Genomic DNA, 56811 nt, shown 5'->3' on the forward strand with positions numbered 1-56811 from the left:
GATTTAGTTTTATGAGCAAGGGACCCGTTTCGGCCTATGCCTTGCTGTTGCCTTTCTTGATTTCCTTCGGAGTTGTCTACAAATATAAACGGTTAAAGCAACGAATTTTACCGCTGTTCGTTTTCCTGTTGGTTAGTATTGCATTATCGGGATGGTGGCATTGGTATACGTACACCTATGATCCCGAAGCTGTTGCCGAGATCACGCGCAGGGAAACAGAGAATTGGACCGGTTATAATGTGCGTCCGTTCTATTATTACTGGAACTTCTTTACACAAAGCGGTGTGTGGACCATTCCCGCCTTTATCGGATTGCTGTATCCGTACCTCAAAGATCGCGTGTTCGATAAAAAAGGCTATTTGTTCACACTTTTATGGACTCTGGTTTCTGTAGTGCTCCTATCTGTCATCCCCGAGAAGAAATCGCGATATCTGCTTCCCGTACTCATTCCGTTGGCGCTGAATACCGCTTTTTATATAGAATATCTCTTTCGAAGATTTTCAGAAATAAAAAACAGACGTGAAACGTGGCCTGTCTATTTCAATTTCGGATTGATTGCGAGCATCGGCCTCGTATTTCCATTGGCGGGATATTTCCTTCTGAAGGATTCCTTAGCCGGTAGATGGCTCTGGTTTGTATTGCTTTCTATAAGTCTTTTGGGCATTGGTCTTCTGCTGTTTAAACATCTTTTCCGAAGAAACATTCGAGCCGTTTTTTATCTTACCATAGCTTTTATTGTGGCCGTGATCTGTTTTGGAATGCCTATGGCCAAAGCCCTTACCGTAAATCCGGACTACAAAGGATTTTCCCAACTGCGGAGCTGGCAAGAGGAAGAAAACCTGACCGTGTACGAATATTCTTTTGTAACCCCCGAGCTGGTGTGGGATTACGGCGGTAAACTCCCGGTCCTGCAAAAAGAAGGATCCATAAAACTGCCCGATGAAACACGTTTTGGTGTGCTGGTCACCGAAGAAGAACGAACTTCTTTTGAACTAACATTTTCTCATTATACCCTTCGGAAAGTGACTCGTTACGATATGAACGCAAAAGGGAAAGAAGATGCTTCACACAAAACTCGCTTGTGGCGCGACCTCTATCTGGTTACAAAGCCGAAGTAGTGCGCCTGCGATACCACAATTGAAGTTTGAAGAAAAGCAAACCCAATATTCCTCCAACAGCCATTCCCGTGATCACATCCAAGGGATAATGTACCCCTAAGTATATTCTGCTATATCCTAACAACACTGCCCAAAATAGGAGCAGAAAGGGAAGATATCGGTACCATCGGTGTAGTAATAAGCCTGTGAAGACGGCCGTCGCCATGGAGCTGGCAGCATGAGCCGAAAAATAGCCGTATCGACCACATCTTTCGGCAGCAAATCGTATGGTCGCCTGTAACTCTTCAACTTGGCACGGTCGCGGACGCTGAATGCCATATTTAAACAGGTTTGCCAGCTGATCGGTTGCAGTGATCAAGAGCGCTGCAGTAACAGCAATCACGGCGGTTCCCTTTAGACCATATTGCTTGTAAATTAAATACAATAAAATGGCATAGAGCGGTATGGAGGTCCATTTGAGGGTTACGATCTGCCAAAAACCGTCCCATGGCTCACTTCCCAAGGAGTTGAGCCATGTAAAAAGTTCGGTATCCCAACGCAGCAGTTCTTCCATGCAACTTAATTATCTTCGTATCTGGCGATCTCTCGATCGTAGAATTCTGTTGCTTCTTTGATGTAGTTCTCGGTCTCTGCCTCCAATTCTTTTTGGTCGTGCTGATCGAATTCCTCCAACCACTCGACCTCATCGTTCTCCAAGTTAATAATGAAGCGAGGAAATTCAGTATGAATCACAAAGATCGCCGTAGGATAATCTGTATTGTCGCCAAGCAAGTATTTAGGAAAGTCCATAGTTATAATTTAAGAAGGTATCTGTGCGTGATCATTTTCTGAAAGGATCAATTGTTTTGAAAGATAATTAAATCTGATGAATAATAACAAAGCCGAAACCGTTAGCCCCGCCAACAAACCGATCCATATACCCGAACTGCCATAATCACTGTACATACTTAAGTAAAATGAGATTGGAAATCCTACCAACCAATATGCAACAAAAGTAATCACCGTAGGAATCTTTACATCCTGCATTCCCCGAAGTGCTCCTAATGCGACCACCTGAACCGCATCGCTAATTTGAAAGACAGCTGCAATTAACATAAGCTTGGAAGCGATAGCGACCACTTCAAAATTATCGGTGAAATTTGTTAGGTCATCATAATCCAAATATAGTTTTGGCAGCGCTGTGTTGAACAACATGAACAGCACTGCGAATACCATAGCCATTAAGGTAGTTAATAAAAAAATAGAAAAAGCAATTCGTCGCAATTCTCTAAATCGGTTCATTCCCTTTTGGTTACCAATACGTATCATTGCAGCGACGCTGAAGCCCATGGCCACCATGAAAGTCATGGAAGACAGGTTCAATGCAATCTGATTGGCTGCCTGAGGATTCTTGCCTAGAATTCCGGATAGCCAAATAGCAGCTGTAAAAATGGCCACTTCAAAGAACATTTGCATAGCAGAAGGAAAACCTAAATTGATCACCTTTTTAAGCATGTTTTTAGTAAGCGTAAAGAACTTAATTTGGGTCACATATGCTCTCGCTTTGTAGTGCTTGGAAAGTAAATACCAAAGGTAGCCCAACATGATGAGACGTGAAGCCAAGGTCCCAATGGCAGCACCTACGACTCCCAATTCGGGGAATCCAAATTTCCCAAAGATGAATACATAGTTGAGCAAGACATTTACAACGTTTGCAGCAATGGTCGCATACATGGGATAGCGGGTTAAAGATAAGCCATCGCTAAATTGCTTGAAACCCTGAAAAACGATAAGCGGAAGTAAGGAAACTGCTACCAAATTGAGATACGGCATGGCTAACTCAACTACTTCAGGCGGTTGATTCATAGCGTACATGAGCGGCTTGGCAAGAAAGACCATTAACACAAGTGCAATTCCTAATACCGTACATAAAAAAAGGCCATGCTTAAAAGAAGATTTACCTTCCGCAAAATCACCTTTACCATCAGCCTCCGCTACCAATGGGGTGATAGCCGTTGAAAACCCGATTCCTAAAGACATGGCGATAAACATAAAACTGTTTCCCAAAGAAACAGCGGCTAATTCTGCCGTCCCCAATTGTCCTACCATGATATTATCTACCAATGCAACCAAGGTATGCCCTAACATTCCCAAAATAACAGGGGTCGCCAGAGAAAGGTTGTATTTAAACTCTTTGGTGTAATTTGAAAGCAAGGCAGGTAACTTTAGAAAGTGCTAAGGTAGAAAACACGTCTTTTTAATCGCATAAAAGTTCTTTATATTTATCATTTAATTATCGATATCATGCAATCGAAAGCAACGACACCGGATCAATACATTGAAGAACTCCCTGAAGAGCGAAAGAAAATCATTTCAAAATTAAGAAGCACAATACTGGAGAACCTACCTAAAGGTTTTGAAGAAACCATGGCTTATGGCATGATAGGTTATGTCGTTCCGCACGCTAAGTATCCTGAAGGATACCATTGTGATCCCACACAACCGCTCCCGTTTATGAGTCTTGCCTCTCAAAAGAATCACATAGGATTTTACCATATGGGAATCTATAGTGATCCAAAGTTGCTAGATTGGTTCACTTCGGAATATCCAAAGCACGTTTCCGGAAAATTAGACATGGGTAAGAGCTGTATTCGTTTTAAGAACATGAACAAGATCCCCTATGAATTAATAGGTGAGCTTGCGGGCAAAATGACAGCCGATGCGTGGATAGCGCGGTACGAGAAAGTGATCAAGAATTAATTCTTGACCGATGACATTTCGGTCTTCGTCCCGTATTTGTCCATTAAATAGACCAAACTAGCCATGGCGGCACCTCCCAATTCCAATTCCCGTTTATTGACCGCATCGAAGGTATCGTTTGCAGCGTGATGGTGATCGAAATAGCGTTGGGAATCCGGGCGAAGTCCTGCCAGAACGATTCCATTGTCCTTTAACGGACCTATATCGGCACCGCTTCCCCCTTTTTCAAAATAGTGAATGAGGTAGGGTTTAAATAACGGCTCCCAACTTTTAATCTGCTTAAAATTGGCATCGTCGGTATCAAAAGAGAAACCTCGCGGTGTAAATCCTCCGGCATCACTTTCTAAGGCAAATACATGCTGTTCCCTTTTTAATTTTGCTTCTTCGGCATATTTATTCCCACCCCGCAATCCGTTTTCTTCGTTCATGAATAGAACCACCCGTATGGTGTGTTTAGGTGTATAATTGATTTTCTTAAACAGCCGCAGTACTTCCATGGACTGTACACATCCTGCACCGTCATCATGAGAACCATCCCCCAGATCCCAAGAATCCAAATGACCTCCAACTACAATATATTTATTAGGATACACGCTACCTGTCATTTCACCAATGACATTATAGGATTGTACATCGGGGAAGGTCTTGCAATTTTGCTTAAAATAGAATTGAAGATCCGGTTTCAGTTTTAAGGCACTACTAAGGTATTCGGCTCCATTCGTACTAATGGCACAGGCCGGAATACGCTGCTCTGCAGGAAGATCCCCATAGTTCATAGTTCCCGTGTGTGGAAGATCGTCCATACGTAAATTCATAGAGCGCACCACAACGCCCACAGCACCGTATTTTGCAGCCTCCATGGCTCCGGAATACCGTTGGTCTACGCACCCTCCATACGCTTCGAACGTATGAATGAGATCTGCTCTCATGGGCCGGTTGTAAAAAACGATCTTTCCTTCGATGTTTTCTCTTCCGTAGCGCGCAAGATCTTCAATGCCTTGTACCTCGATCACTTCAGCTTTAAGACCTCCGTCGGGTGTGGCGACAGATCCTCCTAATGCACAAATATCTGCTATGGACGTAATTCCGGGTGCTGTTTCAATATACGAATATTCCGGCAGCCCTCGGGTCCATTTGGGAACCATGACAGGCTGCAACCAAACCCGGTCGAGACCCAGTTCTTTCAATTCGTTTTCTGTATATTTTACGGCACGTTCAGCCTCGAGGGAACCCGATAAGCGACCTCCAATCTCATTAGATAAGTAGTCCAACCATTCATAGCTTTTGCCATCCAACAAGGCCATGTCGAATATAGAGCGAATCTTCAGTGAATCCTGTTCAAAATTGGTTTGGGCAATACTTTCAGTAATAAACAACAGGCCACATACAGCCAGTAGAAGCGTTCTCATAGGGGATATTATTCAGTTCGTAATTGTTCTTTGTATTCAGAGAGTTTGGCTTTCACCTCATCGTCCAGTTCCGGTTCTTTAATATCGTTATATTCCTTCAATGCATTCAGAAGTATGGAAGCTACCAACAAACGTGCCGTAGGTTTATCGTCTGCCGGAATATTGTACCAAGGAGCATGCTCTTTAGAAGTACGATTTAAAATATCTTCATAACATTTCATGTATTTGGGCCAAAGCTTTCGCTCTTCCAGATCGCCGGGGGAGAATTTCCAATTCTTGTTGGGTTTGTTGAGGCGACGGAGCAGTCTATTTTTTTGCTCATCTTTTGAAAGATTCAAAAAGAATTTAAAAATGAGGGTGCCATTTTGAGCGATGATCTTTTCAAAGGCATTGATCTGTTCAAAACGCCTGTCCCAGAATGCTGAATCTATATCATCTACCGATTCGATTCCCGGAAGGTATTCTCCCAGAATATATCCCGGATGTACTCTGGTGACCAGGACATTCTCGTAATGTGTTCTATTGAAGACACCAAACTTACCTCGAGCCGGTAATGCGATATAATGGCGCCATAGGAAATCGTGTTTCCGTTCCAGTTCGGTAGGTACCTTAAAACTGTGTACCACGACCCCTCGTGCATTGAAATCTTTGAAAACTTCTCGTATCAAACTGTCCTTTCCGGCAGTATCCATGCCCTGTAAACACACTAAAACAGCATACTTACCGTGAGCATACATAGTATCTTGCAGGTCACCCAATTTTTTTCGGATATCCTTAAGCTCATCTTCTATGGTCTTTTTGGAAGCTTCCAGATCCAGGCGGGTGGGAAGGTCTTCAATAGTTACGGATGTTGTGATCTTGTGTGCTGAAACGTTTAAATTCTTCATACTTTGTTACTTGGAAGCGAACAATTTCACGTCCTGCTCGCTTACTTCCGATCCCCCTAAGATAATCAATCGTTCAACAACATTGCGTAATTCTCGAATATTCCCCGTCCAATCGTACTCTTGAAGCAGTTTTAAAGCTTTTTCTGAAAACTTTTTATTGGAGGTTCCATGCTCCTCGGCAATCTTTTTCGCAAAGTAGTCTACAAGTAGCGGAATGTCCTCCCTGCGTTCGTTTAGCGCCGGCACTTTAATAAGGATCACCGCCAAACGGTGATAGAGGTCTTCCCGAAAATTCCCTTCTTCAATTTCTTTTTTTAAGTCTTTATTAGTCGCAGCGATCACACGCACATCCACTTTAATGTCCTTATCGCTACCCACCCGCTGTACCTTATTCTCCTGCAACGCTCGCAGCACTTTAGCCTGTGCTGAAAGGCTCATGTCTCCTACTTCATCTAAAAAGATCGTACCGCCATTAGCGGCTTCAAATTTTCCGGCACGGTCTTTATTTGCCGAAGTAAACGCCCCTTTTACATGTCCGAACAGTTCACTCTCAATAAGTTCACTGGGTATGGCGGCGCAATTCACTTCAATCATAGTTCCGTTAGAGCGATCACTCTTTTGGTGTAACCAATGCGCAACAAGTTCTTTTCCGGTGCCATTGGGTCCTGTGATCAATACCCGGGCTTCGGTAGGAGCCACTTTCTCAATCATTTCCTTTATATGGGAAATAGCCTTGGACTCTCCCACCATCTCGTAGTTTTTGCTTACTTTTTTCTTGAGACGCGTATTCTCAACTACAAGTTCCTTACGATCTAGTGCAATACGAACGGTATTGAGCAACCTGTTAAGATCGGGTGGCTTAGATATGTAGTCGAAAGCGCCTAAGCGCATCGTATTGACCGCAGTATCCAGATCGCCATGTCCGGAGATCATTACAATCGGGATTTCGGGTTTTATTTTCTTTACAGCCTCAAGGACTTCCACCCCATCCATTTTAGGCATTTTTATATCGCAGAGTATGAGGTCGTAATCCTCCTTTTTTATAAGTTCGATACCTGATAGTCCGTCCTCTGCTTCGGTGACCTCATACGTGTCACTTTCTTCGGAAAGAATTTTAACAAGTACCCTTCTAATGGCGGCTTCGTCTTCAATAATTAAGATTTTTGGCATGCTAGTATTTAAATTTTATTCCACCCCGAATGTAAAAGGTGTTTTCATCGTTAATAATGTATGCGGTCTCTCTATCGTTATCGCGTAAACGGAATTCGTTGTGAACCGAATGTGCACCGTAGGCGTAGAATAGCAAATGTTCTGTAAAGAAATGTTCATACCCCAAACCGGCGATCACGTTCGTCATGGAAATATTTTCTCCCAGTACCGGATTTCCGGGAATATTGATGTTGTTTTGAACATTTCCGAAGAAATTGTCCAATGTTACAAAAGCCTGCAACGCATCTTTATGACTGTTGTTGAGGTAGTGCCGCACGTTGGTTTTCGGAACCCCTAAGGTATAGGTCCAATTAGGATGGAATTCTTTATAATAATTAATGAGCGGTAACGGGAAATTCCTTCCGGGTGTTGTAGAATAAGTAAGCCCAAGTATCCACCTGTAAGGCTTCTCGATAGAATCATTCTTCATGTCTTTGATGGCATAGACTGCTCCGTGATAGATGAAATCATCACTCACCAGATCGCCTTCAAGGTTGGACTGTATCTGAACTCCGGCTTTGAACCCTAAACGCCAATCGTTCTCCAACTTATATGTGTAGCCGATATATCCGTCCATTTGCTGTACAGAGCTTACTAGGGAAGGGTCGAAAGGCACATCTTCTTCAATGCGAATGTCAACATACCTGTATTCCAGACCAATCACCAAGAACTTCCCGCTTCCCACCTTTAAAGGAATAGGCGCTTGAACTAAGGCACGATACCTGCTAATTGAATTGTTTGAATTGCCAAAAGGGATGTGAAGGTATTCGATACGAGCCAGATCGGTGGTCTGACTAAAAACAAGGGAATTAAAGGTGTAAAAAAAGGCGCATACTACTAAGAGCTTTTTCATAAAATCGTGTGTCAATCTTTCCCCATGTTGGAGGTGAGATCTGTGTTAAGTGAGTTTGTAAATAAGTGAACATCTCTTTGCGGGAACGGAATGGTAATATTGTTCTCTCTGAAAAGTCCATCGATTCGAAATCGAATCTCACTTTTGATCCGTGGGTCCACAAAGCTGTCGTTTATAAAAAACAACACACTAAAGATAAGAGCAGAATCCCCAAAATCTTCAAACATTACGAAAGGTTTAGGATTTTTTAACACACCTTTTTGAGTTGCAACACTCTCAAGTAATAATTTTTCAACCAAGCGCGTATCACTTCCGTAGGCTACGCCCACTCGGACAAATTCACGGGTGGTTCGATGGTTTTGAGTATAATTGAAGATCGTATCGGAAATGAATTTGTGATTGGGTATAATAACGATCTTATCATCCCGGGTTAGCGCCCTTGTAGTGCGCAATTTAATGTCGATAACACGCCCCACCTTACCATCAACTTCAATCACATCTCCAACCAAGAGGGATTTATCTACAATAATAAAGATCCCGCCAATAATATCTTGAAACAGGTCTTGAAGTGCGAGTCCCACCCCTACCAGTAAGGCAGCCGAAGCGGCGAGAAACGGAGTAATATTAATACCTGCTACGCTAAGGACAGCAAACACCACAATAATATAGGTGACGTATTTTATAAACTTAAAGACACTTATGAATTTAAGTTTATCGGTCTCCTCCATCTTTCGGGTGAACAGGATACGTATCCATTTGAGTAGAAAGCTGGCGATAAGGAAAGAAATAACTACCAGAATCAACAACCCAATGGTAATATCGATCTGTTTTTCGCCTTCACCAAAATGAATTCCGAGTTCCAAAAAATCTTGAATAGCCCCCCAGATATCTTCTTTGACTACTTCGGAAATCTTCTCTGTTACTTTTTCTTCCTGCATGTATGTTAATACTTAAGCCACTTGATCAATTCCTTATAACTTGGTTTCTTACCGTACATCAAAATACCTACACGGTAGATCTTAGCGGCAAACCAAACGGTCCCAATAAAAGTAGCAAATAAAATAACAACCGATAGTATTTGTTGCCACATGGGCACTCCAAAAGGAATTCGCATTAACATTACAACGGGAGAGGTGAACGGTATATAGGAAAATACTTGAGAGACGGTTCCATGCGGATTTTCAATTACCGTAAAGAATCCCACATAGACGGCTAAGATCAACGGCATTAAAATTGGGAGCATAAACTGCTGTGTATCTGTTTCACTATCTACAGCAGCCCCAATGGCAGCGTAAAGAGATGCATATAGAAGATAGCCCCCAATAAAGAACAGGATGAACATGACGATTAAATTTGCAAGAGGCAGATTGGCGATCTCCATAATTACATCCTGGGCGACACTTTCCATACCACCGCTTTCGATCATTTCCTGTTGCGGACTCGGCACTGCCGACGGGTCAATACCCAGTATGGATGTTACCACAGCGCTAAGCACCCCTATAAGGATCACCCATGCTAAAAACTGCGTAATTCCTGCCAAGGTCGTTCCGAAGATCTTTCCTAAAAGTAATTTTATGGGCTTAACTGAAGAAATAATCACCTCAATTATGCGACTGGTCTTTTCTTCGATCACACTGCGCATGATCATGTTTCCGTAGATAATAATGAACATGAAAAGCAAGTATCCCGCAGCACCGCCAAACGCCAATTTAAGTCCCGATCCCAGTTTTGATGTTTCTTCTCCCTGAAAGGTCTCCAGATTGGCGTCAATTCGAATACGGAGGTCTTTAATGGTTTGTGCATCGATACCGGCCTCACGCAGCTTCAGTGTATTCGTCCTTTCTTCAATGGCATCTTCAATATCATCCATAACGATAAGGGAAGGTGAATCTTCAGAGTAAAATGTGATCGCTTTGGAAAGATCGTCAATAGTGGCTGTCTTCGGAATATATAAAAGACCATAATCGCTGTTCTCTTCGGAAGCGCTTTTCGCCTCCTCCAACGATGTGTTGGACAACAGTTTGAACTGAAGACTGGGTGTATCTGTAAATTGGTCTGTAAAGAGACCGCTTTCGTCCAATACCGAAATAAACTTCACCTTATCGTTATTGAGTTGCGAAAGATATGCTACCAAGGTAAAGATCCCCACCATAATTAGCGGACTTAAGAAGGTCATGATGATAAAGGACTTATTGCGAACTTTATTGAGGTATTCTCGTTTAATAATGAGAGACAAATGGTTCATAAGGCAAATTAGTTTTTTTGTACCGTTTCAATAAAAATATCGTTTGCTGAAGGAATCACCTCCACAAAATGCGTAAGCTGTCCCTGTGTAGTGAGGTAGCTTGCCAGATCGTTGGGTGAGGCGTGTTCCGGAATTTTGATCTTATACTGTAGTTCATTATTGATACTTTTAAAGGTAGCCGGTGAGACTTCAAACTTCTCGTGCAGTTCGGCAGTCACAGCCTCCGGGTTTTGCGTGTGCAATCCTACTTCGAAGGTATTGGATTTATACGCTCGTTTGATATCAATAAGTTTTCCGTCTAAAATTTTGTTGGATTTATGAATAAGTGCAATATGATCGCACATTTCCTCTACAGATTCCATGCGGTGTGTGGAGAAGATCACGGTCGCACCTTCGTTTCTAAGTGTAAGGATCTCGTCTTTGATGAGGTTTGCATTAATAGGGTCGAAACCACTAAAGGGTTCATCAAAAATAAGCAACTTAGGCTGGTGCAATACCGTGACAACAAACTGTATCTTTTGTGCCATCCCTTTGGAAAGCTCTTGTATCTTCTTGTTCCACCAATCGCCAATATCGAGACGATCGAACCAATATTTCAAACGAGTTTTTGCTTCTTGATGCGACAAGCCCTTCAATTGTGCAAGATACAATGCCTGCTCCCCCACCTTCATGGATTTGTACAAGCCTCGCTCTTCCGGAAGATAACCTATATACTGAATATGATGGGGTTGTAAGGGCTCTCCGTCTAAGAAGACCTTACCTGTATCCGGCATAGTAATTTGATTAATGATACGAATGAAGGTAGTCTTTCCTGCTCCATTTGGACCTAAAAGTCCAAAAATACTTCCTTTAGGAACTTCGATAGAGACATCATTCAGGGCTTTGTAATTTCCAAATGTTTTAGAGACATTCTGTGCTACTAAGAGTTTTTCCATATGCTGTGATGCTAGGCTATAAAGATATTGATTTGTTATTGAAGCCGTCGGCTTGAGAAATGTAAATTCCTATAGTTTGTAAACATAATGATTGGTTCGTTACAGTTTTTGAACGACTATTATTAAAAACAAAACCCACCCTCTTAAAAAAAGAAGGGTGGGAAAAAAATTGCTATGAAAAAGAAAAATTATCGCTAAAAGATATAGCGATACTCAAATATATGTAAAAAAAATGAAATATTAACTTTTAGTTAAGAAAACATATCTTTCACTTTTTCAAAAAATGATTTGTCTTCCTTCTCTGGCTTAGGTTGAAAATGATCGTCCTTTTCCATCTTTTCAAAGAATTCCCGTTGTTCTTTGGAAAGGGATTTTGGTGTCCAAACATTTATATGAACCAACAGATCTCCCGCACCATAGCCATTCACGCTCGGTATTCCTTTGCTTCGCAAGCGCAAGATCTTTCCGCTTTGCGTACCAGATTCGATTTTGATTCTCACTTTTCCCGTAACCGTATCGATCTCTTTGGAAGCTCCTAAGGCTGCTTCAGAAAAACTTATATATAAATCGTAATGTAAATTATCCCCCTCTCGTTGCAGGGTTGGATGCGGTTTTTCTTCAATCGCCACTAATAGGTCGCCGGCAATACCGTTTCCAGGTGCGTCATTACCCTTCCCAGAAACTTTCAATTGCATACCATCTACAACCCCTGCAGGGATCTTTATAGAAACCGTTTCTTCACTTACCAGCATCCCCTGTGCATCGGCATTGGCTGGTTTCTTTTCAATTACCTGTCCGCTTCCTCCACAGGTACTGCACGTAGCAGAGGTTTGCATACGTCCTAGTATGGTGTTTTGAATCCGTGTTACCTGCCCTTGGCCGTTACATGTGCCACATGTGGTGTAAGTAGTCCCTTGAGCTACTTTCTTTCGCTTTACTTTTATCTTCTTTTCTACTCCGTTGGCGATCTCTTCCAGTGTTAATTGGACACGAATACGCAGGTTGCTCCCTTTCACGGTTCGGCGACCACCACCAAATCCGCTAAATCCACCAAACCCACCGCCGCCAAAAGCACCTCCAAAGATATCTCCAAACTGACTGAAAATATCTTCCATGTTCATGCCACCGCCGCCAAAACCACCACCTTCAAAAGCTTGATGGCCAAACTGGTCGTAACGGGAGCGTTTATTAGGATCGCTGAGCACTTCATATGCTTCGGCAGCTTTTTTAAACATTTCTTCCGCTTTCTCATCGCCCGGATTCTTATCCGGGTGAAACTCGATCGCTTTTTTTCGGTATGCTTTTTTTATTTCGGCCGTTGTGGCTCCTTTAGAGATCCCTAAAATTTCGTAATAATCTTGTTTCATCTTATTGTCCTATAACCACTTTTGGATAGCGAATGATCTTTTCACCCAATGTATATCCTTTTTCGATCACATCAATGATCTTTCCTTTTAGCGCATCTGAAGGGGCCGGTATTTGTGTCACAGCTTCATGAATTTCGGCATCGAACACATCGCCTTGATTTGTCTCAATAGGGGTTAACCCTTTTGAACGGAGCGTTTCTTTAAGCTTATTGTTTATTAATTCCACCCCCTTATAGAGATTATCGTCTTCAGATTTCTCGATCTCTTTCAAGGCTCTGTCAAAATCGTCCATGACAGGCAACAGTGCGACCATCACATCCTGACTTGCCGTTTTGAACAATTCAATACGCTCACGCCCTGTGCGCTTCTTGTAATTTTCAAACTCGGCGAAGAGGCGTAAGTATCGATCTTTTTCGGCCTCGAGATCCTTTTGAAATTGTTCCATAGAGTCCAGCGGCTCCACGTCTTTTTCGGTCTTATTTGAATCTTCTAAAGATGCATTTCGATCTTGTGTTTGTACTTCTTCTTCGGCCACAGCCTGTTTGTTCTTATCTTTCTTACTCATAGATGAAGTTCTTTTCAATTTCTTTCAGAAGGAAGCAAAAGTACTGCCATTTGTGGTAAAATGTCAAAATGTCACCGTCTTATTTTAATAATTCCTTAAGAGGATTTGCTCAATGAATTAAATACATTTGTGGTTTAACCTAGTAACAAACTAAAAGAATGAATAAACTAATTTTAAAGTTCGCTGTCATAGCATGTATTACTACAAGTCTCGTGGCCTGCAAAGGAAACGGTAATGAAGCCAATACCACAGAAGAACAAGAGGTAGCAGAAGCTACCACCGAAGCAACGCAATACACGATCAATACCGAAAAATCGGTGATTAAATGGGTAGGTGCCAAACCTACAGGTTCACATAATGGTACGGTAAAATTAGCTTCGGGTACACTTTCTGCAAACGACCGTGATATCCAGGCAGGTAATTTTACGATCGATATGAACTCAATTACCGATCTGGATCTAGAGGGTGAGAAAAAAGCAAATCTAGAGGCGCACTTAAAAGGAACCGTGGAAGGTAAGGAAGGCGATTTTTTCAATGTCACGCAATACCCAACAGCTACTTTTGAGCTTACTGAGGTAGAGGGTGAAGGTGGAAACATTACTGTAAAAGGAAATCTTACCATCAAAGATGTGACCCATAATATAGAGTTTCCTGCAGTGGTATCCTTTCCCGGAGATGACGTCTTCTTAAAAAGCAAACCATTCTCGATCGACAGAACGAAATGGAATGTAAATTACGGTTCTAAGTCTGTTTTTGATAATTTGGGTGACCAATTCATTAACGATGAAGTAGAATTGGTAATTGAACTTCACGGAAGTAAATAAAAAATTTGAAAATTTATGCCATTTTTCGGGCGGCCTTAGGCCGCCCGAACTTGTTTATAATAGATCGTCAATCGCATTCTCCAAGTTGTAATATTGAAATATATACCGGTGTTCTTCGATCTTCCGGGAACTTACCAATTGTCCTTCGAGAACGATTACTGCCATTTCGCCCAAAGCAAGTCGAATTAGAAAACCGGGTACATTGGGCAACCAGAGCGGTTTTTCGAGTTTAGAAGCGATCTGTTTTGTCAATCTTTTGTTAGTCACCGGATTGGGTGCTACTGCATTAAAAATGCCTTCAAGCTCATTCGTGAGAATGTGATAGTAAATCCCAACGATATCGTCAATATGTATCCAAGATTGCCACTGATTTCCGGAACCCAAGGGAGCTCCCAACCAAGATCTAACGGGGGCTGCGATTTTTGGCAAAGCTCCATCTTCGGCAGAGAGGACAACGCCGGTTCGCACTTTGGTCACTTCCATTCCCAAGCTTTTAAACTGATCGGCTGCGGCTTCCCAGGCCAAAACCACTTCGGCCAAGAAAGTATCATCGACCTCTTTATTTTCTTCGGTATATAGTTTAGTTTTTGAATTGGGGTAGATACTTACACCACTAGCCGAAATAAAATGTTTGATGTCATGTTGGATTTGCTGTAGGGTTTTAAAAATAAGGTTAGCGGTGTGAGTCCGGCTCTCCATAATCACCTTCTTGTAGCTCTTTGTCCATCGTTTGGACACGGTTGCCCCGACCAGATTTACAATGACCGACACCCCTTGAAATGCCTCGGTGTCGACTTCATTCTTTTCAGGATCCCAATAAAAACCTTTATAACGCTCCTTATTCTCAAGTTTATCTTTGCTGGTGGTCAAATAATGCACGGTCATCCCCTGTTCTATACATTTCTCCGACAATCTGCTACCTATAAGTCCGGTAGCACCCGTGATCAAAATCTTCATAATTTTTTTTATTTAAATTACAAAGAAGAAGAGTAATCTACAATGGGTTTAACGCAACATTATGAGTAAAGGAAAAGGTCTTCTAAAATGTGAATTTTTACATCTCAATCTGAGCAAAAAATAGCACCCCTAAAGGCGCGTAACATGTGAGAGAAAACTCGAATGTTCCTCACCTAACGGCGCGTAACATTTCACGTTTACCGGGAGGACCTGCAAGTCGTTCTACGGTAAAACCAACAGCTTGCATCGCTCTTCGAACACTTCCTTTGGCTGCATAGGTCACCAAGGCACCACCGGGTTTCAATGCTTTATACATGTTTGAGAAGATGGACGCTGTCCAAAGTTCAGGTTGTACGCGTGCTCCAAAAGCATCAAAATAGATAAGGTGATAGCGTTGGTTCTCATCGATCTCCGAAAACTTTTTTTGCTGCTTTCGCAGGGCAAACCCCGGTTCGATTTGAAAAAATTCTTCCCAAACCGTTTCGTGCAAAGCCTGAAAGGTGCTAAACGGAACGGATAGTAGTGCCGGGTAGTTCAATTTTTCTACTTCGGAAGTTGCCACGGGATAGGCTTCGACACCCGTGTAATTGATAGTGCGGGAAAGGGTTTCGGCTTCCACGACCGTTAGCAAAGCATTCAAACCGGTACCAAAACCAATTTCTAGGAGTTCAATTGTCTTTTGATCTGGGTGTGCTTTCGTAAAATAATGTAATCCAGCACGAATAAAAACGTGCTTTGCTTCGGCAATAGCACCGTGTTTGGAGTGGTATTGTTCATTCCATTCCGGCAAATGGATTGTTACCGACCCATCTGCCGTAGTAAGGAATTCACGTTTCAAAACTATTGTTTTTCTACTTCAGAAGTAGCTTCCGTAGGGATCAAAACTCCCGAAGATATAAATGATAATGTACGTTTAGGCTCTGTAATGGCAGCAATCTCTTCCTTCGACTTTCCGGCATCTTCGGCATAATGACGTTGCTCTTCCACGCTCATCTCTTCTACAAAGGCTACCCCATCAACGATCACCATCTGCCCTGCAATATCTTTCGGCATAAAGAAACCGTAGTCCTTAAATTTAACCATAGCCTCTTCTTCACCCATATCCATGCGCATCCAGCACCCTTTGTTCTGGCACACTTCTTTTACTTGGGAAGTGAATTTTACAGCCACCGTATCGCCGGGTTTTAAGCTCTTATATTTTTCAACGATTTCATCTTGCGACATCACATTGGCATCGGTTATCTCTTCACCAAACGAATGGTATGCCATTTCGACTGTATCGGTTTCGGCGACCGGGGTCTCTTTTTTCTTATCTTCGTTACAACTTGCCGCGATGAACAGGAGCATCGCCAGAATCAATAAATTTTTCATGGTACTTGTTTCAGAATTGTATGAACTATTAATATACTGCAATTTTATTACTTTTTTTGATTTTTTATGGTCTAAATTTTCTATAATTTTGTGGACTAAACATCCTACCCATGAATCATACTACCGAGGACAACATAGCGGTTAAAAAAAATACAAGTTCGAGAATACATGAAGTTGATTTTAACAATCTTGTTTTCGGAAAGACCTTTACAGATCATATGTTCGAATGTGATTATAAAGATGGCGCTTGGAGCCAGCCTGTTATTAGACCCTTCGGACCGTTAACGATCTCACCTGCTGCCAAGGTGTTTCATTACGGACAAGCAGTTTTTGAAGGGATGAAAGCATATAAGGACGACCAAGGCGATGTGTTTTTATTTCGACCGGAAGAAAACTTTAAACGAATCAATACGTCTGCCAAGCGATTGGCCATTCCCGAATTTCCCAGACATCTGTTCTTTGAGGCATTGCACAAATTGATGGAGCTAGATCGTGAATGGATCAAACCGGGGGCGGGTAATTCTCTGTATATTCGTCCGTTTGTGATGGCGACAGAAGCCGGTGTTTCGGCCTCTCCTTCTACCGAGTATAAGTTTATGATTCTATTATGTCCTGTGAATGCCTATTATACGGGAGACGTAAAAGTTGTCATTGCCGAAAAATACAGTCGGTCTGCAAATGGCGGCGTAGGTTATGCGAAAGCTGCCGGAAATTACGGCGCACAGTTCTACCCTACCAATTTGGCGCGTGAAAAAGGATTTCAGCAAGTGATCTGGACTGACGCCAATACGCACGAATATTTAGAAGAAGCCGGAACGATGAATGTTTTCTTCAGAATCAATGATACCCTCATCACAGCGCCTACCGGTGATAGGATTTTGGATGGGGTTACCCGAAAGAGCGTGATCGCTTTGGCAAAAAGGGACGGTATCACCGTAGAAGAGCGTCCGCTAAGTGTTACAGAACTAGTGAATGCTTCCAAAGATGGTTCACTAAAAGAGATCTTTGGTTCGGGAACTGCCGCGGTGATAAGTCCGGTTAGTGCGTTTGGGTACAAAGAAGATGTTTACGATATTGCAAAGGTAGCGGACTCGTATGCAGTTCGATTTAAAAAAGCCCTTAATGATATTCAATACAACCGCAGTGAAGATCCGTTTGGTTGGCGGTATAAGATCTAACAAAGCTTACTGTTAAGACTCAAGAATCGACAGAATATCGGGCTTGAAATACCCGGGACCCTTCAAAACTTTTCCGTCTTCCCTGTAAATGGGTTTACCGTCGGCTCCAAGTTTGCTCATATTACTGCGCTGGATCTCGTTAAACACTTCTTCGATCTTATGTTGCATGCCATGCTCAATGATGGTACCGCAGAGAATATAGAGCATGTCTCCCAAGGCATCTGCCACTTCCACAAGATCATTACTGTTAGCTGCTTCCAGATATTCTTCATTTTCCTCACGCATTAGTTCGTACCTGAGGAGATTCTTCTTTATACCGAGATCGGCGGTAGGCTGTTGTTTTATTCCCAATCCGAAGGCTTCGTGAAATTCTTGGACAGCGGCAATTTTATTTTTCATAGATAGGAAGGATTAGGTACGGTTTCTTATGTATATGTATTGTATTTTTGCATTTGTAAAACTACAAATTTATGTTTACTACCAATCAGTTAATTTTTGCGGTCTGCTTCTTTACTGCTTTTGTGATCTTAATGGTAATTAGCTACAGAAAGGATCGTAAACTACACAAAAAACAATACAAAGGAAGTCTTTGGGTCTTGGTTGGATTTATGGTATTCGTAGGCTTGTTATTGCTTGTAAAGTCGGTTTTAAAGCATTAAAAGAGCCACCCGGAGGTGGCTCTTTTATAAATACTGTAAGAAATGGTCTAATTCTTCTCCGGCAAATTACTGTACTCTTTAGAATACATCAACATTTGCTCTTCAAAAGATGCAGGCTGCTCCATAACAAAACTCTCGATCTCTCCGGCATCATTCATCTTAGGCACAATCACCGGATTAACAAATCCGCTATAAGGCGCCGAGGTGAATTTCTCATTACGTTCCAATACTTCGGCATGTAGAGTCTGGTCTACCTTCACACCGTAATCTTCCACAAGTGCTTCTACCGCCGCATAGTCCCCTTCCGATTTGATTCGTTGGGTCTCTCGTAGCAATTCTCCGAAAAGCTCGTGTAATTTGTCGTAATCATTAATATTGTAATAGGTCTTACCGTCTCGTGTTACTTTCTCGATCACATTCTCGGCTTTTCCTTTTTCATACGCCCAAGCCGAAACCCACTGACGGTTACGCATGTGAGCCTCTTCCACATCATCTCCTAAGTTCAAACGAATCAATTGGGTCATTAAACCATTGCGAATATACCCGTCATAAGCAGCCATCCCCACTTTTTTCCAGTCGTCCACCAATCCTAACTCCTGCAATTTAGGGTTGTACAAATAGTAAAGTCCTACAAGGTCGGCGCGCCCTTCTTCTAAAGTGGAAGCGTAATTCTTTAGGGTCTCTTTGGTCTCACCCACACCCGGGTTCAATTGACCTGAAGCATGACCGATCACTTCGTGCAAAGCGGTGTGTAATTTATCCCCTATTTGACCGTATTCCTTCTCCAAAGCCAGTTCTTCTTCATCGTGGACAAATTCTTCGAGACGACCCGAACTTCCGGCATTATTGTAGGCTTCTATGATATTTCCTAAAGAAACCGATTTGCTTCCAACGGCTGCACGAATCCAGTTGGCGTTAGGTAAGTTCACACCAATAGGTGTACTTGGGGAAGCATCACCTGCTTCGCCGGCCACGTTTACAACTTTATAGGTCACCCCTACTACATTTTTCTTCTTATGCTCATCCATCAAAGGTGAGTTGTCTTCAAACCACTGCGCATTTTCAGAAAGCACCGCCATTTTTTGGGACATGTCGAAATCTTTAATCTGCACGATGTTCTCGTAAGATCCTCGATATCCTAGCGGATCGTTATATACTTCAATAAAGCTATTGATGTAGTCGATGTTTCCTTCAGTTGCTGCAGTCCATGCCACATTATAGTCATCCCAAGTTTGAAGGTCTCCCGTCTTATAGTATTCAATCAACAATCCAATAGCATCGCCTTGCGCTTTGTTCTCTGCAACCTCTTGAGCTTTCTCGAGCCATTCAACGATTCGGTCGATGGCCGGGCCATACAACCCTCCCGATTTATATACTCTTTCCTTAAGTTGTCCGTTTTCCTTTACTAATTGAGAGTTTAAACCAAAAGACAACGGCTTGTCCGGATTGGGAGATTTCTTTTTACTGTAGAAAGAGATCACATCCTCATTGGTCACATTGGGACCGTAAAAGTTTACCGCAGAAAGCGCTACATTATCCACACCTTTTGCCTGATTCACTTTTTTTGAATCCTTATCGTTAAAGATCACATCAAAGGCTTCACCCTCTAAGGTCGTATTGGTTTCGGTGAGTAAGGTACGCAGATAGTCGGCCGAAAAATCCGGCTTCAACTTATCATTGGAGTAATGATGATGGATACCGTTAGAGAACCATACTCTTTTAAGATAAATCTCGAAGTTTTTCCAGTACTCTGTAGTTTTATCCCCTTCATAAGTAGTATATATTTTCTCCAGTGCATTGCGAATCGTCAGATTATGACGGTAGTTTTGATCCCACATGATATCACGACCTTCTAAACCGGCCTGTACCAGATAATACACTAATTTTTGTTCATTAAGTGACAACTGCTCCCAGCCGGGAACTTGATAGCGTAGAATTCGCAGGTCAGCAAACTGATCTACATTATAGTCGAAATCGGTCGTTTCAACCGTAGCAACTTCTTGGGGTTCTTTCTTGTTCTTGTCATCGCCACAAGAAAAAAACAATAACCCACTCATAGCCATGGCTATAAAAAAAGTATTCTTCATTTGAAAGTTTTATTGGTTTTCAGCAAATGTAGCAAAATATTAAACGTTAAAATTGATTATCTTAGCACAAATAACCAACAACACCCAACCTGATGAAAATAATAAAGTACCTCCTTTTCCTTATCCTAATTGTACTTATTGGGGGCGCCATCTATTTTGGTACAAAAGATGGCAGTTTTGATGTAGCTGAAACGAAAGTAATCGATGCTCCTGCTGAAGTAGTCTATAACAATGTAAAAGATTACCGAAACTGGGAAGAATGGGGTCCTTGGATGAAGATTGATTCGTCCATTGTGATCAATTATGCCGAAAAGACCGAAGGAGAAGGCGCTTCTTATTCTTGGAGCAGTGACCATGTAGAAGTGGGCGACGGCGCCATGAAAACCATAAAAGTCATTCCTAATAAAGAGATCGACCAAACGATCACATTCAACACTCCCATTGGCGACAGCAAAAGTGATGTCTATTGGCGGTTTGAAGAAACAGAAACCCCGGGGCAATCTAAAGTTACTTGGGGAATGCGTGGGGAGCAATCGTTTTTGGAAAAAGTATTTATGGCCTTTCAAGATGATGATATGGATACTGCTATAAAAACCATGTTTCAAAATGGTTTGAACGATCTTGAAGCAGTAGTTAAAGAGAGTATGGAAACCTTCAGTATCAATGTTGACGGCGTTACCCAATATGGCGGTGGTTATTATATGTACAATACCACGGCAGCCAAACAATCAGAAATAGGCGATAAAATGGGTCCGCTCTTGGGACAGGTAATGGGGTATATGCAAGATAATAATTTGGCGATGGCCGGACAACCCTTCACTATTTATAACACTATTGATGACGTTACCGGTACTGTTATCTTTTCGGCCGGGATCCCGGTGAAGGAAAAAGTGATTACACCCGACGGCAGCCCTGTACTGTGCGGCTATATGGAGCCAGTAACTACTTTAAAGACCACCCTTAAAGGGAAATACGACTACCTTAGCAAAACATACGAAAAAGCCATGGCCTATATGGCTGAAAATAATCTACAGCCCCACCCGACTGCAAAGATGTTTGAGGTCTATAGAACAGATCCGGGCGAAGTTCCAAATCCGGCTCATTGGGTAACAGAGGTCTATATACCTATTGTGAATCCTGTGGTTACTGAAAATGAATAAATGAAACATCTGCTCTTAGTATTCTTAGGAGGTGGACTGGGCAGTTCGCTTCGCTATTGGATTGGGACATGGCTTACTTCCGAAAAAAATGGGTTTCCTATGGGCACCTTCGCTGTAAACATAACAGGCAGCCTTCTCATTGGAATTATATTAGGCTTCGCCTTGAAGAACAATTCACTTTCACAAAACACTGTACTTTTCTTGGCTACCGGATTTTGCGGGGGTTTTACTACTTTTTCGGCATTTGCATACGAAAATCATGTTTTTCTGAAGTCGGGTGATCTTGTGAGCTTCGCGTGGTACACGCTCGCTAGCTTGATTATTGGTTTTGCAGCAGTTTTCTTCGGAATGTGGATAGTAAAACTATTTTAAAGATGCTTTACATCTTTTACACCTGCCTCAATTCGAATCTGTAGATCGTTCTCCTTGGGTGGAATGGGACAGGAATACCGCTTGTTGTAGGCGCAATACGGATTGTATAGTTTGTTAAAGTCCAACACTATTGAGTCTCCTTTCGGAATACGCGTATCCAGAAATCGTCCCCCGCCGTACGAACCGTCACCGCTGGTTAAATCGGTCAAAGGAAGGAAGAGATAGTCTTCATACCCTGCCTCCTTTTCGAGATTGGTACTTTGATAGAGTGACAATACCAAATTTTTTCCTTCCAATTGAAAATGCGCCTCGCCGTATTTCACATATTCCGGGAGCCGAGTGGTAGTTGTTGGCATAAAGAAAGGCTTTTCGTCCGGAGTACGCACAAAACGGGCCGTAACACGATAGGTTAGGTCTATGGGATAGAAGTCCAAACCATTAAAATGTCGCAGATCTTTGGGTTCTAATATGGTTGTTTCAGGGTTGCTGAAACGCTCATTCTCTGTTTTTCTGTAGCTTTCTATTTCGGCTATTAAGCTAGTATCGGTCTGAGCTAGGAGACTACTTCCGAAGCAACAGAGCACGAAAAGAATTCGAAGACTCATAAGGTTAGGTTTCCGTAAATATAAAAGGAAAGTTCGTGACCCGAAGCGAAACCAATTCATTTTTTTACTACATTTGTTTCAATCGCATAGCAAAAATGAAAACCAGAACATACATCATTTCACAACCTTGTGTCGTTTCACAACTGAAACCCAGGCGATGTATGTAGTTATTATAGCGAAATAAATTTATTCAATATAAAAACGTCCCGCCTTCGAGCGGGACGTTTTACTTTTATACGACCACCAACCAATGAAAAAACTTTATACAAATTACCTAAGCAATTTTCGGGGACTCTCGAAAGAAATATGGTTGCTATCCTTAGTAACATTTATTAATCGTGCAGGCGCGATGGTCATTCCCTTCTTGTCTTTGTACTTGGTAAATTCCAAAGGATTCACCCTGCCGCAGGTAGGTTGGATCATGACCAGCTTTGGTCTTGGCTCCCTTACGGGAACATGGATAGGTGGAAAACTCACTGATACGATAGGCTTCTATAAGGTGATCGTTAGTAGCCTGCTTCTGGGAGGCATTGGCTTTGTGTTCCTTCAGTTTATAGAAACGTTCTACGGATTTTGTTTAGGAATCTTCGTACTCATTCTATTGGCAGATGCATATCGTCCCGCGATATTCGTAGCGGCAGACACCTATAGCAAACCAGGCAATGTCACCCGAAGTATAACCCTCATCCGATTAGCGATCAACCTTGGTTTCTCTATTGGACCTTTGATTGGCGGGATCATTATAGCAAATATCAATTATGCGTCTCTTTTCTGGATCGACGGAATTACGTGCGTGGTGGCCGGAATGGGTCTTTTCGTTTGGCTAAAACCCAAAAAACCAACGGTTACGAATACCGAACCTGTTTTAAAACACAAAGAAGGCGTAGCACCTTATCGCAACGGACTCTTTATGCTTTTCTTTATTATCATGGTTGCGAATAGCATCACTTTTGTACAATACTTTAGTGTAATGCCTATCTACTATGAAAAAGCACATTTCCTAACCGAAGATCTTATAGGTTGGCTGTTCTTTATCAATGGTGCCGTGATCGTGATCTTTGAAATGCCGCTCATTACTTGGCTGGAACGAAGAAAACTTTCCAAAACCATGGCGACATTCTGGGGTATCTTCTTTTTGGCACTGAGTTTTATTGTTTTAAACCTAACGTCTTGGAGCGGTATTTTGGTAATCGCCATGTTACTTATGACATTGGGTGAGATGATAGGCTCTCCCTTTTCGAATGCGCTGGCCTTAGAAATGGCACCTAAAGGAAGAAAAGGAAGTTATATGGGACTCTATAGCATGAGCTTCTCCATTTCCCATATTATTGGTCATAATAGCGGTATGAACATGGTAAATAGTTTAGGATTCGACGCCACCTGGTATTATATTTTCGCCTTCTTGGTGATCATTTCGATACTAACTTTGTGGTTGGCACAATTGCTGAAAAAATCGACTACTTTTGCTTCTGCTTAATTGAAAGATATGAAGAAGATAGGTCTATGCTTGTTGTTTTTGCTGTGCTTCGGAATGGCTTCCTGTGGAAAAACTGATTCTGAAAAGGAAAAAGAAGGTACCCGATTGGATCCTTCAGAAGCGACCCAAGAATCCCTTCCGAAGCTGCCATCAAAAAGATATAATGTCGCATTTTTAATCATGGACGGTGTCTACAACACCGAACTTACGGCTCCGTATGATATTTTTCAACATACTGTGTTCCGTGAGAATATAAAACCTATGCATGTTTTTACCGTAGCAAACACAAAGGAGCCAATTACGACGTTCGAAGGACTTCGCATCCTTCCCGATTTCAACTATGTAAGAGACAGCATTCCGCCCATTGATATTTTGGTAGTTCCCAGCGCCGAACATCATTTGGACCACGATCTGGAAGACGAAGTGATGATCGCCTTTTTACAGGAAGCCTCAAAAAACGCCCGATTTGTGACATCGCATTGCGACGGAGCCTTTGTATTGGCAAAAGCAGGTCTTTTAGATCAAGTAGTTTCAACCACTTTTCCCAGTGATGTCGACACTATGCGCAGCATGTTCCCGCAATTGGACATACGCAAGGATGTATTGTTTGTTCACGATGGAAAATACATCACATCGGCCGGCGGAGCGAAGAGTTTTGAAGCGGCATTGTACCTCTGCGAGTATTTGTATGGAAAAGAAATAGCCCGCTCATTAGCAAGCGGGCTTGTAATTGAATGGAACTTGGACAAGATTCCTCATATCATTATTAACCAATAAAATCTATTTACGAACGTCCTCGCGCTGTTCTTTTAACTGAATGCGTTTGATCTTTCTGGAAATAAGGACCGCATCAAGACAAGAGATCATAAGTCCCACAGCGGCGACCAAACAAATAAATCGAACAAAGGTAGCGCCCGGATATTCTAAACCTGTAAATCCGAGTACGCCACTTACAAGCGTTATGATAAGAAAATGTGTTGTGTAATTTTTCATGGCTGTTATTTTATTTTCCTCTAAAGTACATTACTTGTACAGCCTACAGTATTAAAGAACCCTTAATTGTCTTTAGTTTAACACATGCTAAGAAATCCTTAACGCGCCTAATGGATAGGCCGAATAGCATTGTTCGCAACAACGTGCGAAAGTACGATCTGAGTCTTCGTCTCTCCGTAACTTATAAGTTGATCGATAAAAGATTCTAAATGCTTTTGGTTCTTGAGAACAACTTCCATGACGATATTCTCATTCCCGGTAATTCTATAACAATTAAGGACTTCATCATAAGTTTTAACCTTTTCCAGAAAGGGTTTTAATTTTCCCATAAAAGCACGTAAAGTAATAATAGCTTTCAATTGGTATCCCGTCTCAAATGGCGAAACTACGGTCTTATAACCATGGATGATGCCCGCATCTTCCATTTTTCGTATGCGCTCGCTTACCGCCGGAGAACTAATCCCTACTTGTCTTCCAATATCTGCGTTCGACTGGCGGGCGTTGGTTTGTAAGCATTTCAAAATTTTCCAGCTTAATGTGTCTATTTGCATTTATATAAAAAAGGAGTTAAAAAAATTAATATTTAAAGCTAATATACAATTTTACTTTATTTTTTAAAGATGAAAGTCTTGATTTGTGCTTAAATTTGGGTGTTTTGTGAAACCCCACGCATACGTACAATGATACCACATATTCCACATGGTCTGCCGCAATCGCCTATCTATAAGAAGGCTATGGAAATATTTATGCTTTCAAGACATATTTCCAATTACTTGGTACATGATTTATCGGGATTAGGGCCCCATGGAGAAGAAGATCCCTCTATATATTTTACGGGAGATATCGTGCAACAATCGGTATCATTGGCTCCGGAAATCCTAAAGGCAGAACGGCAAACCTTTTCTGAAGAAAAGCACAAGTATGCTGCTTCGGTGAATCGATTGGCGAATGCCCTGTATAAAAATTGCGAGCGTTTAGAAGGGGCCAACAGCAATGGGAAGGAATTTTTACCAATCCTTCGAACTGAGTTGAAAAAATTCAGAAAGTTGCAGCGCAGCTGGTTATTGACCTTATAGGCTGTTATTTCAATTCGATCATTTTCAAAACAATTAAAAATGTATCTGCCTTACAATCGTTCCAACAGTTTTTGAAACTTCGGATCTTGATGGTATTTTTTAAATTCCGCAGTAGAAAGGACACGTTCTTTTGCTGTAAACCCTTTAGCAACAGCGAGGGCGAGATACTTTAATGTCTTGTCCAAATTATTTTGCAAAGCATAATCTCGGGCAAGCTGAAAATAGGGATAGGACTGTTCGGGCAATAGCAACACTCTTAGATGATGACAATAAAGTGCTTTAGACACGGCGAGGTTTCTCAACGCTTCCTCTCCTGTCTCATAAGTAACCGCATTCATGGCGTTAATAATTCGCTCCCCCATTTTTTGAAAGGCCGGATCGGGGGACTTTATATAGATCTTTTTTATTTTCTGAAATTCTTCAACCCACCATATTGTATCGGTCATGGTAGCATTATTGTTCAATTCTGAAAAAAAACGCATTTCGAAGCGCTCACGAATTTTTTCTTCTTCCTTTTTAATTTTTTCGTTCTTACTAACGGCAATTTTAAACGCCTTCTCCTTCCGAAGCCTTTTTATTGTAAGACGAACCGTATCGAGATTAAAGTAAGGACGAAACATACGCAAAACTCGATCGTATTCATTTACGGCCGCCAGAGGCGCTCCTTTCCTTTCGAATTGAAGACCCGCCTGGTAATTTCTATGCAATGCTGCCAACATCACTGTATCCTTCATCCTAAATTTATTAGATAACACGTCTTGAAGTTCCAACCAGTCGAATGCACGCAGGACAATTTCTGAAGAAGGCCAACGATGTTCCCCCTCAAAAGTAAGTATCTCATTATTAATCCCGAATTTGCTGAAGAGAGCACCCACCCTAAATAATTCTTGAAAATTCATATCCCGGTCTCCCACGATTCCCACATAAGAGAACTTTCGGGTCATTGTAGGGATCTGTAAAGCATTTGGAGAGAACCCGGAGCCACAGGAGACCACTCCGGCAATCTTACCGGTCATCACTGCAATTGTGGTCGCTAAACGTGCCCCTCCCGAAAATCCGGAAAGGTACACGCGCTGTTCGTCTATGGTAAATGTTTGAAAGATGGTGGCAAACAATCGGTTTACGACTGCAATGTTTCTTTCATAGGGTCCGTTTCGGGAGTCATTGGAACAAACCAAAATATGACCATAAGTTTCAGAAGCCTTCAGAAAGGGGTGGATACCTGTACGTCCTCTGCCGACGGGATCGAAGATAAAGATGATCGAACTTGGGTTTTCTTCAGTATACGATGTCGGTATATATAAAGCGTACGTTTCCTTCGATTCCATCACGGGCAATGAGTCTAGTATTTGTCCGCGTTCAAAACGTAGGTTTTGCGCTACTAAGATGTTCCCACAGCCCCAAGACAAAAGAAAGAATAGCAGCGAGAGATAGGAGAAAAGATTCATGACCGTATGCTTACAATACTTCAGTCTAAAGGTAAGGAAAAGTACAAGGTTTTTATTATATCTTATAAAAGAGGGCCGAAAGAAACTTTCGGTAAGCCCTTCACATCCTTTTTTTCGAAATAAGCAGGTTCTCTGTTTACATATTGCGACGGTATTGACCACCCACTTCAAAAAGAGCCGCAGTGATTTGCCCTAAAGAGCAAACCTTAGTGGCTTCCATGAGCTGTTCGAACATATTCTCATTGTGAATGGCCGCATGTTGGATCCTTTCAATGGATTCATGGGCTTTGTCTTGGTACATCCTATGCAGGTTTTGAAGGGTTTGTATCTGCGCTTGTTTCTCCTCTTCTGTTGCCCGAATCACTTCAGCAGGCAAGACTGTTGGTGATCCCTTACTGCTTAAAAAAGTATTCACTCCTATTATTGGGAATTCGCCATTATGTTTCAAGGTTTCATAGTATAAACTTTCCTCCTGGATCTTGCTACGCTGGTACATGGTCTCCATAGCGCCTAAAACCCCCCCTCTTTCGGTAATTCTATCAAATTCTTGAAGCACGGCCTCTTCCACGAGATCTGTAAGTTCTTCAATAATAAAAGAGCCTTGTATAGGATTCTCGTTCTTCGCCAAGCCTAATTCCTTATTGATAATAAGTTGAATGGCCATCGCACGTCGCACACTCTCTTCGGTAGGCGTTGTGATCGCTTCATCGTAGGCGTTGGTATGTAAGGAATTACAATTATCGTAGATAGCATATAACGCCTGTAAAGTCGTTCGGATATCATTGAAGTCGATCTCTTGTGCATGTAAAGAGCGGCCGGAGGTTTGAATGTGGTATTTCAACATTTGAGCTCTAGGGTTCGCTCCGTATTTATCACGCAATGCTTTCGCCCAGATCTTGCGTGCCACTCGGCCAATTACCGCATATTCGGGATCGATTCCATTACTGAAAAAGAATGAAAGATTCGGGCCAAACTCGTTGATATCCATTCCACGAGAAAGATAGTACTCCACGTAAGTAAAGCCGTTAGCGAGGGTAAAAGCCAATTGAGTGATTGGATTTGCACCTGCTTCGGCGATATGATATCCACTAATGGAGACCGAATAGAAGTTCCTTACTTTCTTCTCTATAAAATACTCTTGAACGTCACCCATTAACCGCAGTGCAAATTCAGTTGAAAAGATACAGGTGTTTTGCGCCTGATCTTCTTTGAGGATATCTGCCTGAACGGTTCCTCGAACCTGCTGTAGCGTTTCAGTTTTAATCTTATTGTAAACATCTTCCGGCAATACTTGATCTCCAGTTACACCTAGAAGCATTAGTCCTAAGCCATTATTACTTTCAGGAAGTTCACCTAAATATGTAGGACGATCAATACCTTTTTCTGAATAGATCTTCCGGATCTTGTCCTCCACATCCTTTTCCATTGCGTGCTCAATGATATACTTCTCACAGTTCTGATCGATGGCTGCATTCATGAAAAAGCTCAATAACATGGGTGCCGGACCATTAATGGTCATACTCACCGAAGTCATGGCGTGACTTAGATCAAAACCGGAATACAATTTCTTAGCATCATCCAAACAACAAATAGACACCCCGGCATTTCCTATCTTTCCATAGATATCCGGGCGATGGTGCGGGTCGTTACCGTATAAGGTAACACTATCGAAAGCTGTTGACAGACGTTTAGCGGGCATACCGGCATAATGGAATCTGCGATTTGTACGTTCCGGTCCTCCTTCACCGGCGAACATACGGGCGGGGTCTTCACCGGTTCTCTTGAACGGGTATAATCCCGCAGTATAAGGGAATTCCCCCGGTACATTCTCTTGAAGGGTCCAACGTAAAATATCTCCCCATGCCTGATACTTCGGCAATGCTACTTTTGGGATTTGGCTTTTTGAAAGTGATTGAGTGTGTGTATTGATATTGATCTCCTTACCACGAACTTTAAAAGTATACACCGGCGATTTATAACGGTTCACCTTTTCGTCCCATCCGGTGATCATTTCCCAATTGTAAGGATCTAAATCCATTTTCACACGGTCGAATTCCGATCGCAACAGAGTGATGAAATCTTGATTCTTATCGGACTTCTCTTTTTGGAAAACATCCTCATCAAGACCATGCTTTGTTAATTTAATGGAGGTATTGGTAACAGACTCTAAAGTTTTATGGATCCCATATAACTTTTGAGCTACTTCGGTCTGCTCTATTGCTTTTTTATCGTACCCTCTGTTATTCTCTGCTATTTCAGAAAGATAACGTGTTCTAGCGGGAGGGATCACAAAGATCTTTTCGGACATCTCATCGCTAATTTCATAGGTACTTTTAAGATCAACCTTCGTTTTCTCTACAATAGTATCCATAATAGCTTTGTAGAGTTTGTTCATACCCGGATCGTTGAATTGTGAGGCGATTGTTCCAAATACCGGCAAATCTTGCTCGGGAGTTTCCCATAATTGATGGTTTCTAACGTACTGTTTCTTTACATCCCTAAGCGCATCCAAGGATCCGCGTTTATCGAATTTATTAATAGCAACCAGATCGGCAAAATCGAGCATGTCGATCTTCTCGAGTTGCGTGGCGGCACCAAACTCCGGTGTCATAACATATAAAGACAGGTCACTGTGGTCAAGAATTTCGGTATCGCTTTGACCAATTCCTGAGGTTTCTAGAATTATGAGATCATACGCTGCTGCTTTAAGGACCTCAATAGCTTCAGAAACATGTTTAGACAAAGCCAAATTGCTTTGGCGCGTTGCAAGACTGCGCATATATACTCTGGGTGAATTGATGGCATTCATTCGAATTCTATCACCCAACAAGGCACCTCCGGTTTTACGTTTCGATGGATCCACAGAGATCAAACCAATGGTCTTTTCAGGGAAATCGATAAGAAATCGTCTCACAAGCTCATCTACCAACGATGATTTTCCTGCACCGCCCGTTCCTGTGATCCCCAAAACTGGCGTAGTGATTTTTTCATTCTTTTTATGAATTTTTTGAAGGGATTCTTTCGCTACTTCCGGAAAGTTTTCAGCAGCAGAGATCACGCGGGCAATAGCACCCGGATCCTTTTTACTCAATTTATCTACTTCGCCATTAAGTTGATCACCAATAGGGAAATCGGCCGTCTTGACAAGATCATTAATCATTCCTTGCAATCCCATTTCACGGCCGTCGTCCGGAGAATAAATGCGTGTGATGCCATAATCCATCAAGTCCTTAATTTCAGCCGGGAGGATAACACCGCCCCCACCTCCGAAGATCTTTATATGATCGGCTCCTTTTTCCTTCAACAGGTCGTACATATACTTAAAATATTCATTGTGCCCTCCCTGATACGAAGTCATTGCAATGGCATTCGCATCCTCTTGAATAGCTGTGTTAACTACTTCCTCGACACTTCGGTCATGACCCAAATGAATCACTTCCACGCCTGTAGACTGTATTATTCGTCGCATGATATTGATGGCAGCATCGTGCCCGTCGAATAAAGAAGCGGCAGTTACAATTCGAACCTTATTTTTTGGAATATAGGGAGTTGATTGTTGCATAGATATTTATTGCTATGAATGAGCTTACAAATTTACGAAAAACACAGTGAAATTAGCCTTTAACAAATTAAAATACTATCCTAAAAAAATGTAAATTTTTGTTGTCCTAATAAAATATTTTGTATATTGGCACTTCAATATTAAACAACAAAATAATAAACATTATGAAAAAAATTTACTTTTTTGCAATCGTAGCCTTTGTATTTTCTATGGCCCCTGCAAACGCTCAGTTTGTGGATGACATTGAAACATATAATCTTGGTCCTTTATTTACTCCAAGATGGACTACATGGGACGGAACTAATACCAATAACCAAAATGCCATTGTGAGCGATGCTCAAGCATTCGATGGATCTCAGTCGATCTTCATTGGGCCAGCTTCTCTAGGTCCTCAAGATGCAGTACTTGATTTCGGAGGCGTTGCAACTTCCGGTGTATGGACCGTATTCTGGAGAATGTATGTTCCTTCTGGAAGCACAGGTTATTTCAACCTTCAAGGAAATGTATCTCCTAGCGCTAATGACAACCTACAGTTTTTATCAGGTAACATCACATTAGTTGCCGGAACGTTAGCTGATGATGGTGGAAGTTCTGCGCTTAGTTATCCAGAAGATGAGTGGTTTACAATGAGAGCTGAAGTGGATGTTGACGCTGAAACGTATGAGTTGGTTGTAAACGGTGCTAGCGGTGGTGTAGTTGGTTACACTGGTGCTGACTTCTTTGGTGGTGTTGACTTTTTCTCAGACTCAGAGACAAATACTTACTTCGTTGATGATGTAAGACTTGTTCAAGGAGTTCTTGGAGTTGATGATTTCTCTGCTGATGTATTCAGTGTTTATCCAAACCCTGTTAAAGATGTATTGAACATTAGTTCTAAAGCTGCCGTTGATACTGTAGTGGTGTTTGATGTATTAGGAAAGAAAGTTCTTGAGGTTCGCCCAGGATCTGTTTCTCCAAAAATCAACATGAGTAACTTATCATCCGGAGCTTATTTAGTACAGGTTACTATTGATGGTGCTTCTAAGACGATCAAAGTTATCAAGTAATTAAATACTTTTTAAGTATTACTGAAAGACCCTTCGTTATGAAGGGTCTTTTTTTATCTTTAAATTAAACCTTATATTATGTCCTTTTTTAAGAAATCCTTATTAGTAATTTCATTGTTTATCCTTAGCGCCTGTGCCGAGCTTCAGAATGTAGTAAATACATTACCCGGCGGAGGAATTGGTACCGACCCAACGATGATTGCCAATGGTTTGAGACAGGCTTTGGATTTCGGTATCGATAAACAAGTGACCAAATTGACACAAAAAGATGGTTTCTATAAAAATCAATTAGTCAAAATATTACTGCCCCAAGAATTACAAAAAGTTGACAAAGCATTGCGAGATCTGGGCTTAGACAATTTGGCCGATCAAGGCTTATTGCTCTTAAATCGCGCCGCAGAAGACGCAGTAAAAGAAGCTACGCCAATCTTTGTAACTGCTGTAAAGGAAATTACATTCAATGACGCAAAGAATATTTTATTAGGTCCGGATAATGCAGCCACTTCCTATCTTGAAGGCAAAACCAATCAAGCATTATATGCTAAGTTCAATCCTGTGATCAAGAACTCATTTTCAAAAGTAGGAGCCGATGACATCTGGACATCGATCATCACTCGGTATAATAACATTCCGTTTGTAAACCAAGTGAACCCGGATCTTACCGATTATGTTACAAATCAGGCTTTGGATGGCGTTTATAAGATGATAAGCATTGAAGAAAAAAATATTCGAACCAAAATAAGCGCACGTACAACACCCCTCCTTAGACAAGTTTTTGCGCTTCAGGATTAGCAGAAACGTTAAGGTTTTAACGCTATTACTAGCTATCAATCCCTAATTATGATAGTATTAACCTATCCTTAATACATCTTTTCTATTGTCTCTATTAATTTTGTACCGTAATGTAGATGGAAAGATGAATTTATTCAGAAAAAAAACAAGATTAGAAAGACTTAAAGAGAGATATCGCTCATTAATGAAAAGATCATTCCGTAGCGCACTGAATGATAAAGCACAAAGTGACCGGCTACATCAAGAAGCCGATAAAGTCTTTGAAGAGATTCAATATATCACCCTAAAATATGGTGATAAATAACCAATGTAACTTTTTAAAGTATTGGAACGCATTCCGCAATCGCGAACCGTACCAACTAAAATATTCTCCATCCACCAATAACACTTCTCCCGGAAGTGTTTTTTTTAGCTCAATGACATCGCTTTGTTTAAATGGAAAAGGTTCGGATGAAAGTAAGATCAATTCGGCATCATGAAGATCTTCCACTGTAATTTCCGGATATCTCGATTCTGCTTTCATAAAGATATTCTGAAACTTGTTGATGGACAGCAGCGAATTTATGAACGTACTTCCACCTACTGCCATATACGGGTTTTTCCAAATTAAATAAGCGACCTTTTTAAACTCTACATGCTGAAGGAATTTTGAAAATTTATCTTGTTCCTCATTAATTTTCCTCGTTATTTCTGAAGCTCTTTCACTGCGATCAAATAACAATCCTAATGCATTTATCATATCATAAGAATCTTCCAACGTAACAATATCACTCACCCATACCGGAGCAATATCATTTAACTCATGGACCATGTCCCGGGTATTTTCCTCCTTATTACAGATTATAATATCGGGGGAAAGGGATCTAATTTTATCGAAATGCACTTGTTTTGTCCCACCTACTATCGCAACTGAATCGCGGAGTGTTTTGGGGTGCACACAAAATTTGGTGATCCCAACAAGTTGGTCTTTAAGCTGAAGGTCTACAAGCAATTCCGTTTGGGAAGGAACTAGTGATATAATTCGCTTTGGTGCTTCTGTAAATAGGAGTTCTCTATGAAGTTGATCTCTAACGCGCATTTAGCACCTGTTCCATTTCAAGCTGTAATGCTGCGGCTTGAGAAGTAGCAGCCGATGCGAAATCCTTTCCATCAGAAGCATAGATAATACTTCTAGAAGCATTAATAAGCAATCCAACTGTTTCGTTCAATCCATATTCGCATACTTCCAAAAGGCTACCGCCCTGGGCTCCTACGCCGGGAACAAGCAAAAAACTGTCAGGAACTATCTTACGAATATCAGCTAGGAAACTTGCTTTTGTAGCACCTACGACATACATTAGATTTTGAGCATTTTTCCACGTTTTTGAAGTCTCCAATACTCGCTTATAGAGTTCTAATTCGTCTAAGGATTTTGTTTGAAAATCAAAAGCCCCCGGATTGGATGTAAGCGCCAACAATATGGTGTGCCTATCATGAAATTCTAAAAAAGGTTCCACAGAATCCTTACCCATGTAGGGTGCAACCGTCACCGAATCGAAGCCAAGGTTTTCAAAGAAAGCCTTTGCATACATAGAAGAAGTATTCCCTATATCACCACGTTTCGCATCTGCGATGGTAAATACTTCCGGATAACGGTCATTGAGATATTCAATGGTCTTTTGTAGTGATGTCCACCCTGCCAACCCCTCAGCTTCATAGAATGCAGTGTTGGGCTTATAGGCGACCGCTAAATGTTGTGTAGCATCAATTATTGCTTTATTAAAACTGAAAATAGGATCTTCTTCCCTCAAAAGGTGTTGGGGAATTTTATTAATATCGCTATCCAGTCCTATACAAAGGAATGACTTTTTTCGATTTATCTCGGAAACAAGTTGCTGTGTGGTCATTTAAAAGGCTTCTCCCGATTCTTTTAATTTTTCGGTATTACTTACTAATTGTAATTCATCAATGATCCTTTGAACGTCTCCATCGATAATATTACTTAAGTCGTATAAGGTAAGGTTAATTCGATGATCGGTGACACGACCTTGGGGATAGTTATACGTTCTAATTTTTGCACTTCGATCACCACTGGTTACCATAGAGCCACGTTTTGCAGCATCTTCAGCCTGCTTCTTAGCCAGCTCCATATCGTAAAGTCTTGAGCGTAACACTTTAAAAGCCTTTTCTTTATTCTTATGTTGCGATTTTTGATCTTGGCATTGGGCTACCAAGCCCGTGGGAAGGTGTGTTAAACGCACGGCCGAATAGGTTGTATTTACCGATTGCCCGCCCGGACCCGAAGAACAGAAAAAATCAACTCTTACTTCCTTCGGATCGATTTCCACATCAAATTCTTCGGCTTCAGGAAAAACCATAACTGTAGCAGCGCTCGTATGCACACGCCCTTGTGTTTCCGTTTGAGGCACGCGCTGTACGCGATGTACCCCTGCTTCAAACTTTAGGGTTCCATAAACATCTTCCCCCTCGATCTCGAATTGGATCTCTTTAAACCCACCACTGGTTCCTTCACTAAAGTCTACAACGCTGGTCCGCCATCCTTTGCTCTCACAATATTTTGAATACATTCTGAAGAGATCTCCCGCAAATATACTTGCTTCGTCACCTCCGGTACCCGCACGAATCTCCATAACAGCATTCTTAGCATCTTCAGGGTCCTTTGGCACCAACAGAAACTTGATCTCTTCTTCCAGTTTAGGTATTCGCTCCTTCGCATCTTCCATCTCCATTTTGGCCATGTCTACCATTTCGGGATCGCTGCCATCTGCAATGATCTCCTCGGCTTCTTTGATCGAATTGGTAAGCTGGATATATTCCTCGCGCTTATTCATAAGCAAACGAAGATCTTTATATTCTTTATTAAGCTGAATGTATTGCTTTTGATCGCTGATGACATCCGGCTGAATGATAAGATCACTCACTTCATCGAAGCGTTGTTTCACTATTTGAAGTTTTTCTAACATATTTCTTTATAAGCCTGCTACCTTTACTGATAGACAGCTGCAAATTTACGATAATTTCATCTAATTATTTTTATCGAACCTTGAAATGAATCGCGAGCAAAACCGACATTAGCAACATGCAGGAATTCAAAAAAATAGGCTTTGGAGGGGGATGCCATTGGTGCACTGAAGCCATCTTTCAGCAGCTGAACGGAGTTCACGATGTATTACAAGGGTACATTGCAGCGACAAATGAGTTTGCCAGCTATTCTGAAGGTGTGATTGTAACGTACAATCCAAAAGCTATTTCTCTTGCTCACTTAATAGAAGTACATCTCCATACGCACAAAGCTACTGTTTCCCATTCCTTCAGAAAAAAATACCGCAGTGCCATATACTATTTTGAAGAAGCGCAGGCGGCTATTTCTAAAGCGGCAATAGTGGATCTTCAGCGGCAATTTCAGAATCCAATTATAACCAAAGTCCTCCCGTTTAACCAATGTACTCCAAGCAGAAAATCCCTCCAAAACTATTATAAAAAGAACCCTACCGCTCCGTTTTGTGAACGTTATATACTTCCGAAACTAGTAGTATTGAAAGAAAAGTCGCTCTTAAAATAGATTAAAGTAAATATTCCTTTTTGCGCTCAGTAATACGATCCTCTTGGATTATTGTTTGATTTAATGAAAAGTTCACCAATAATACAAGGCCAATGATATAGAATGCTCGTTCCGGAAAGTATGCTGCCTCAAATTTGAAAAAATAAGCTGCCAGTCCGCAGAGATCCGACAATATAAAGCACAGTACGAAATACAGATAGATGAGTGGTGTTTTCCCTTCAAAACGTTCGTTATACATAAAACCTACAAACCCTAGAATAATAAGTACAGCTCCTTGAATGAAGAACAACACCAATTGAAACCAAGTATCCAACTCACTACTCACAACATCTGACAGATAATAGACATTGAATACATTGAGAGCTATTAGGCTGATTACAAAAATAATAATAACAGGGGTTGATTTGGACAATTTTAATTTTTTCAACGGAATGGAAGCCAATAAGGTATAGGCGAAAATTGTAATGATGAACACAAAAGTTTTATTGAACTCGTTCTCATAATCAATGATCAAACTGTCTCTTAGTGCAAAAAATAAGATCCCCAAAAAAACGATCAATTGCGTATGCCCTTTGTGATACGCTAGAAATAGTAACAAAAATAGAATGGTTGAAACGCGAACAATACGACTTAATTCAATTGGTAAGGAGGCCACAGTTACCATATTGATGACTAAAAAAATAATGCACAGCAGCGTGAGCTGAAGGTAGGCATCAGGTAGTTTTGTTTTCATAATTTGGTTGTTTCGTAATTACTTAATGTTAAAATGATAGGAATTACCCTACATATTAATACGTAAACACTCCAAACCTGGTTTTAATTGTTAGCTGTTTTTTTTCTGAAGACACCACGCGTCCAACAATTTGAGCAGGAATATTGAACGATTCTGAGATAGCGATAATCGTTTCTGCGATAGATTCGGGCACGTAAAGTTCCATACGATGACCCATATTGAAAACTTGATACATTTCCTTCCAGTCGGTTCCACTTTCCTGCTGGATCAGTTTGAAGAGAGGTGGTATATCGAACATATTGTCTTTGATAACGTGCAGGTTATCCACAAAATGAAGGATTTTGGTTTGTGCTCCACCGCTACAATGAACCATTCCGTGAATCTCATTATTTAAATATTGCGAAAGGATTTTCTTTATCACCGGAGCATAGGTACGTGTGGGTGAGAGCACCAACTTCCCTGCGTTCAACGGACTGTCAGCGATCGGATCGGTTAGGTTTTTACTTCCTGAATACACCAGATCTGCCGGTACGGCCGGATCAAAGCTTTCGGGATAACGCTCCATAAGTACTTTTCCGAAGACATCATGACGTGCCGAGGTAAGTCCGTTACTCCCCATGCCACCATTGTATTCCTTTTCGTAAGTGGCCTGACCGAAAGAAGCCAAACCAACAATTACATCTCCATCCTGAATATTCGCATTATCAATCACCTCACTTCGCTTCATACGTGCTGTAACCGTTGAATCGACTATGATCGTTCGAACGAGATCTCCAACATCTGCTGTTTCACCTCCGGTGGAATGAATCACTACACCAAAGTCTGCCAGATCTTTAATCAATGCTTCGGTTCCATTAATAATGGATGAGATCACTTCGCCCGGTATTAAATTCTTGTTTCTTCCAATGGTAGAGGAAAGCAGAATGTTATCTGTAGCTCCAACACATAGGAGGTCATCAACATTCATGATGAGAGCATCTTGAGCAATTCCTTTCCAAACAGATAAATCACCGGTTTCCTTCCAATAGGTATACGCCAGAGAGGATTTCGTTCCGGCACCATCTGCGTGCATGACCAAACAAAAATTGGGATCTCCTGTAAGATAATCGGGTACGATTTTACAAAATGCATGAGGAAACAATCCTTTGTCTACATTCTTGATGGCACTGTGCACCTCTTCCTTTGAAGCAGAGACGCCTCGTTGTGCATAACGTTTGGAAATTTCCTGACTCATGGAAAATATTTAGATTACAAAAGTACGCAATAAAAAAAAGCTCACAAAGGTGAGCTTTTTAGTAATTCCTAAAAAATGCTATTCCCAATCGGGCATAAAGGCATTTTCATATAAAAGTTCTCTTGAATCTTCCGCGCTTTCAATTTCAAGGCGGTACACATCCTTTTGTGATATTCCATCATTTGAGGTGTTTGTGAAGATAACAAAGGCTTCATTAGGAGAGAATATAGGCTCAAGATCGTTCGTTCCACTCGGTTTGTCCTGTGAAATATCCGTAGTAACATCGGTTACCAGATCATATACAAACATACGCATATTCAGCCTTCTATAATTCGCTCCTTGAAATCCGGAAACATCATAAGAATATAACACCATTTGATTTGTAACAGATAAATTTAGACCGCTTGTTGCTCCCGGCATTCCCGTAAGGATTGTATCAAGTACATTTCCGGCAAAATCGATCGTATATATTTGTACATCATACCCTTGTAGGTTGTTGGTCTTAAGCACTATGATATCATCGGTTTCACTTACGTCAACTTCAGATATCAAGGAACCATCGGGTGTTTGATAGACGAGGTCGAGCCCTTGTCCGTTTGAATTTATTCGGTATAATTTATCCAATTGAGGAAAATAGATCATGTCACTGGTTGGAGGCCAAGAAAAGTTGATCTCGTTTAAATTGAACCCTGTAGGTTTTACAGCTCCCGTAACACGTTGTACATCGGTACCATCCCGCTTCATAGTGTAGATATGCACTTGTGCCCCGTCGTTCTGCAGAAAAGCAATTCGGTTTGCCGCAACATTTCGTCTTGGTCGATAGCTATTCTTTTCTTGGGAAGTGAGTTGAAATTCTGCTCCGGACTCATCGGCAGAGAAGATGACGTTATTCCCATTGATCTTTCTAACGAATAAAAAGCGATTATCTATAGGAGCACTAATAACTTCGAAGGTTCCTACCGGACTAAGAACAGGATCATTGATGCCATCGGTTGCAGACACCTGCCAAAAGTACTTAGCGCCCAGAATTAGTGGAGAATACGTAAACGTTGTGTCTGCAATATCCTCAAATAACTGCACATCATCATTTAGATCATTGCGAAGTTCTAGCGTATAAGTTATTGGGTCTTCATCGGGATCGGTTGTGGTCCACTCAAACACTGCTTCAATACTTTGTAAGACTTCATTCTCAGCGGGTGCAATTAGTTCGGGTGCCGCAGGAGGCCTATTGTTTGCTGTAGACACTTCCAATTCGAATACAACATTCACATCGGAATTTGCAACCACCACCGTAGGTTCAAAATCTGTAATATATCCTTCAATTCTAGCCTCTACCGCGTATTCTCCCACGGGTACATTTTCAATTCTGAAAGCACCCGTGCTGTCTGTAAACACTGTACTTGAAATAGGCTGAGTAGATATCCTTACGTTGACCAGCGGAGTGTTGGACCCCGAAGCCACAACGGTCCCTTTAATTGTCCCGAGGTCATTTTCACCAATTCTATCCTCATTACAAGAAAATAAAAGAATTAGGAATACACCTATATACTTGAAATATGTTTTACTTCCTTTCATCATCACTGTGTTATTGGTTAGTTTTTAATTGTGTTTTTTTAGAACCGAAATGATAATTCAAACCTAAACCGAAGGTGTAGTGGAAATCGTCTCTTCTACCACCAATTTGGCTGTCAATCTTATCTGAAAAATTAGAATTCCATTCTCCGCTCAATGTCATTGAAACACGATCTGAGACGGCATATTCTAAGCCGGCACCTACCTTTAACAAAAAGAATGCGTCCCACCTGTCTAACAACTCTGTAGGCGAATCATCGGCAAACAGCATGATCCCGGGTCCCCCAAAAATATAGGGAGATAATTTGTCGTGTGGTAAAATGTTATATTCCAACAGGAATGACTCACTGATCCACCAATGATTTTGTGTGGTTGTGGAATTCAATCTAAAAATTTGAAAATCGGCACCAAGACTTAATTCAGGAATCAAGCGATACTTATATCCAATCCCGGCCTTATAGTCTATAACGCCGGTGGTAAAATCACCGTCTATTAATGCAAAGCCCATATTGATATTCACGGCATGTCGGAAATTATGTTTTAAATATTTGCGCTCATAGAGGGCAGTTGATTCTTCCAACTCCTTCTCCAGCATGTATTGCTCCACTACTTCCTTATCCTTTGCCTCACCCTCCTTTGTAGACCATAGTCCATCTTTAATACCTTCATATATTAATACTTCCACCGCCTTTTCAATAGCTTCTTGAACTGCCATTTGTGTGGGTTCATTTTTAGTAAATCCTGTTTCTACTTCTAGTAATTTTTGAAAATTTACATAACGGAAGAGACCCACATCCACTGCCTGCGAAAGGATGGTCTTAGAGACGTTTACCGTCTTAAGAACTTCACCCGTAGAGGTAGATACAGCTCTTAAATAGACAGTAATTCTATCCTGTCTGTATTGTGAAGATCCCCCAACTCCAAAATAACGGGCACCAACACCTCCGGTTAAAATGTTTGAATCGTACGAAATGACCCCTCCTTCCAATAGAACACCTGCAAAAAGTAATGGGTTTAAACGTTGTGGAGGATCATTGGGGTTGGCTCTGTACTCATCTCTGGTCGTTCTAATTATATTTCGCTCATTTAAGAGGTTGCTCAAGTTCTCCCGTTCAATAGGTGTGAACCATTTTGAGTCTTCCAATGCTTTAATAAGAATGGTCGTTGCGCCTTGTGTAACCGCAGTACTAAATGTACTTCCGTTCTCTATATTCTTGTACTGCCCGGTTTGATCTTTAAAATTATATACCCCTACGTACGTTGGGCTGGCGGGTTCGGGTAAGTTAACCAACTTTTCGGTTTGCTGCGTAAATTCGGAAATTCGCGCTTCTTGATTACCAATGGGTTGATTGTAATATGCTCCACAACCTACCATTAATACTGACACAATACATAGACCTATATACTTCATACAATTCACCATACCTTTGATGCTAGTTTGGAATTATTATTTGTGTCTGTTCTCCGGTAGTAATATCCAGAATATTAATCACAAGCCCTTCATTAGATTCATAGACCTCGTATTCTAAATTTCCATCGGTGGATGTTCCAAGAGGTGGCAGACCATCCCCTCCAAATTGCTGTCCGAGCAATTGATTATTCAAACTTTCATTTAACGCGTCTAAATTGCCAAAACCGCCAAGTTGTGAGTCATCGGTAAAAGGATTTTGTGCATTTGCCGAGTTCAACAGCCACGTATAGTTAAACGGGTCTCCGCCAAAAGCCGGATTCTTTGGAGTATATACCAGTTGCTGCCCAAAACTATATGAAGTACCTGCCAAAAAGAGGAGTAGAATGATCGTTCTCATGATGTATGTTTTAATATCGTTGTACTTTATTTTGTTCTTTACGTAATGTTTTCAATCGCCAAAATACCCTTTTTACAGCTTCTTCTGCTACTGCATAAATAAAATCAGATTGTGGTCGTACTATAAACTCAAATATAATCTCGTCTCCTAAAAAGACCTCTATCTTGGTGTTATTTGCTAGAGAGAGGCTCTCCTTTATTTTTACAACAAGTTCTGCATTAATATTATTACGATTATAAAGACCCCAAAATTCTCTGTAAAAATCCCTGCCGGGTTTCGTTTTTGTTTCTTCCAATACGATACCCCGAAGTTCAACGCCATCTTCTTTTTCATATCGTGCATCTTGGGAGTAGCTATTGTCTGCATCAATCCTTGCTGCAGCTTCTTCCTTTTCGTCTTCCGTCCCGTTTAACACGATTCTGTCTTTTCCAATAAGCTGATCTTTTGCATCATAGATTAGCAAGAGAATAATAATCCTATCTTTTTCTTGAGAATTTATAGTAGTACTGGACAGGTTCTTCTTTTGACCGGGTTCTAAAACAATGCGACCGCTTTGGTCGTTCTTGGAACGATTGGAGTTCTGCGGATTTGATTTTATAACTGAAAGGACATACCGCAAACTCTGATTGATTCTGGTAGTATTAAAAGCAGATCCTACAATTTCAATGAATTCGGAATTGTATTCCAGATTAATTTTTGCTTCAACTTCTGTATTATATACCTGACCTTGTACCACATAACAAGAAAGCACAAGAATCCATAATACTATGATATGTTGATGTTTAAAATACAAAATGAATTATCTTTTAATATTTCGAATAAAGACCGTCTGGTTTCTACCTTGCATCGAAATAAGTAATTTATCTGAAATGGAATTGGTTCCGTACCAAATTAAATTCTGGTCCTTACCTCTTTGAATAACAGCCGCAGAATGCACCACATTTCCTCGAGAAAGATCGATGAAACTGTTGTTAACGCCAATTTGAAGTACACTTTCTTCGATATTGGCCGCTGTGATATCCAGTATGATTTCGTTATTATTCCCTCTTTGAAAGAGATTGACAGCACTTTTATTGGATTGCGTATTAACGACGGAAGTATTATAGTTCCCCACTTGCTGAATGTAGATAGCATTATTGGCAGAGGTATTCCTATTGGCTGCAATCTGAGAAGTTAAAAGGTCGAGTTGTGCCACCTTATTTTGAAGATCGGTTCCTCCTAATGCTGAAGAACTTGTGGAATAGGTTTGTGCCATCAATAAACCACTTCCGATAAAGAACAAGAAGGTGAATAAAATGTATGTTGCTGCCTTCATGGTAAATTATGCTAGGTTGTTATTTGTATTGTGATTTATAGGGGAAGTTAGTTAAAAAAGCTGAGAAGCTTATCTTTTTTAAGAAGTAATGTATGGAAGCTACATTAGGTAACTTCCATACAATACTGCTAGTTACACTTAAAAGTTCTAATTAAGACCCTCCTAAGTTGTGTTGGTTAGTTACAGAAGTGTTTCCTGCACCTAATTGTACAGTAGTACTTGAGTGACCAAGACCGTGCTGATGTGTATACTGGAAGTTCAACAATCCAACTTGTAATACATCGTTGTCATTGTCTCTTCCATACTGCTCAGTCCAAGATCCGTTTCCGATTCCAATTTGAAGGATATCATTATCGTTGTCACGACCGTGCTGATCAACAACACTCCAGTTACCAAGACCAAACTGTAAAGATGTGTTTGTGTTACGTCTTCCTAATTGGTGCGTGTACTGGTAGTTACCGGCTCCAACTTGTAGTGCATAGGTATCGTTTCTTCTACCTTCCTGAAGGATGTCAGACTCGTTGAAAGCTCCTAACTGAACAACATCTGCATCATTACGACGACCAAACTGATCGATATCAGAATCGTTACCCAATCCTAATTGGAACGTGTTCGCATCGTTACGACGTCCTTGCTGATACACGTCAGACTCGTTACCTACACCTAACTGTACTACGTTAGATACGTTACGACGTCCTCTTTGATCCACTTCAGAATCGTTGCTTGTTCCAACTTGTAACACATCAGACTCGTTAAGAATACCTCTTTGGTCAACATCAGACATGTTCGTAACCCCATACTGGTCAACATCCGAATCATTCGCCAATCCTAATTGGAAGGTGTCTGAATCGTTCGATAAACCAACTTGGTTCACATTGGAATTGTTTAAGATCCCCACTTGCAGGACATCATTGTCATTAAACTGTGCAAACCCTACGGCTGCGATCAGAAGCGCTGCTGCGCTCAAAACTACTTTTTTCATAATTTAAAAGATTTAAAGATTAATATTGGTTAATAAAAATTGTTTGTCAAATTTAGTTTGAGAATAGCATTATTCTCTAATTACTACATTATCAAATTATTATAATAATGTATCGAAATACGATTTACGCATTTCTCCTTCTACATATAAAGGACAGATTTCTGTCTACTCTATTTTCAACTTCAAAAAAATTTCAAATACCCATACAAATGTCATCGATGTCAAGACGACTATTAGGCTTAATCAGTATGGTAAAAAATGAGGAGTATAATTAAGAATCACTTGGTTAGTTACATTCTAATTACATTTCAAATATCTAAATTATTTTCTAATTAAAACATACGTGCTTACACGTATATTCTTTTAAATCAATGTTTTGTAGGAATTTTCTCGTTAAAGAGATTAGTAGGAATCGACTTACATATCGAAAAGCTCGTTTAAAGACACAAAAAGCCGGAACGTTCAAATATGTTAATTTTTTGTTAAAACAATTTTCGTAGGAAAATATTTCAAATTTGCATAAAAAAGCGGCTGATTTAGAAAGAAAATCAGCCGCTACTATAAGAGTGAAAGGTATTATCTAGTAAATAATAATTCCCTGTATTTTGGCAAAGGCCATATTTCGTCATCTACCAGCAACTCTAGTTTATCGCAGTGGTATCTAATTTCGTCAAAATAGGGTTTTACTTTCGTACAATAGGCAGACGCCCTTTTTTCGGCATCTTCTACCGTATTTGCCTTTTTTCGTTCTTCGATCATTTGGGTAATGCCATTGTTAATTTTGGCAATATGCTCAGATATCTGCTCTATAAGCTCCATTTGTTCTCCGGCCAATTTCTTAAACCCGGTTCCGTATATATCTTTCAGTCCTTGAACATTCTCAATAAGAATATTTTGGTAGCGAATAGCAGTGGGTATTACATGGTTACGTGCAATATCTCCCAAGATACGTCCTTCAATCTGAATTCGGAGCGCGTATTCTTCCGTTTCTATCTCATAGCGCGCTTCCATTTCCACCTTGTTCATGATACCTAGTTCTTCAAATAATGCGATCGATTTTTTTGATATCTTCGCCTTCAATGCTTCAGGAGTGGTCTTATGATTGCTCAATCCGCGTTTTTTCGCTTCCTTTTCCCAGGCTTCTCCATACCCGTCGCCTTCAAAGCGAATGCGTTTCGAATCCTTTATGTACTCACGTAGCACATTGAAGATTGCATCATCCTTCTTCATTTTCTTATTCTTAATAAGACTGTCTACCTTTTCCTTGAACTCCATTAACTGTTTCGCGACAATTGCGTTGAGTACCGTCATAGGATTTGCACAATTGGCTTTTGACCCTACGGCACGCAATTCAAATTTGTTCCCTGTAAAAGCAAAGGGAGAGGTTCTGTTCCGGTCGGTATTGTCTAAAAGGATCTCGGGGATCTTACCAACCACGTTCAATTTAAGGTCTGTTTTTTCCTGCGGAGATAATTTTCCGTTGGTCACTTTCTCCAATTCGTCCAATACCTCGGTTAATTGTGATCCAATAAATGCTGAAATAATCGCAGGCGGGGCCTCATTAGCTCCCAGTCGGTGATCGTTGCTGGCACTTGCAATAGAAGCACGTAATAGTTCTTCGTGTTCATTGACGGCCTTTAGCGTATTAATGAAAAAGGTCAAGAACTGAAGGTTCTTCATTGGAGTACTGCCGGGACCTAATAAGTTGACTCCGGTATTTGTAGCCAATGACCAGTTATTGTGTTTTCCACTACCATTTACACCTTTAAATGGTTTTTCGTGAAATAACACTTTAAAATTATGTCGGTCTGCCACCTTATCCATCACATCCATTAATAAGGAGTTATGGTCTACAGCTAAGTTAGTTTCTTCAAAGATAGGCGCTAATTCAAATTGGTTAGGCGCCACCTCGTTATGTCTTGTTTTAACAGGGATACCCAGGTACATACATTCCGTTTCAAGATCACGCATATAGTTAAGTACCCGAGTAGGAATAGACCCAAAGTAATGATCGTCCAATTGTTGTCCTTTGGCAGATGCATGTCCTAGCAACGTTCTTCCGGATAGGGCAATATCCGGACGCGCAGCAACAAGCGCTTTATCGATTAAAAAATATTCCTGCTCCCATCCCAGCGTTGCATTTACCTTGCTCACGTTCTTATCAAAATACTTGGCTACGGCTGTAGCTGCTTGATCAATGGTTTGTAATGCGCGTAGTAGCGGCGTCTTATAATCCAGTGCCTCACCGGTATATGAAACGAACACTGTAGGAATACATAAGGTAGTTCCGTAAATAAATGCCGGAGATGTCGGGTCCCATGCCGTGTACCCTCTTGCTTCAAATGTATTTCGAATACCTCCATTAGGAAAACTTGAGGCATCGGGTTCTTGCTGGACGAGCTGCCCGCCTCCAAATTTCTCTATGGTTTGGCCATTACCCACGGTCTCAAAAAAGGCATCATGCTTTTCGGCAGTAGCCCCTGTAAGTGGTTGAAACCAATGCGTATAATGCGTGGCTCCTTTGGAGATCGCCCACTCTTTCATACCTGTGGAGATATGATCTGCCATACCTCTGGCGATCTTAGAACCATTTTCGATAGCATCCATGACACTATTGTATGAATCCTTGGTAAGATATTGTCGCATCGCTGCTTCGTTAAAGACATTCTTGCCAAAGATGGAAGAACGACGCTCCGGTTCGTGAACGGTTACCGGAACGCGATGAAAGGTTTCTTGCAATGCTTGAAATCGTAATGTTGCCATAAACTAATGTATAATTATAGGTGATTGAATTGAACCGGACAAAAATAACTATATTTTGAACACACCCCCTATTTTTTAATGTTAAGTTATTAATAAAGTAATAGAATGTGTTCATAACCCCCTCTTGGATGAGGGGTTGATAATAAAAATAGAGGTTTTAGTAGGATTAGAAGGTGAAAATTACCACTTACTCCATGAAGGCCAAACTTATAAAGATTGCATAGGCAACAACAATGACCAATCCTTTTATTCTTCCTATCTCAAATTTCTTCGGAAGGAATGCCAGCGGAATTAGGACGGCAGCAAAACCGATCATCCAAAACATATCGTTGGTCAATACGGCCCTGCTCTTCAGCAAGATAGGCTGAATGATGGCCGTAATACCCAATACCGAAGCAATATTGAATATATTGGAGCCAATAAGGTTTCCTAAGGATATTGCTTTTTCCTTTTTCAAAGCAGCGATCACTGAGGCCGCCAGCTCGGGGACACTAGTTCCTACAGCGATCATGGTTACGGCAATTACACGTTCACTCACACCTAAGCGCGTAGCGAGGTCCACAGCACCACTAACCAACAATTCGCTCCCAAAATACAATGCCACACCCCCTATTAACAACCATATAAATATTTTGAAATTGGAAACCAAAGACAAGCCCTCATCTATACTATCTCCAGTAGGTTCGCTGGCTTTAGCATTCTTTGCTCTGCGCAACAATAGAAAAAGATACACAAATAACAGACCTGCAAGGACAATCCCTTCCAATCGGTCGATTTGATCACCGCTGCTCAATATAAAATAGAGCGCAATGGAGAGGAACATCATAACCGGCCAGTTGAATTTATAAAAATCCCGATCGACCGTGAGCGGAGAAATGACGGCCGTGATGCCCAGTACCAACCCAATATTGGCAATATTCGACCCAATCACATTTCCAAGCGCAATATCACTAAAACCGCTCCACGCCGCTTGTACACTTACTAAAAGTTCAGGCGCCGAAGTAGCAAATGAAACTACGGTAAGTCCAATGACCATTTTAGACAACCGAAGTTTAAAGGACAGACCCACCGACGCGCGCACTAAAAACTCTCCTCCTACTACCAATAATAATAACCCTATAAAAATGTAAACGATGCTCATATAGCTTATGTGAAATGCGAATATACATAATTGCCCAAGCATTTCAGAATAAGAAACACACAACAATCAAAACCGCTTCACACTAAAAAACTAAATCTTTCGTTATAAAACTAAATAAATAGTTGTATAACTATAAATATAGTTTTAAGTTTGTTTTATCCTTTTAAATTATAAAGGTGCATTAGTTGGAATTCCACCTTACTATATCATTCAAAAACATATGATGCCATTAGAACCTCTAACCAATAAAGAAGAAGAAGTAATGCAAGTCATCTGGCACCTGCAAAAAGCCTTTGTAAAGGAAATCGTCGCAGCACTGCCTCAAGAGAATCACTACAATACTATTTCCACCATTGTCCGTAATTTGGAGGACAAGAAATACGTTTCGTATATGGCCTATGGAAAAACACATCAGTACTTTCCTTTGGTCACCAAAGATGAATATACCAAGCGGTTCATGAATCTCGCCATGAAACGATTCTTTAATAACAACTACAAAAGTATGGTGTCGTTCTTTGCAAAAGAAGAAAAGATCAGCGCTTCCGAATTGCGCGAGATTCTAGAGATCATCGAAAAAAAGAAATGACATGGAACTAGTACTTTATTTAGGAAAATCGATGCTGCTTCTTTGTGTATTCTATGGAGTGTATCACTTTATACTTCAAAAGGATACGCTGTTTGTAGCAATGCGCCATTTTCTTCTTTTGGGTGTTTTTACTGCTGTACTCCTTCCCTTTCTGAAGATTACTACCGTCACTTATCAGGAAGTTGCACCGACCCCGACATTTGTTCCATCTACCGAATCCATCCCACTCACTCATATCATTCAAGATCAGGAAGCGATCGCCATTTACTGGTGGGAGGTCTTTCTAGTAATCTATTTCATAGGAGTCGTTATTATGGGGGTGCGCTTTATGCTTCAGTTAGCTTCGCTTGTAAAGATAATTCGCACAAATCCTTCAGTAAGAGTTCAAAATAAAAAGCATGTACTGACAACAAAGAATATAACTCCTTTTTCCTTCTTTCAATATATTGTTTACAATCCGGCACTGCATTCCGAAGAAGAATTACAAATGATTTTGAAGCATGAACAGGTACATGCTTCACAATGGCATTCGGCCGATATCATGGTAACGAATCTACTTTTAATCCTGCAATGGATGAATCCGATTGCATGGGTGTACAAACGTGTTGTCGAAGAGAATCTTGAATACATTACAGATAGTGAGACGATACAACAACTTCACTCAAAAAAAGCATATCAATTAGCTTTGGTAAGGGCTTCATCGACCTTTACCGTTCCTGCACTTACTAATAATTTCAATCAATCATTCACCCGTTTGGTGGTTTTTGGAAGGCACTTACAACTCTTCAAAAGCTCCCGACAGATCAAAAAACGAATCATTATGTTAAACAAAAGCAATTCAAAAAAAGTAAATGTTCTAAAAGGCGCCATCGTACTACCTTTGTTGGCTCTGTTCCTTGTGAGCTTCAACGTAGAAGAAGTAGTGAAGTTTAAAAACCCTGTTCCTGAAGGCAATGCTTCGGAAGGGCATGAAATCTCTGCTCCTACCGATATCTTGGATTATCACAACCAAAACTCTGAAGCGGATGTCATGCCTGAATCTTCAGAAAAATCAACCAACCTCAGCAATGATCCTGAAAACAACAACAAAGCAAATGCTACTGCTGAAGAAACACCCAGAAATACAATTCAGATGAAAGAAGATCGCTTTGGCGATGAGATCTATATTCTGATAACAAAGAATACCACGGAAGACGACCTGAAAATGCATCAAAAAACCTTAAAAGAAGAACACGATGTAATTTTTACGTATAGCAATTTAAATTTCAATGCCAATGGCGAACTTACCTCCATCTCAATAGAAATCAAGAGTGAAGGCGGCAACGGCAACTATCAGATTGCAGAAGATGGTCCTATTGAAGATTTTTATTTTTACATCGCCGAGGATGGCTCCTTAGGGTTTGGATCTAAAAATTTGGAAGAACGCATGGAAGAACGCGACGACAGAATGCGCGCCAGATTTGCAAAACGAGAAGAACTGCTAATAGAACGCAAAGAAGAGCTCCATGAACGGCGTAAGGAGCTCGAAAGAAAGCGTAAAGAAATGCGTGAAAAACTTATAGAGAAGGAAATAGCACTCGAAGCAAAGCAAAAAGAGTTGAAAGACAAGCAACGTGTTATAGTACGCTCAAATTCAAGCGATGCCGATGACAATGTCTTTGTCTATAGAGGCTCCTCCGGAAGTGTAGCAAGATTTGGCGATGGCACTATGAAACACAGTATCTTGATAGACAAGAATACTACTGACGAAACTCTTGCGCAAATGAAAAAGGATCTGTCCAATAAAGGAATAGAGTTTACCTACTCGAAGCTTCGTCGCAATGATAAAAACGAGATCACCAGAATTCGAATTGAAATGGATAACGGCAAAGGCCAGAAATCCGTCACAACCACCCAAACCGATGATGGCCAGCCAATAGATGATATACTAATTGAGCTAAAATAACACCGTTAAATTGAAACTGAATATGCCTCGTTTTACGAGGCATATTTATTTGTATTTTTAAGATATGAAAAAGCAATTCTTTAGATCGCTGGCAAAATTTAACAAAGCAGTACTTCCTAGTTTTACAAAAAAAGGAGTGGATTTAAGTAAAGCTTCAAAATGGCAGTTAGCACTTTTTGCCTATAAACTTTGGGTAACGAAGAATGCCTTGGATTAGTAGGTAAGCAGGGATCTAATTTCGTAAGCTCTTAGTTTCTGTGCGCCTTTCAAAAAAGCTAATTCAATTAAAAAATTACATTGTACGATCTCACCTCCTAATTGTTCGATCAATTTACAAGCTGCTTTTGCAGTGCCTCCCGTAGCTAATACATCATCATGCAACAAGACTTTATCTCCTTTCTTAATGGCATCCTCATGGATCTCGAGTGAATCCATTCCGTATTCAAGAGCATACGGCTGTTTCAAGGTAGTGTGTGGCAATTTTCCTGCTTTGCGAATAGGAATAAATCCGGCGTTGAGTTCTTTCGCTATAAGCGTGGCGAAAAAGAATCCTCTCGACTCGATCCCCACCACTTTATCTATGGGCTGCCTCTCGGTAAGTCGAACCAATTCCGATACACAAAATGAAGATGCTTCCGGGTCTGCCAGCAACGGTGTTATATCTTTGAACAATACCCCTTGCTTCGGAAAATCTTGAATATCACGAATATAGTCTTGTAAAGCAATCATATTGAAAGTTATGCAATAAAAAAATCCCAAACAACTGTTTGGGATTTTTTTGTGACCTCGCCAGGATTCAAACCTGGAACCTTCTGAGCCGTAATCAGATGCGCTATTCAGTTGCGCCACGAGGCCTAATTGGGGTGCAAATATAAAAAATAGTTATGCATTAACCATGTTTGGAATAAAAAAAAGCTCACTTTCGTGAGCTTTTTCAATTTACTAAGTTGGTTGTTATTAATACATGGCCTGCAACGCTGTAATATCATTGCTGTTAAACTCACCGTCTTCATTAGAACTAAAACAGGCAAGCATGATGGACGTTGAATCATACCCTGTGGGTGTGCCGTTTATATGTATGGCTCCCACACCGGCTGTACCCTCGTTTACATTTTGCCCGCAAGACTGCCGGCTAAACCAATCGGTATGACGGAATCCTACGGAATGCCCAATCTCATGGGTAATTACGTGCTCTTTCACATTGGTGTCATAACCGTTCAAACCATAGATCTGAACAAATTTGTAAGGTAATCCTCCGCTGGGGAATCCGGCACTACCTCCGGCACCTCCGGGATTGTTAACGGTATTATTGTAGACAACCATGTCCTTGCTTTGATAGTTTGTTCCGAAGGTGAGCGTGAAACTAATAGACACCCCGCTAAGCCTGTTGTAATTGTTTACGGCCCATTGAAGTGCTGTGCGTTCGTCTGATGTTAACGCTTGACTCCCTCCGGTATATCCAATAATTGAAATATTACGACCTTGACTTACCAGACTAGAAGTGCGATATTGACGGGAATCGGTATCCACACCTTCCAATGCCAATAACTCCTTCTCGGTCATAACTATATCTTCTTCAATAAAAATGCGTTCTTCGGTACTTCCATCGGGGAAATGGAATGTGCCGTAGCGAACATAATTAGGATTTAGTTCCAACGCAGTGACAATGTCAATAATACGTTGGGGAACTTCTTTGACAATGGCTGCATCGGGATTGTTCTCTGTTTCTTCATCTTTAGAACAGGATACCATAATTAGACCCAGAGCTACTAAGCTCAAGAATCCGTACTTTACTTTTTTCATACGTTGTGATTTAAATTAGTGAATACTAAGTAGGTTAACTTTTAATAAAAGTAGGAAAAATATTACAAATTAAACAACAACTTGTAATTTTTATTAAAGGACATTCACAAAAAAAAATCGAAGCGCTATAAAATGTGTATTAAAATATGATCTTTTATAAGATTTCTGCACTGAGGCCGGCTTCCAAAAGCATGGTGCAGCGTGGCTCAAGGTCGTCGTAAGATCCGGACTTAACATCACACTTTCCTTTGTAATGTACAATAATAGAACACTGTTCTGCCTGCTCTGGTGTATGGTCACAAGCATAGATAAGTGTGTTGATCACATGATCGAAGGTGTTCACGTCGTCATTATACAGCACAATGACATTTTCTTTTTGTTCCTGCCGGGCATAAACAGTTTCTTCTTGTATTCTTTCTTTGGTACTCATAACAAGGGTCATCCAGTTAAATTACAAATTTTGCTGCAATCCAATTGTTTTTCTTTTTGTTATCAACGAATTGAAAGCCCAAATTATTGCAACATGCTTTAATGACGGGAAGGTCTTCCTCGTAAAAGCCGCTAAGGTACAAGGTACCACCTTCTAAAAAACTATCTTTGTAGCGGGCCATGTCATTAAGAAGAATGTTTCGATTGATGTTGGCGATTACTACGCTGTATTTTTTCTTCGGAATGACGGCGGCATCTCCCAATTGTACCGTGATATGTTGACAATTATTACGAATAATATTCTCTTCGGAATTTTCCACACACCAAGGATCGATATCGATCGCATCCAGTTGTGTTGCACCTCTTTTTTCCGCCAATATAGCCAATACTGCTGTCCCGCAACCCATATCCAAGACGGAATCATCTTTAAAATCATGATCCAATATATACTGAAGCATCATAAACGTTGTTTCGTGATGCCCGGTTCCAAAAGACATTTTTGGCTCGATCACAATTTCGTAAGGAACTGAAGTCTTAGGATGAAACGGCGCTCGAACCACACAACGATCGTCTACTTCAATAGCATCGAAATTCTTTTCCCATTCGGCGTTCCAATTTACCTGTGCAATCTCTGTGGTCGTGTATCTTACAGAAAATTCTTTAGACTTCAATAGTTGTATTTCCTCTAAAATAGCTGCGTACCATTCTTCCTTTTGAATATATGCTGTTACCCCGACCTCGGTCTCTACGAAACTTTCAAAGCCGGCATACCCCAACTCTGCGATTAAGATCTCTACGCCCGGCTGCAATGGTGTAACTTCAAATTGGTATTCAATGTAGACCGAACTCATACAAACGCATTTACAATTTCCATAAAACTTTGGGCATTCAATGAAGCGCCCCCTATAAGCCCTCCATCTACGTCCGGCTGTCCAAAGATCTCTGTTGCATTTTCGGGTTTTACACTGCCACCGTAAAGAATAGATACCGAATCTGCTATGCTTTCAGTATAGGTGGAGGCCACAATACTTCTAATCTTCTCGTGCATTTCTTGAGCCTGCTGCGGTGAAGCCGTTTCACCTGTGCCAATGGCCCATACCGGCTCATACGCAAGTACAATGTGTGGCCAATCTTTTTCAGAAATGTGGAATACACTTTCCTCCAATTGTTTTGTGACTACCTCAAAATAATTTCCTTCCTTACGCTCTTGCAGTGTCTCCCCGATACAGAAAATGACCGTCATTTCATGTTGTAAAGCTGTGTTCACTTTTTCGGCCAATAAGGCGTTATCTTCAGCAAAATACGCACGCCTTTCACTGTGACCCAAGATCACTGTTTTCACACCCACACTTGTAAGCATCGCGGCAGACACTTCGCCGGTAAAAGCTCCGTGATCGGATTGATGCATGTTTTGTGCCGCCACAGCTATGGGGTGATCACGCAATGATTCGAAGGCATGTTGTAGATTGGTATAGGCCGGGGCCACGAATACCGAAACCTGTTCGGGTATTACCTGTTTCTTCAGCTCTTGCAACAGTGCTTCTGTTTCGGCTAGATCGTTATTCATTTTCCAGTTTCCGGCAACAATTTTTTTTCTCATAATGCTATCGTTTACGTTCTAATTTTAGGATCCAACCATCCGTAGATCACATCCACAAAAATATTGATAAGAATAAAAAGGGTGGCGATCACGAGTACCGCGCCCATAATAATGGGAAGGTCCAATGTGTTAAGGGCATCTACTATCTCTTTTCCTAACCCGTTCCAACCAAATATATATTCTACAAATACCGCTCCGGCCAACATCGAGGCGAACCACCCCGAAATAGCCGTAACCACGGGATTGAGTGAATTCTTGAGTGCATGCCTCCTTATAATCGTAGTAAAAGAAAGTCCTTTTGCTTTCGCAGTGCGAATGTAATCCTGATTAAGCACTTCCAGCAAGGAGTTTCGCATTAACTGACTCACGACAGCCAACGGGCGAATCCCCAAGACGATGGCCGGTAAGATCAAATTTTTCCATTGTATGTACGAGCCTTCTCCAAAATCGTCTACAGCATACAAACTTCCGGTCATGTTAAGCTGTGTGTACTCATGAAGCACAAATCCGAAGATCCAAGCAAACAGGATCGCACTAAAAAAAGAGGGAACGCTCATCCCTAAGGTACTCACCAATTGTATGCACTTATCGATCCAGCCATCTTTAAAGAGCACCGAAATTATTCCTAACATCACCCCTAATAACATAGCAATAGTAATTGCAGAGATCGCCAAAATCACGGTGTTTGGTAAGGTTTCGGCGATTACGGCACTTACTTTTTTTCCGTTCTTTTGAAAGGATTCTCGCAAATAGGGCACCTTAAGAACCACTTCGGTTTGGGCAACACTGAACAGTGAAACGGCTTGATATTTTCCTTCCGAACGGTACGAATAATCTGAGGGTTCGAGACTGTGTAAGGAAACCGGGGAGAGATCATTGAGATACTGTAGGTATTGTACTGAGACCGGCTGATCGAAACCATACTTCTTTTTCACAACAGCAATCTGTTGAGCACTTTCATTTTGACCCAGCATCATTCGCGCAGGATCCCCGGGTAAAATTGTAAACAGCAAGAAGATCACCGTAACGACTCCAAATAGTGTAAGCAGTGCATAACCCAGTTTTTGAAGTACGTAACGCCCCACTCTACTTAAGTTTTAGATCTTCCGCATCATTGAAATGTAATTTTTGAACGATAGTGCCTTCCTGCAATTCCAAGATTCCGGGATTGCTTCGCACAATGGTTTTTAGGGTGGTTTCATCACAAAAGTAGAAATTGAAATTCAACCCGAATTCTTTCACTACCCCTCCCATGACCTCAGGAGAAGAGGCAGACATCCCTATTACTTTGTAACCCTTTGCCAAGGCGTCATCGGTTACTTTTCTTACGGCCGAAAAACCTTCTTTTTCGGCATTGGCGAGATTGTACACGACGATAACAATTAGATCTTTCTCGTTAAGGAATTGTGTGGTAAAATCTTCACCATCCCTCTCAATACTAAAATCATGTACCGGCGGTTCGTACCCCTCTTGGATCTCTTCAGTTTCCACTCCTATAAACGTCCCTTCCACTTGCGGATAATCACCGTTGGTAGTAATCACTTGCTCTTCTCCGTTCACGCTGAATTTCCAATGGTATTCGAAGATAGGTTGCGGTGCTCCTTCAGGAATGCTCATACCCTCTTGAATATTGGCTCCTATTTTGTAGGGTCTAAAATCTATAATGGGCAAATGCTGCAGTACGTAATACGTAATCCCCAAACAGCCCACAAAGGAAGCGAACACAATGATGCTTCGAGTTCCGCTGGTAAAGAACGGTTGTATGTATTTCTTTCCGAAGAAAAGGATCAAAATAAGTACCAGGAGTACCACATCTTTGGTAAATGATTCCCAAGGCGTGAGCTTTAATGCGTCTCCAAAACATCCACAATCGGTCACCTTATTGAAATACGCAGAGTAAAAGGTAAGAAATGTAAAGAAGACGATCATGAGCAAAAGGCTCCAAAGCGTGAATCGCTTAGCGTAGCCTATAATGATCATAACGCCCAGCAATACTTCGTAAATCACCACAAAAATGGCTATGATTAGAGCGTACGGAACTAGGAACTCCAAGTCAAGAACATCCGGCGCAAAGTAATCCTTCAGCTTAAAGGAAAAACCAACCGGATCGTTGAGTTTGATCAATCCACTAATGAGAAATAAAATTCCGACAAAGATGCGTGAGACGCCAACTAATATTTTCATTCGCTATCGTTTAAATGGATTAGAGCAAAGACCGCGTAATTGATCATGTCCTGATAATTCGCATCAATGCCTTCACTTACAAGTGTTTTACCTTTGTTATTCTCTATTTGCTTTACGCGCAACAATTTCTGAAGGATGAGATCTGTCAAAGAGCTTACCCTCATATCCCTCCAGGCCTCCCCGTAATCGTGATTCTTATCAAGCATAAGTTGCTTTGTGG

General features: G+C 41.0%; 60 protein-coding genes and 1 tRNA gene (1 of these 61 only partly in view). 17 read left to right on the plus strand and 44 right to left on the minus strand.

The window, feature by feature from the left end; all coding sequences use genetic code 11:
* On the plus strand, positions 1–1118 hold a 1118-nt coding region (locus AACZ11_RS00005), incomplete at its 5' end, for a hypothetical protein (protein WP_290625927.1).
* Here the strand turns inward: AACZ11_RS00005 and AACZ11_RS00010 are convergent.
* From AACZ11_RS00010 to AACZ11_RS00020, 3 genes are read right to left on the minus strand one after another with little or no spacing between them, the layout of a single operon-like run.
* Positions 1102–1671, minus strand: coding sequence for a phosphatase PAP2 family protein (locus tag AACZ11_RS00010; protein WP_290625928.1), 570 nt, complete (start codon positions 1669–1671; stop codon positions 1102–1104). The genes AACZ11_RS00005 and AACZ11_RS00010 overlap by 17 nt on opposite strands.
* A 5-nt stretch (positions 1672–1676) precedes the next feature.
* Positions 1677–1907 carry a hypothetical protein gene (locus AACZ11_RS00015; protein WP_290625929.1) on the minus strand — a complete coding sequence of 77 codons (231 nt, stop codon included), beginning with the start codon at positions 1905–1907 and terminating at the stop codon, positions 1677–1679.
* Between the two features lie 9 nt (positions 1908–1916).
* Positions 1917–3311, minus strand: a complete 1395-nt coding sequence (locus tag AACZ11_RS00020) for an MATE family efflux transporter (protein ID WP_290625930.1) — start codon at positions 3309–3311, stop codon at positions 1917–1919.
* Between the two features lie 90 nt (positions 3312–3401).
* Between AACZ11_RS00020 and AACZ11_RS00025 the strand changes: the two genes are divergently transcribed.
* Positions 3402–3857 carry a DUF1801 domain-containing protein gene (locus AACZ11_RS00025; protein WP_290625931.1) on the plus strand — a complete coding sequence of 152 codons (456 nt, stop codon included), beginning with the start codon at positions 3402–3404 and terminating at the stop codon, positions 3855–3857.
* Here AACZ11_RS00025 and AACZ11_RS00030 read toward each other — a convergent pair.
* The 9 genes from AACZ11_RS00030 to AACZ11_RS00070 form a co-directional block, all read right to left on the minus strand.
* Positions 3854–5266 carry a M28 family peptidase gene (locus tag AACZ11_RS00030; protein WP_290625932.1) on the minus strand — a complete coding sequence of 471 codons (1413 nt, stop codon included), beginning with the start codon at positions 5264–5266 and terminating at the stop codon, positions 3854–3856. The two genes, AACZ11_RS00025 and AACZ11_RS00030, sit on opposite strands and share 4 nt — an antisense overlap.
* Positions 5267–5274: 8 nt before the next feature.
* Positions 5275–6153 (minus strand): PPK2 family polyphosphate kinase, encoded by an 879-nt coding sequence (locus AACZ11_RS00035; RefSeq protein ID WP_290625933.1) that lies wholly within the window; start codon positions 6151–6153, stop codon positions 5275–5277.
* A 6-nt stretch (positions 6154–6159) separates the two neighbouring features.
* Entirely contained in the window at positions 6160–7323 is a 1164-nt protein-coding gene (locus AACZ11_RS00040; RefSeq protein WP_290625934.1) for a sigma-54 dependent transcriptional regulator, read from the minus strand.
* Position 7324: 1 nt separating this feature from the next.
* Positions 7325–8215 (minus strand): DUF6268 family outer membrane beta-barrel protein, encoded by an 891-nt coding sequence (locus AACZ11_RS00045; protein WP_290625935.1) that lies wholly within the window; start codon positions 8213–8215, stop codon positions 7325–7327.
* Positions 8216–8226: 11 nt separating this feature from the next.
* On the minus strand, positions 8227–9153 hold the full coding sequence (locus AACZ11_RS00050) for a mechanosensitive ion channel domain-containing protein (protein ID WP_290625936.1): 927 nt from the start codon (positions 9151–9153) through the stop codon (positions 8227–8229).
* 5 nt (positions 9154–9158) lie between these two features.
* Complete coding sequence (locus tag AACZ11_RS00055; protein ID WP_290625937.1) at positions 9159–10460, minus strand: ABC transporter permease; 1302 nt, start codon at positions 10458–10460, stop codon at positions 9159–9161.
* An 8-nt stretch (positions 10461–10468) separates the two neighbouring features.
* Entirely contained in the window at positions 10469–11395 is a 927-nt protein-coding gene (locus tag AACZ11_RS00060) for an ABC transporter ATP-binding protein (RefSeq protein ID WP_290625938.1), read from the minus strand.
* 251 nt (positions 11396–11646) lie between these two features.
* On the minus strand, positions 11647–12762 hold the full coding sequence (gene dnaJ / locus AACZ11_RS00065) for a molecular chaperone DnaJ (protein ID WP_290625939.1): 1116 nt from the start codon (positions 12760–12762) through the stop codon (positions 11647–11649).
* Position 12763: 1 nt separating this feature from the next.
* Positions 12764–13327: a nucleotide exchange factor GrpE gene (locus tag AACZ11_RS00070; RefSeq protein ID WP_290625940.1), complete on the minus strand. Its 564-nt coding sequence runs from the start codon at positions 13325–13327 to the stop codon at positions 12764–12766.
* Between the two features lie 158 nt (positions 13328–13485).
* Here AACZ11_RS00070 and AACZ11_RS00075 point away from each other — a divergent pair, with 158 nt between their 5' ends.
* On the plus strand, positions 13486–14151 hold the full coding sequence (locus AACZ11_RS00075; protein ID WP_290625941.1) for a YceI family protein: 666 nt from the start codon (positions 13486–13488) through the stop codon (positions 14149–14151).
* Positions 14152–14205: 54 nt separating this feature from the next.
* Here AACZ11_RS00075 and AACZ11_RS00080 read toward each other — a convergent pair whose 3' ends face one another.
* The 3 genes from AACZ11_RS00080 to AACZ11_RS00090 form a co-directional block, all read right to left on the minus strand.
* Positions 14206–15108: a TIGR01777 family oxidoreductase gene (locus AACZ11_RS00080; RefSeq protein WP_290625943.1), complete on the minus strand. Its 903-nt coding sequence runs from the start codon at positions 15106–15108 to the stop codon at positions 14206–14208.
* Positions 15109–15277: 169 nt separating this feature from the next.
* Entirely contained in the window at positions 15278–15946 is a 669-nt protein-coding gene (gene mnmD / locus AACZ11_RS00085; RefSeq protein ID WP_290625945.1) for a tRNA (5-methylaminomethyl-2-thiouridine)(34)-methyltransferase MnmD, read from the minus strand.
* Positions 15947–15948: 2 nt separating this feature from the next.
* Complete coding sequence (locus AACZ11_RS00090) at positions 15949–16479, minus strand: DUF4920 domain-containing protein (protein ID WP_290625947.1); 531 nt, start codon at positions 16477–16479, stop codon at positions 15949–15951.
* A 110-nt stretch (positions 16480–16589) separates the two neighbouring features.
* Here AACZ11_RS00090 and AACZ11_RS00095 point away from each other — a divergent pair, with 110 nt between their 5' ends.
* Positions 16590–17657, plus strand: a complete 1068-nt coding sequence (locus AACZ11_RS00095; protein ID WP_290625949.1) for a branched-chain amino acid aminotransferase — start codon at positions 16590–16592, stop codon at positions 17655–17657.
* Between the two features lie 12 nt (positions 17658–17669).
* On the opposite strand, the gene AACZ11_RS00100 is transcribed toward AACZ11_RS00095, so the two are convergent.
* Positions 17670–18056: a nucleoside triphosphate pyrophosphohydrolase family protein gene (locus AACZ11_RS00100; protein WP_290625951.1), complete on the minus strand. Its 387-nt coding sequence runs from the start codon at positions 18054–18056 to the stop codon at positions 17670–17672.
* A 71-nt stretch (positions 18057–18127) separates the two neighbouring features.
* Between AACZ11_RS00100 and AACZ11_RS00105 the strand changes: the two genes are divergently transcribed.
* Positions 18128–18316 (plus strand): hypothetical protein, encoded by a 189-nt coding sequence (locus AACZ11_RS00105; RefSeq protein ID WP_290625952.1) that lies wholly within the window; start codon positions 18128–18130, stop codon positions 18314–18316.
* 47 nt (positions 18317–18363) lie between these two features.
* Here AACZ11_RS00105 and AACZ11_RS00110 read toward each other — a convergent pair whose 3' ends face one another.
* Complete coding sequence (locus tag AACZ11_RS00110; RefSeq protein ID WP_290625954.1) at positions 18364–20403, minus strand: dihydrofolate reductase; 2040 nt, start codon at positions 20401–20403, stop codon at positions 18364–18366.
* A gap of 92 nt (positions 20404–20495) precedes the next feature.
* On the opposite strand from AACZ11_RS00110, the gene AACZ11_RS00115 reads away from it, so the two are divergent.
* Entirely contained in the window at positions 20496–21563 is a 1068-nt protein-coding gene (locus AACZ11_RS00115) for an SRPBCC family protein (RefSeq protein ID WP_290625956.1), read from the plus strand.
* Positions 21564–21935, plus strand: coding sequence for a fluoride efflux transporter CrcB (gene crcB, locus AACZ11_RS00120; protein ID WP_290625958.1), 372 nt, complete (start codon positions 21564–21566; stop codon positions 21933–21935).
* Here the strand turns inward: crcB and AACZ11_RS00125 are convergent.
* On the minus strand, positions 21932–22540 hold the full coding sequence (locus AACZ11_RS00125; RefSeq protein ID WP_290625960.1) for a DUF1684 domain-containing protein: 609 nt from the start codon (positions 22538–22540) through the stop codon (positions 21932–21934). The genes crcB and AACZ11_RS00125 overlap by 4 nt on opposite strands.
* Before the next feature lie 250 nt (positions 22541–22790).
* Between AACZ11_RS00125 and AACZ11_RS00130 the strand changes: the two genes are divergently transcribed.
* Positions 22791–24017 carry an MFS transporter gene (locus AACZ11_RS00130; protein ID WP_290625962.1) on the plus strand — a complete coding sequence of 409 codons (1227 nt, stop codon included), beginning with the start codon at positions 22791–22793 and terminating at the stop codon, positions 24015–24017.
* 9 nt (positions 24018–24026) lie between these two features.
* Positions 24027–24794 (plus strand): DJ-1/PfpI family protein, encoded by a 768-nt coding sequence (locus AACZ11_RS00135; protein WP_290625964.1) that lies wholly within the window; start codon positions 24027–24029, stop codon positions 24792–24794.
* Between the two features lie 3 nt (positions 24795–24797).
* Here the strand turns inward: AACZ11_RS00135 and AACZ11_RS00140 are convergent, their stop codons facing one another.
* Entirely contained in the window at positions 24798–25010 is a 213-nt protein-coding gene (locus tag AACZ11_RS00140; RefSeq protein WP_290625966.1) for a hypothetical protein, read from the minus strand.
* Between the two features lie 107 nt (positions 25011–25117).
* Complete coding sequence (locus AACZ11_RS00145; protein ID WP_290625968.1) at positions 25118–25561, minus strand: Lrp/AsnC family transcriptional regulator; 444 nt, start codon at positions 25559–25561, stop codon at positions 25118–25120.
* A 129-nt stretch (positions 25562–25690) separates the two neighbouring features.
* On the opposite strand from AACZ11_RS00145, the gene AACZ11_RS00150 reads away from it, so the two are divergent.
* Positions 25691–26086 (plus strand): hypothetical protein, encoded by a 396-nt coding sequence (locus AACZ11_RS00150; RefSeq protein WP_290625970.1) that lies wholly within the window; start codon positions 25691–25693, stop codon positions 26084–26086.
* 50 nt (positions 26087–26136) lie between these two features.
* On the opposite strand, the gene AACZ11_RS00155 is transcribed toward AACZ11_RS00150, so the two are convergent.
* Both AACZ11_RS00155 and AACZ11_RS00160 read right to left on the minus strand, forming a co-directional pair.
* Positions 26137–27534 carry a hypothetical protein gene (locus AACZ11_RS00155; protein ID WP_290625972.1) on the minus strand — a complete coding sequence of 466 codons (1398 nt, stop codon included), beginning with the start codon at positions 27532–27534 and terminating at the stop codon, positions 26137–26139.
* Between the two features lie 136 nt (positions 27535–27670).
* The gene (locus AACZ11_RS00160) at positions 27671–31096 is read right to left on the minus strand and encodes a methylmalonyl-CoA mutase family protein (protein WP_339831129.1); all 3426 of its coding nucleotides are present in this window, start codon (positions 31094–31096) and stop codon (positions 27671–27673) included.
* Between the two features lie 164 nt (positions 31097–31260).
* Here AACZ11_RS00160 and AACZ11_RS00165 point away from each other — a divergent pair, with 164 nt between their 5' ends.
* The 3 genes from AACZ11_RS00165 to AACZ11_RS00175 all read left to right on the plus strand — a co-directional run bounded on the left by AACZ11_RS00165 (position 31261) and on the right by AACZ11_RS00175 (position 33238).
* Entirely contained in the window at positions 31261–32142 is an 882-nt protein-coding gene (locus AACZ11_RS00165; RefSeq protein WP_290628301.1) for a T9SS type A sorting domain-containing protein, read from the plus strand.
* 78 nt (positions 32143–32220) lie between these two features.
* Positions 32221–32934 (plus strand): DUF4197 domain-containing protein, encoded by a 714-nt coding sequence (locus AACZ11_RS00170; protein WP_290628303.1) that lies wholly within the window; start codon positions 32221–32223, stop codon positions 32932–32934.
* Positions 32935–33058: 124 nt separating this feature from the next.
* The gene (locus AACZ11_RS00175; protein ID WP_290628305.1) at positions 33059–33238 is read left to right on the plus strand and encodes a Lacal_2735 family protein; all 180 of its coding nucleotides are present in this window, start codon (positions 33059–33061) and stop codon (positions 33236–33238) included.
* On the opposite strand, the gene AACZ11_RS00180 is transcribed toward AACZ11_RS00175, so the two are convergent.
* The 3 genes from AACZ11_RS00180 to prfA are packed head-to-tail and all read right to left on the minus strand — an operon-like array spanning position 33218 to position 35897.
* Positions 33218–34012: a helical backbone metal receptor gene (locus AACZ11_RS00180; protein ID WP_290628307.1), complete on the minus strand. Its 795-nt coding sequence runs from the start codon at positions 34010–34012 to the stop codon at positions 33218–33220. The two genes, AACZ11_RS00175 and AACZ11_RS00180, sit on opposite strands and share 21 nt — an antisense overlap.
* Positions 34002–34820, minus strand: a complete 819-nt coding sequence (gene pyrF, locus AACZ11_RS00185; protein ID WP_290628309.1) for an orotidine-5'-phosphate decarboxylase — start codon at positions 34818–34820, stop codon at positions 34002–34004. The genes AACZ11_RS00180 and pyrF overlap by 11 nt, the downstream gene beginning before the upstream one ends.
* Positions 34821–35897: a peptide chain release factor 1 gene (prfA, locus tag AACZ11_RS00190; RefSeq protein ID WP_290628311.1), complete on the minus strand. Its 1077-nt coding sequence runs from the start codon at positions 35895–35897 to the stop codon at positions 34821–34823. It abuts the gene before it with no gap.
* 116 nt (positions 35898–36013) lie between these two features.
* Between prfA and AACZ11_RS00195 the strand changes: the two genes are divergently transcribed.
* Positions 36014–36496, plus strand: coding sequence for a peptide-methionine (S)-S-oxide reductase (locus tag AACZ11_RS00195; protein WP_290628313.1), 483 nt, complete (start codon positions 36014–36016; stop codon positions 36494–36496).
* A gap of 1 nt (position 36497) precedes the next feature.
* Here the strand turns inward: AACZ11_RS00195 and AACZ11_RS00200 are convergent, their stop codons facing one another.
* The 10 genes from AACZ11_RS00200 to AACZ11_RS00245 all read right to left on the minus strand — a co-directional run bounded on the left by AACZ11_RS00200 (position 36498) and on the right by AACZ11_RS00245 (position 48044).
* Entirely contained in the window at positions 36498–37229 is a 732-nt protein-coding gene (locus AACZ11_RS00200; protein WP_290628315.1) for a hypothetical protein, read from the minus strand.
* Between the two features lie 55 nt (positions 37230–37284).
* A complete protein-coding gene (locus AACZ11_RS00205) occupies positions 37285–38463 on the minus strand; it encodes an AIR synthase related protein (RefSeq protein WP_290628317.1) in 1179 nt (392 codons plus the stop codon).
* A gap of 78 nt (positions 38464–38541) precedes the next feature.
* Entirely contained in the window at positions 38542–40041 is a 1500-nt protein-coding gene (locus tag AACZ11_RS00210; protein ID WP_290628319.1) for a carboxypeptidase-like regulatory domain-containing protein, read from the minus strand.
* Between the two features lie 7 nt (positions 40042–40048).
* Positions 40049–41446 carry a CsgG/HfaB family protein gene (locus AACZ11_RS00215; RefSeq protein ID WP_290628321.1) on the minus strand — a complete coding sequence of 466 codons (1398 nt, stop codon included), beginning with the start codon at positions 41444–41446 and terminating at the stop codon, positions 40049–40051.
* Between the two features lie 22 nt (positions 41447–41468).
* Positions 41469–41843, minus strand: coding sequence for a curli assembly protein CsgF (locus tag AACZ11_RS00220; RefSeq protein WP_290628324.1), 375 nt, complete (start codon positions 41841–41843; stop codon positions 41469–41471).
* A gap of 10 nt (positions 41844–41853) precedes the next feature.
* Positions 41854–42636: a CsgE family curli-type amyloid fiber assembly protein gene (locus AACZ11_RS00225; RefSeq protein ID WP_290628326.1), complete on the minus strand. Its 783-nt coding sequence runs from the start codon at positions 42634–42636 to the stop codon at positions 41854–41856.
* Positions 42637–42642: 6 nt separating this feature from the next.
* On the minus strand, positions 42643–43158 hold the full coding sequence (locus AACZ11_RS00230; protein ID WP_290628328.1) for a hypothetical protein: 516 nt from the start codon (positions 43156–43158) through the stop codon (positions 42643–42645).
* A gap of 151 nt (positions 43159–43309) precedes the next feature.
* Positions 43310–44140, minus strand: coding sequence for a hypothetical protein (locus AACZ11_RS00235; protein ID WP_290628330.1), 831 nt, complete (start codon positions 44138–44140; stop codon positions 43310–43312).
* Positions 44141–44716: 576 nt separating this feature from the next.
* The gene (locus AACZ11_RS00240; protein WP_290628332.1) at positions 44717–46903 is read right to left on the minus strand and encodes a glutamine synthetase III; all 2187 of its coding nucleotides are present in this window, start codon (positions 46901–46903) and stop codon (positions 44717–44719) included.
* Between the two features lie 187 nt (positions 46904–47090).
* Entirely contained in the window at positions 47091–48044 is a 954-nt protein-coding gene (locus AACZ11_RS00245) for a calcium/sodium antiporter (protein WP_290628334.1), read from the minus strand.
* A gap of 220 nt (positions 48045–48264) precedes the next feature.
* On the opposite strand from AACZ11_RS00245, the gene AACZ11_RS00250 reads away from it, so the two are divergent.
* The 3 genes from AACZ11_RS00250 (at position 48265) to AACZ11_RS00260 (ending at position 50792) form a co-directional block, all read left to right on the plus strand.
* Positions 48265–48630, plus strand: a complete 366-nt coding sequence (locus AACZ11_RS00250; RefSeq protein WP_290628336.1) for a BlaI/MecI/CopY family transcriptional regulator — start codon at positions 48265–48267, stop codon at positions 48628–48630.
* 1 nt (position 48631) lies between these two features.
* Positions 48632–50575: a hypothetical protein gene (locus AACZ11_RS00255; protein ID WP_290628338.1), complete on the plus strand. Its 1944-nt coding sequence runs from the start codon at positions 48632–48634 to the stop codon at positions 50573–50575.
* Between the two features lie 64 nt (positions 50576–50639).
* Positions 50640–50792 carry an SsrA-binding protein gene (locus AACZ11_RS00260; protein WP_290628340.1) on the plus strand — a complete coding sequence of 51 codons (153 nt, stop codon included), beginning with the start codon at positions 50640–50642 and terminating at the stop codon, positions 50790–50792.
* On the opposite strand, the gene AACZ11_RS00265 is transcribed toward AACZ11_RS00260, so the two are convergent.
* The 9 genes from AACZ11_RS00265 to AACZ11_RS00305 all read right to left on the minus strand — a co-directional run.
* Positions 50789–51301, minus strand: coding sequence for an adenine phosphoribosyltransferase (locus tag AACZ11_RS00265; RefSeq protein WP_290628397.1), 513 nt, complete (start codon positions 51299–51301; stop codon positions 50789–50791). The two genes, AACZ11_RS00260 and AACZ11_RS00265, sit on opposite strands and share 4 nt — an antisense overlap.
* A 55-nt stretch (positions 51302–51356) precedes the next feature.
* Positions 51357–51430, minus strand: a tRNA-Arg gene (locus AACZ11_RS00270).
* Positions 51431–51532: 102 nt separating this feature from the next.
* A complete protein-coding gene (locus AACZ11_RS00275; protein ID WP_290628342.1) occupies positions 51533–52378 on the minus strand; it encodes a zinc-dependent metalloprotease in 846 nt (281 codons plus the stop codon).
* A gap of 154 nt (positions 52379–52532) precedes the next feature.
* A complete protein-coding gene (locus AACZ11_RS00280) occupies positions 52533–52808 on the minus strand; it encodes an ATP-dependent Clp protease adaptor ClpS (RefSeq protein ID WP_290628344.1) in 276 nt (91 codons plus the stop codon).
* 16 nt (positions 52809–52824) lie between these two features.
* Positions 52825–53658, minus strand: coding sequence for a 50S ribosomal protein L11 methyltransferase (gene prmA, locus AACZ11_RS00285; RefSeq protein ID WP_290628346.1), 834 nt, complete (start codon positions 53656–53658; stop codon positions 52825–52827).
* The gene (tpiA, locus tag AACZ11_RS00290) at positions 53655–54407 is read right to left on the minus strand and encodes a triose-phosphate isomerase (protein WP_290628348.1); all 753 of its coding nucleotides are present in this window, start codon (positions 54405–54407) and stop codon (positions 53655–53657) included. Before tpiA ends, prmA begins: the two co-directional genes overlap by 4 nt.
* Before the next feature lie 11 nt (positions 54408–54418).
* Positions 54419–55492, minus strand: coding sequence for an ABC transporter permease (locus tag AACZ11_RS00295; protein WP_290628350.1), 1074 nt, complete (start codon positions 55490–55492; stop codon positions 54419–54421).
* Position 55493: 1 nt separating this feature from the next.
* Complete coding sequence (locus AACZ11_RS00300) at positions 55494–56591, minus strand: BT_3928 family protein (RefSeq protein ID WP_290628352.1); 1098 nt, start codon at positions 56589–56591, stop codon at positions 55494–55496.
* Positions 56588–56811: the 3' portion of a DUF1599 domain-containing protein gene (locus tag AACZ11_RS00305; protein ID WP_290628354.1), read on the minus strand. 319 nt of this gene lie beyond the right edge of the window; the window shows 224 of its 543 coding nt (coding positions 320–543); the start codon falls outside the window, past its right edge; the stop codon is at positions 56588–56590. Before AACZ11_RS00305 ends, AACZ11_RS00300 begins: the two co-directional genes overlap by 4 nt.

The organism is uncultured Altibacter sp. (genome assembly GCF_963972995.1).
GTDB lineage: Bacteria > Bacteroidota > Bacteroidia > Flavobacteriales > Flavobacteriaceae > Altibacter.

What these genes read in the sequence shown, in the direction of transcription:
- AACZ11_RS00010 (WP_290625928.1), bottom strand. Translation starts at nt 1,671, where the DNA reads ATGGAAGAACTGCTGCGTTGGGATACCGAACTTTTTACATGGCTCAAC.
- AACZ11_RS00015 (WP_290625929.1), bottom strand. Translation starts at nt 1,907, where the DNA reads ATGGACTTTCCTAAATACTTGCTTGGCGACAATACAGATTATCCTACG.
- AACZ11_RS00025 (WP_290625931.1), top strand. Translation starts at nt 3,402, where the DNA reads ATGCAATCGAAAGCAACGACACCGGATCAATACATTGAAGAACTCCCT.
- AACZ11_RS00030 (WP_290625932.1), bottom strand. Translation starts at nt 5,266, where the DNA reads ATGAGAACGCTTCTACTGGCTGTATGTGGCCTGTTGTTTATTACTGAA.
- AACZ11_RS00035 (WP_290625933.1), bottom strand. Translation starts at nt 6,153, where the DNA reads ATGAAGAATTTAAACGTTTCAGCACACAAGATCACAACATCCGTAACT.
- AACZ11_RS00040 (WP_290625934.1), bottom strand. Translation starts at nt 7,323, where the DNA reads ATGCCAAAAATCTTAATTATTGAAGACGAAGCCGCCATTAGAAGGGTA.
- AACZ11_RS00045 (WP_290625935.1), bottom strand. Translation starts at nt 8,215, where the DNA reads ATGAAAAAGCTCTTAGTAGTATGCGCCTTTTTTTACACCTTTAATTCC.
- AACZ11_RS00050 (WP_290625936.1), bottom strand. Translation starts at nt 9,153, where the DNA reads ATGCAGGAAGAAAAAGTAACAGAGAAGATTTCCGAAGTAGTCAAAGAA.
- AACZ11_RS00055 (WP_290625937.1), bottom strand. Translation starts at nt 10,460, where the DNA reads ATGAACCATTTGTCTCTCATTATTAAACGAGAATACCTCAATAAAGTT.
- AACZ11_RS00060 (WP_290625938.1), bottom strand. Translation starts at nt 11,395, where the DNA reads ATGGAAAAACTCTTAGTAGCACAGAATGTCTCTAAAACATTTGGAAAT.
- dnaJ (WP_290625939.1), bottom strand. Translation starts at nt 12,762, where the DNA reads ATGAAACAAGATTATTACGAAATTTTAGGGATCTCTAAAGGAGCCACA.
- AACZ11_RS00070 (WP_290625940.1), bottom strand. Translation starts at nt 13,327, where the DNA reads ATGAGTAAGAAAGATAAGAACAAACAGGCTGTGGCCGAAGAAGAAGTA.
- AACZ11_RS00075 (WP_290625941.1), top strand. Translation starts at nt 13,486, where the DNA reads ATGAATAAACTAATTTTAAAGTTCGCTGTCATAGCATGTATTACTACA.
- AACZ11_RS00080 (WP_290625943.1), bottom strand. Translation starts at nt 15,108, where the DNA reads ATGAAGATTTTGATCACGGGTGCTACCGGACTTATAGGTAGCAGATTG.
- AACZ11_RS00090 (WP_290625947.1), bottom strand. Translation starts at nt 16,479, where the DNA reads ATGAAAAATTTATTGATTCTGGCGATGCTCCTGTTCATCGCGGCAAGT.
- AACZ11_RS00095 (WP_290625949.1), top strand. Translation starts at nt 16,590, where the DNA reads ATGAATCATACTACCGAGGACAACATAGCGGTTAAAAAAAATACAAGT.
- AACZ11_RS00100 (WP_290625951.1), bottom strand. Translation starts at nt 18,056, where the DNA reads ATGAAAAATAAAATTGCCGCTGTCCAAGAATTTCACGAAGCCTTCGGA.
- AACZ11_RS00105 (WP_290625952.1), top strand. Translation starts at nt 18,128, where the DNA reads ATGTTTACTACCAATCAGTTAATTTTTGCGGTCTGCTTCTTTACTGCT.
- AACZ11_RS00110 (WP_290625954.1), bottom strand. Translation starts at nt 20,403, where the DNA reads ATGAAGAATACTTTTTTTATAGCCATGGCTATGAGTGGGTTATTGTTT.
- AACZ11_RS00115 (WP_290625956.1), top strand. Translation starts at nt 20,496, where the DNA reads ATGAAAATAATAAAGTACCTCCTTTTCCTTATCCTAATTGTACTTATT.
- crcB (WP_290625958.1), top strand. Translation starts at nt 21,564, where the DNA reads ATGAAACATCTGCTCTTAGTATTCTTAGGAGGTGGACTGGGCAGTTCG.
- AACZ11_RS00125 (WP_290625960.1), bottom strand. Translation starts at nt 22,540, where the DNA reads ATGAGTCTTCGAATTCTTTTCGTGCTCTGTTGCTTCGGAAGTAGTCTC.
- AACZ11_RS00130 (WP_290625962.1), top strand. Translation starts at nt 22,791, where the DNA reads ATGAAAAAACTTTATACAAATTACCTAAGCAATTTTCGGGGACTCTCG.
- AACZ11_RS00135 (WP_290625964.1), top strand. Translation starts at nt 24,027, where the DNA reads ATGAAGAAGATAGGTCTATGCTTGTTGTTTTTGCTGTGCTTCGGAATG.
- AACZ11_RS00140 (WP_290625966.1), bottom strand. Translation starts at nt 25,010, where the DNA reads ATGAAAAATTACACAACACATTTTCTTATCATAACGCTTGTAAGTGGC.
- AACZ11_RS00145 (WP_290625968.1), bottom strand. Translation starts at nt 25,561, where the DNA reads ATGCAAATAGACACATTAAGCTGGAAAATTTTGAAATGCTTACAAACC.
- AACZ11_RS00150 (WP_290625970.1), top strand. Translation starts at nt 25,691, where the DNA reads ATGATACCACATATTCCACATGGTCTGCCGCAATCGCCTATCTATAAG.
- AACZ11_RS00155 (WP_290625972.1), bottom strand. Translation starts at nt 27,534, where the DNA reads ATGAATCTTTTCTCCTATCTCTCGCTGCTATTCTTTCTTTTGTCTTGG.
- AACZ11_RS00160 (WP_339831129.1), bottom strand. Translation starts at nt 31,096, where the DNA reads ATGCAACAATCAACTCCCTATATTCCAAAAAATAAGGTTCGAATTGTA.
- AACZ11_RS00165 (WP_290628301.1), top strand. Translation starts at nt 31,261, where the DNA reads ATGAAAAAAATTTACTTTTTTGCAATCGTAGCCTTTGTATTTTCTATG.
- AACZ11_RS00170 (WP_290628303.1), top strand. Translation starts at nt 32,221, where the DNA reads ATGTCCTTTTTTAAGAAATCCTTATTAGTAATTTCATTGTTTATCCTT.
- AACZ11_RS00175 (WP_290628305.1), top strand. Translation starts at nt 33,059, where the DNA reads ATGAATTTATTCAGAAAAAAAACAAGATTAGAAAGACTTAAAGAGAGA.
- AACZ11_RS00180 (WP_290628307.1), bottom strand. Translation starts at nt 34,012, where the DNA reads ATGCGCGTTAGAGATCAACTTCATAGAGAACTCCTATTTACAGAAGCA.
- pyrF (WP_290628309.1), bottom strand. Translation starts at nt 34,820, where the DNA reads ATGACCACACAGCAACTTGTTTCCGAGATAAATCGAAAAAAGTCATTC.
- prfA (WP_290628311.1), bottom strand. Translation starts at nt 35,897, where the DNA reads ATGTTAGAAAAACTTCAAATAGTGAAACAACGCTTCGATGAAGTGAGT.
- AACZ11_RS00195 (WP_290628313.1), top strand. Translation starts at nt 36,014, where the DNA reads ATGCAGGAATTCAAAAAAATAGGCTTTGGAGGGGGATGCCATTGGTGC.
- AACZ11_RS00200 (WP_290628315.1), bottom strand. Translation starts at nt 37,229, where the DNA reads ATGAAAACAAAACTACCTGATGCCTACCTTCAGCTCACGCTGCTGTGC.
- AACZ11_RS00205 (WP_290628317.1), bottom strand. Translation starts at nt 38,463, where the DNA reads ATGAGTCAGGAAATTTCCAAACGTTATGCACAACGAGGCGTCTCTGCT.
- AACZ11_RS00210 (WP_290628319.1), bottom strand. Translation starts at nt 40,041, where the DNA reads ATGATGAAAGGAAGTAAAACATATTTCAAGTATATAGGTGTATTCCTA.
- AACZ11_RS00215 (WP_290628321.1), bottom strand. Translation starts at nt 41,446, where the DNA reads ATGAAGTATATAGGTCTATGTATTGTGTCAGTATTAATGGTAGGTTGT.
- AACZ11_RS00220 (WP_290628324.1), bottom strand. Translation starts at nt 41,843, where the DNA reads ATGAGAACGATCATTCTACTCCTCTTTTTGGCAGGTACTTCATATAGT.
- AACZ11_RS00230 (WP_290628328.1), bottom strand. Translation starts at nt 43,158, where the DNA reads ATGAAGGCAGCAACATACATTTTATTCACCTTCTTGTTCTTTATCGGA.
- AACZ11_RS00235 (WP_290628330.1), bottom strand. Translation starts at nt 44,140, where the DNA reads ATGAAAAAAGTAGTTTTGAGCGCAGCAGCGCTTCTGATCGCAGCCGTA.
- AACZ11_RS00240 (WP_290628332.1), bottom strand. Translation starts at nt 46,903, where the DNA reads ATGGCAACATTACGATTTCAAGCATTGCAAGAAACCTTTCATCGCGTT.
- AACZ11_RS00245 (WP_290628334.1), bottom strand. Translation starts at nt 48,044, where the DNA reads ATGAGCATCGTTTACATTTTTATAGGGTTATTATTATTGGTAGTAGGA.
- AACZ11_RS00250 (WP_290628336.1), top strand. Translation starts at nt 48,265, where the DNA reads ATGATGCCATTAGAACCTCTAACCAATAAAGAAGAAGAAGTAATGCAA.
- AACZ11_RS00255 (WP_290628338.1), top strand. Translation starts at nt 48,632, where the DNA reads ATGGAACTAGTACTTTATTTAGGAAAATCGATGCTGCTTCTTTGTGTA.
- AACZ11_RS00260 (WP_290628340.1), top strand. Translation starts at nt 50,640, where the DNA reads ATGAAAAAGCAATTCTTTAGATCGCTGGCAAAATTTAACAAAGCAGTA.
- AACZ11_RS00275 (WP_290628342.1), bottom strand. Translation starts at nt 52,378, where the DNA reads ATGAAAAAAGTAAAGTACGGATTCTTGAGCTTAGTAGCTCTGGGTCTA.
- AACZ11_RS00280 (WP_290628344.1), bottom strand. Translation starts at nt 52,808, where the DNA reads ATGAGTACCAAAGAAAGAATACAAGAAGAAACTGTTTATGCCCGGCAG.
- prmA (WP_290628346.1), bottom strand. Translation starts at nt 53,658, where the DNA reads ATGAGTTCGGTCTACATTGAATACCAATTTGAAGTTACACCATTGCAG.
- tpiA (WP_290628348.1), bottom strand. Translation starts at nt 54,407, where the DNA reads ATGAGAAAAAAAATTGTTGCCGGAAACTGGAAAATGAATAACGATCTA.
- AACZ11_RS00300 (WP_290628352.1), bottom strand. Translation starts at nt 56,591, where the DNA reads ATGAAAATATTAGTTGGCGTCTCACGCATCTTTGTCGGAATTTTATTT.